This is a genomic window from Bacillus sp. N1(2025), from assembly GCF_053470005.1.
In genome coordinates this window covers 793,810-850,637 of sequence record NZ_JBLTJB010000001.1, presented here as the reverse complement: position 1 = coordinate 850,637, position 56,828 = coordinate 793,810, and the positions used below count along the sequence as shown (strand labels likewise).

The 56,828-nt window shown below is 46.7% G+C and carries 63 protein-coding genes (2 of these 63 only partly in view); 2 read left to right on the top strand and 61 right to left on the bottom strand.

Annotated features, from left to right (window positions below; all coding sequences use genetic code 11):
* The 16 genes from dnaD to ACNFN4_RS04415 all read right to left on the bottom strand — a co-directional run.
* Positions 1–676: the 5' portion of a DNA replication protein DnaD gene (dnaD, locus tag ACNFN4_RS04490; protein ID WP_003153516.1), read on the bottom strand. 23 nt of this gene lie to the left of the window's left edge; 676 of the gene's 699 nt are visible here — the first part of the coding sequence; its start codon is at positions 674–676; the stop codon falls past the left edge of the window.
* 94 nt (positions 677–770) lie between these two features.
* Positions 771–2,063 carry an asparagine--tRNA ligase gene (asnS, locus tag ACNFN4_RS04485; RefSeq protein WP_003153515.1) on the bottom strand — a complete coding sequence of 431 codons (1,293 nt, stop codon included), beginning with the start codon at positions 2,061–2,063 and terminating at the stop codon, positions 771–773.
* Between the two features lie 134 nt (positions 2,064–2,197).
* Positions 2,198–3,379 carry a pyridoxal phosphate-dependent aminotransferase gene (locus ACNFN4_RS04480; RefSeq protein ID WP_448200016.1) on the bottom strand — a complete coding sequence of 394 codons (1,182 nt, stop codon included), beginning with the start codon at positions 3,377–3,379 and terminating at the stop codon, positions 2,198–2,200.
* A 22-nt stretch (positions 3,380–3,401) separates the two neighbouring features.
* On the bottom strand, positions 3,402–3,887 hold the full coding sequence (gene tseB, locus ACNFN4_RS04475; RefSeq protein ID WP_007409483.1) for a cell wall elongation/penicillin-binding protein regulator TseB: 486 nt from the start codon (positions 3,885–3,887) through the stop codon (positions 3,402–3,404).
* Between the two features lie 9 nt (positions 3,888–3,896).
* The gene (locus tag ACNFN4_RS04470; protein WP_003153512.1) at positions 3,897–4,067 is read right to left on the bottom strand and encodes a YpmA family protein; all 171 of its coding nucleotides are present in this window, start codon (positions 4,065–4,067) and stop codon (positions 3,897–3,899) included.
* 147 nt (positions 4,068–4,214) lie between these two features.
* Positions 4,215–7,001 carry an ATP-dependent DNA helicase DinG gene (dinG, locus tag ACNFN4_RS04465; RefSeq protein WP_448200015.1) on the bottom strand — a complete coding sequence of 929 codons (2,787 nt, stop codon included), beginning with the start codon at positions 6,999–7,001 and terminating at the stop codon, positions 4,215–4,217.
* 121 nt (positions 7,002–7,122) lie between these two features.
* Complete coding sequence (gene panD / locus ACNFN4_RS04460; RefSeq protein ID WP_003153510.1) at positions 7,123–7,506, bottom strand: aspartate 1-decarboxylase; 384 nt, start codon at positions 7,504–7,506, stop codon at positions 7,123–7,125.
* A 1-nt stretch (position 7,507) separates the two neighbouring features.
* The gene (gene panC / locus ACNFN4_RS04455) at positions 7,508–8,368 is read right to left on the bottom strand and encodes a pantoate--beta-alanine ligase (RefSeq protein ID WP_029973653.1); all 861 of its coding nucleotides are present in this window, start codon (positions 8,366–8,368) and stop codon (positions 7,508–7,510) included.
* A 3-nt stretch (positions 8,369–8,371) separates the two neighbouring features.
* Positions 8,372–9,205, bottom strand: coding sequence for a 3-methyl-2-oxobutanoate hydroxymethyltransferase (panB, locus tag ACNFN4_RS04450; protein ID WP_007409480.1), 834 nt, complete (start codon positions 9,203–9,205; stop codon positions 8,372–8,374).
* Positions 9,206–9,449: 244 nt separating this feature from the next.
* Positions 9,450–10,427: a bifunctional biotin--[acetyl-CoA-carboxylase] synthetase/biotin operon repressor gene (locus ACNFN4_RS04445; protein ID WP_017418026.1), complete on the bottom strand. Its 978-nt coding sequence runs from the start codon at positions 10,425–10,427 to the stop codon at positions 9,450–9,452.
* Positions 10,412–11,602, bottom strand: coding sequence for a CCA tRNA nucleotidyltransferase (locus ACNFN4_RS04440; protein WP_022553039.1), 1,191 nt, complete (start codon positions 11,600–11,602; stop codon positions 10,412–10,414). The genes ACNFN4_RS04445 and ACNFN4_RS04440 overlap by 16 nt, the downstream gene beginning before the upstream one ends.
* 4 nt (positions 11,603–11,606) lie before the next feature.
* Entirely contained in the window at positions 11,607–12,740 is a 1,134-nt protein-coding gene (gene bshA, locus ACNFN4_RS04435; protein ID WP_020955989.1) for an N-acetyl-alpha-D-glucosaminyl L-malate synthase BshA, read from the bottom strand.
* A complete protein-coding gene (bshB1, locus tag ACNFN4_RS04430) occupies positions 12,737–13,450 on the bottom strand; it encodes a bacillithiol biosynthesis deacetylase BshB1 (protein WP_094295998.1) in 714 nt (237 codons plus the stop codon). The genes bshA and bshB1 overlap by 4 nt, the downstream gene beginning before the upstream one ends.
* Positions 13,443–13,856 (bottom strand): methylglyoxal synthase, encoded by a 414-nt coding sequence (gene mgsA, locus ACNFN4_RS04425; RefSeq protein ID WP_003153499.1) that lies wholly within the window; start codon positions 13,854–13,856, stop codon positions 13,443–13,445. The genes bshB1 and mgsA overlap by 8 nt, the downstream gene beginning before the upstream one ends.
* 23 nt (positions 13,857–13,879) lie before the next feature.
* Positions 13,880–14,683, bottom strand: a complete 804-nt coding sequence (dapB, locus tag ACNFN4_RS04420) for a 4-hydroxy-tetrahydrodipicolinate reductase (protein ID WP_003153497.1) — start codon at positions 14,681–14,683, stop codon at positions 13,880–13,882.
* Between the two features lie 8 nt (positions 14,684–14,691).
* Positions 14,692–15,027, bottom strand: a complete 336-nt coding sequence (locus ACNFN4_RS04415; protein ID WP_003153495.1) for a nucleotide pyrophosphohydrolase — start codon at positions 15,025–15,027, stop codon at positions 14,692–14,694.
* A gap of 142 nt (positions 15,028–15,169) precedes the next feature.
* Between ACNFN4_RS04415 and ACNFN4_RS04410 the strand changes: the two genes are divergently transcribed.
* A complete protein-coding gene (locus ACNFN4_RS04410) occupies positions 15,170–16,042 on the top strand; it encodes a YitT family protein (protein ID WP_003153493.1) in 873 nt (290 codons plus the stop codon).
* Positions 16,043–16,065: 23 nt separating this feature from the next.
* Here ACNFN4_RS04410 and ACNFN4_RS04405 read toward each other — a convergent pair whose 3' ends face one another.
* From ACNFN4_RS04405 to ACNFN4_RS04235, 35 genes are all read right to left on the bottom strand, one after another.
* Entirely contained in the window at positions 16,066–17,241 is a 1,176-nt protein-coding gene (locus ACNFN4_RS04405) for an oxalate decarboxylase family bicupin (protein ID WP_326233309.1), read from the bottom strand.
* Positions 17,242–17,270: 29 nt separating this feature from the next.
* Positions 17,271–18,053: a sporulation protein YpjB gene (gene ypjB / locus ACNFN4_RS04400; protein ID WP_448200014.1), complete on the bottom strand. Its 783-nt coding sequence runs from the start codon at positions 18,051–18,053 to the stop codon at positions 17,271–17,273.
* A 67-nt stretch (positions 18,054–18,120) separates the two neighbouring features.
* Positions 18,121–18,714 (bottom strand): DUF1405 domain-containing protein, encoded by a 594-nt coding sequence (locus ACNFN4_RS04395; protein ID WP_021494235.1) that lies wholly within the window; start codon positions 18,712–18,714, stop codon positions 18,121–18,123.
* Between the two features lie 106 nt (positions 18,715–18,820).
* Entirely contained in the window at positions 18,821–19,588 is a 768-nt protein-coding gene (locus ACNFN4_RS04390) for a menaquinol-cytochrome c reductase cytochrome b/c subunit (RefSeq protein ID WP_007409471.1), read from the bottom strand.
* Positions 19,589–19,619: 31 nt separating this feature from the next.
* On the bottom strand, positions 19,620–20,294 hold the full coding sequence (qcrB, locus tag ACNFN4_RS04385; RefSeq protein ID WP_003153485.1) for a menaquinol-cytochrome c reductase cytochrome b subunit: 675 nt from the start codon (positions 20,292–20,294) through the stop codon (positions 19,620–19,622).
* 1 nt (position 20,295) lies between these two features.
* Entirely contained in the window at positions 20,296–20,799 is a 504-nt protein-coding gene (locus ACNFN4_RS04380) for a ubiquinol-cytochrome c reductase iron-sulfur subunit (protein ID WP_003153484.1), read from the bottom strand.
* Positions 20,800–20,936: 137 nt separating this feature from the next.
* The gene (locus tag ACNFN4_RS04375) at positions 20,937–21,383 is read right to left on the bottom strand and encodes a YpiF family protein (protein ID WP_110124225.1); all 447 of its coding nucleotides are present in this window, start codon (positions 21,381–21,383) and stop codon (positions 20,937–20,939) included.
* Positions 21,384–21,437: 54 nt separating this feature from the next.
* Positions 21,438–21,977: a ReoY family proteolytic degradation factor gene (locus ACNFN4_RS04370; protein WP_003153482.1), complete on the bottom strand. Its 540-nt coding sequence runs from the start codon at positions 21,975–21,977 to the stop codon at positions 21,438–21,440.
* 73 nt (positions 21,978–22,050) lie between these two features.
* On the bottom strand, positions 22,051–23,322 hold the full coding sequence (locus ACNFN4_RS04365; protein ID WP_014418250.1) for a tetratricopeptide repeat protein: 1,272 nt from the start codon (positions 23,320–23,322) through the stop codon (positions 22,051–22,053).
* A 317-nt stretch (positions 23,323–23,639) separates the two neighbouring features.
* Positions 23,640–24,926: a 3-phosphoshikimate 1-carboxyvinyltransferase gene (gene aroA, locus ACNFN4_RS04360; protein ID WP_419691082.1), complete on the bottom strand. Its 1,287-nt coding sequence runs from the start codon at positions 24,924–24,926 to the stop codon at positions 23,640–23,642.
* A gap of 11 nt (positions 24,927–24,937) precedes the next feature.
* Entirely contained in the window at positions 24,938–26,053 is a 1,116-nt protein-coding gene (locus tag ACNFN4_RS04355; protein ID WP_025649795.1) for a prephenate dehydrogenase, read from the bottom strand.
* A gap of 51 nt (positions 26,054–26,104) precedes the next feature.
* Positions 26,105–27,187 (bottom strand): histidinol-phosphate transaminase, encoded by a 1,083-nt coding sequence (gene hisC, locus ACNFN4_RS04350; protein ID WP_014418253.1) that lies wholly within the window; start codon positions 27,185–27,187, stop codon positions 26,105–26,107.
* 11 nt (positions 27,188–27,198) lie between these two features.
* On the bottom strand, positions 27,199–27,996 hold the full coding sequence (gene trpA / locus ACNFN4_RS04345; protein ID WP_017418034.1) for a tryptophan synthase subunit alpha: 798 nt from the start codon (positions 27,994–27,996) through the stop codon (positions 27,199–27,201).
* A complete protein-coding gene (trpB, locus tag ACNFN4_RS04340) occupies positions 27,989–29,191 on the bottom strand; it encodes a tryptophan synthase subunit beta (protein ID WP_101287830.1) in 1,203 nt (400 codons plus the stop codon). The genes trpA and trpB overlap by 8 nt, the downstream gene beginning before the upstream one ends.
* A complete protein-coding gene (locus tag ACNFN4_RS04335) occupies positions 29,172–29,825 on the bottom strand; it encodes a phosphoribosylanthranilate isomerase (protein WP_101287828.1) in 654 nt (217 codons plus the stop codon). Before ACNFN4_RS04335 ends, trpB begins: the two co-directional genes overlap by 20 nt.
* Before the next feature lie 4 nt (positions 29,826–29,829).
* Positions 29,830–30,582, bottom strand: a complete 753-nt coding sequence (trpC, locus tag ACNFN4_RS04330) for an indole-3-glycerol phosphate synthase TrpC (protein WP_448200013.1) — start codon at positions 30,580–30,582, stop codon at positions 29,830–29,832.
* The gene (trpD, locus tag ACNFN4_RS04325; RefSeq protein WP_172870085.1) at positions 30,575–31,591 is read right to left on the bottom strand and encodes an anthranilate phosphoribosyltransferase; all 1,017 of its coding nucleotides are present in this window, start codon (positions 31,589–31,591) and stop codon (positions 30,575–30,577) included. Before trpD ends, trpC begins: the two co-directional genes overlap by 8 nt.
* Complete coding sequence (trpE, locus tag ACNFN4_RS04320; protein WP_095272877.1) at positions 31,563–33,110, bottom strand: anthranilate synthase component I; 1,548 nt, start codon at positions 33,108–33,110, stop codon at positions 31,563–31,565. Before trpE ends, trpD begins: the two co-directional genes overlap by 29 nt.
* A gap of 223 nt (positions 33,111–33,333) precedes the next feature.
* Positions 33,334–33,717, bottom strand: a complete 384-nt coding sequence (aroH, locus tag ACNFN4_RS04315) for a chorismate mutase (RefSeq protein ID WP_061862332.1) — start codon at positions 33,715–33,717, stop codon at positions 33,334–33,336.
* Entirely contained in the window at positions 33,714–34,802 is a 1,089-nt protein-coding gene (gene aroB, locus ACNFN4_RS04310; protein ID WP_448200012.1) for a 3-dehydroquinate synthase, read from the bottom strand. Before aroB ends, aroH begins: the two co-directional genes overlap by 4 nt.
* Complete coding sequence (gene aroC, locus ACNFN4_RS04305) at positions 34,802–35,974, bottom strand: chorismate synthase (protein ID WP_029973644.1); 1,173 nt, start codon at positions 35,972–35,974, stop codon at positions 34,802–34,804. The genes aroB and aroC overlap by 1 nt, the downstream gene beginning before the upstream one ends.
* 71 nt (positions 35,975–36,045) lie before the next feature.
* Positions 36,046–36,816 (bottom strand): protein-glutamate O-methyltransferase, encoded by a 771-nt coding sequence (locus ACNFN4_RS04300; protein ID WP_032866312.1) that lies wholly within the window; start codon positions 36,814–36,816, stop codon positions 36,046–36,048.
* Positions 36,817–37,005: 189 nt separating this feature from the next.
* Positions 37,006–37,452, bottom strand: coding sequence for a nucleoside-diphosphate kinase (ndk, locus tag ACNFN4_RS04295; protein WP_007409456.1), 447 nt, complete (start codon positions 37,450–37,452; stop codon positions 37,006–37,008).
* 120 nt (positions 37,453–37,572) lie between these two features.
* Positions 37,573–38,535 (bottom strand): heptaprenyl diphosphate synthase component II, encoded by a 963-nt coding sequence (gene hepT, locus ACNFN4_RS04290; RefSeq protein ID WP_003153454.1) that lies wholly within the window; start codon positions 38,533–38,535, stop codon positions 37,573–37,575.
* A 28-nt stretch (positions 38,536–38,563) separates the two neighbouring features.
* Positions 38,564–39,265 (bottom strand): demethylmenaquinone methyltransferase, encoded by a 702-nt coding sequence (gene menG, locus ACNFN4_RS04285; protein WP_003153453.1) that lies wholly within the window; start codon positions 39,263–39,265, stop codon positions 38,564–38,566.
* A gap of 5 nt (positions 39,266–39,270) precedes the next feature.
* Positions 39,271–40,026, bottom strand: coding sequence for a heptaprenyl diphosphate synthase component 1 (hepS, locus tag ACNFN4_RS04280; RefSeq protein ID WP_021494244.1), 756 nt, complete (start codon positions 40,024–40,026; stop codon positions 39,271–39,273).
* Between the two features lie 156 nt (positions 40,027–40,182).
* On the bottom strand, positions 40,183–40,410 hold the full coding sequence (gene mtrB, locus ACNFN4_RS04275) for a trp RNA-binding attenuation protein MtrB (RefSeq protein WP_003153449.1): 228 nt from the start codon (positions 40,408–40,410) through the stop codon (positions 40,183–40,185).
* Between the two features lie 20 nt (positions 40,411–40,430).
* Positions 40,431–41,003 carry a GTP cyclohydrolase I FolE gene (gene folE / locus ACNFN4_RS04270; protein ID WP_003153448.1) on the bottom strand — a complete coding sequence of 191 codons (573 nt, stop codon included), beginning with the start codon at positions 41,001–41,003 and terminating at the stop codon, positions 40,431–40,433.
* 186 nt (positions 41,004–41,189) lie between these two features.
* Positions 41,190–41,468, bottom strand: coding sequence for a non-specific DNA-binding protein Hbs (gene hbs / locus ACNFN4_RS04265; protein ID WP_003153447.1), 279 nt, complete (start codon positions 41,466–41,468; stop codon positions 41,190–41,192).
* A 374-nt stretch (positions 41,469–41,842) separates the two neighbouring features.
* Complete coding sequence (spoIVA, locus tag ACNFN4_RS04260; RefSeq protein ID WP_003153438.1) at positions 41,843–43,321, bottom strand: stage IV sporulation protein A; 1,479 nt, start codon at positions 43,319–43,321, stop codon at positions 41,843–41,845.
* Between the two features lie 185 nt (positions 43,322–43,506).
* Entirely contained in the window at positions 43,507–44,241 is a 735-nt protein-coding gene (locus ACNFN4_RS04255; protein WP_014418263.1) for a hypothetical protein, read from the bottom strand.
* Between the two features lie 19 nt (positions 44,242–44,260).
* The gene (locus ACNFN4_RS04250; RefSeq protein WP_003153435.1) at positions 44,261–44,464 is read right to left on the bottom strand and encodes a DUF2768 domain-containing protein; all 204 of its coding nucleotides are present in this window, start codon (positions 44,462–44,464) and stop codon (positions 44,261–44,263) included.
* A gap of 318 nt (positions 44,465–44,782) precedes the next feature.
* Complete coding sequence (locus ACNFN4_RS04245) at positions 44,783–45,820, bottom strand: NAD(P)H-dependent glycerol-3-phosphate dehydrogenase (protein ID WP_103526782.1); 1,038 nt, start codon at positions 45,818–45,820, stop codon at positions 44,783–44,785.
* Between the two features lie 17 nt (positions 45,821–45,837).
* A complete protein-coding gene (der, locus tag ACNFN4_RS04240; protein ID WP_003153433.1) occupies positions 45,838–47,148 on the bottom strand; it encodes a ribosome biogenesis GTPase Der in 1,311 nt (436 codons plus the stop codon).
* 192 nt (positions 47,149–47,340) lie between these two features.
* Complete coding sequence (locus tag ACNFN4_RS04235) at positions 47,341–47,943, bottom strand: YphA family membrane protein (RefSeq protein ID WP_014418265.1); 603 nt, start codon at positions 47,941–47,943, stop codon at positions 47,341–47,343.
* A gap of 76 nt (positions 47,944–48,019) precedes the next feature.
* Between ACNFN4_RS04235 and ACNFN4_RS04230 the strand changes: the two genes are divergently transcribed.
* Positions 48,020–48,151: a YpzI family protein gene (locus tag ACNFN4_RS04230; protein ID WP_003153429.1), complete on the top strand. Its 132-nt coding sequence runs from the start codon at positions 48,020–48,022 to the stop codon at positions 48,149–48,151.
* Positions 48,152–48,185: 34 nt separating this feature from the next.
* Here ACNFN4_RS04230 and fni read toward each other — a convergent pair whose 3' ends face one another.
* The 10 genes from fni to gudB form a co-directional block, all read right to left on the bottom strand.
* Complete coding sequence (gene fni, locus ACNFN4_RS04225) at positions 48,186–49,235, bottom strand: type 2 isopentenyl-diphosphate Delta-isomerase (protein WP_014418266.1); 1,050 nt, start codon at positions 49,233–49,235, stop codon at positions 48,186–48,188.
* A 14-nt stretch (positions 49,236–49,249) separates the two neighbouring features.
* Positions 49,250–50,398: a 30S ribosomal protein S1 gene (rpsA, locus tag ACNFN4_RS04220; RefSeq protein ID WP_003153426.1), complete on the bottom strand. Its 1,149-nt coding sequence runs from the start codon at positions 50,396–50,398 to the stop codon at positions 49,250–49,252.
* 227 nt (positions 50,399–50,625) lie between these two features.
* Positions 50,626–51,300: a (d)CMP kinase gene (gene cmk, locus ACNFN4_RS04215; protein WP_061862337.1), complete on the bottom strand. Its 675-nt coding sequence runs from the start codon at positions 51,298–51,300 to the stop codon at positions 50,626–50,628.
* Between the two features lie 78 nt (positions 51,301–51,378).
* Positions 51,379–51,555 carry a YpfB family protein gene (locus tag ACNFN4_RS04210; protein WP_003153420.1) on the bottom strand — a complete coding sequence of 59 codons (177 nt, stop codon included), beginning with the start codon at positions 51,553–51,555 and terminating at the stop codon, positions 51,379–51,381.
* A 46-nt stretch (positions 51,556–51,601) separates the two neighbouring features.
* The gene (locus ACNFN4_RS04205; RefSeq protein WP_115940607.1) at positions 51,602–52,258 is read right to left on the bottom strand and encodes a flagellar brake protein; all 657 of its coding nucleotides are present in this window, start codon (positions 52,256–52,258) and stop codon (positions 51,602–51,604) included.
* Between the two features lie 87 nt (positions 52,259–52,345).
* A complete protein-coding gene (gene ypeB, locus ACNFN4_RS04200; protein WP_007409448.1) occupies positions 52,346–53,695 on the bottom strand; it encodes a germination protein YpeB in 1,350 nt (449 codons plus the stop codon).
* A 24-nt stretch (positions 53,696–53,719) separates the two neighbouring features.
* Positions 53,720–54,589, bottom strand: a complete 870-nt coding sequence (gene sleB / locus ACNFN4_RS04195) for a spore cortex-lytic enzyme (RefSeq protein WP_007409447.1) — start codon at positions 54,587–54,589, stop codon at positions 53,720–53,722.
* Positions 54,590–54,719: 130 nt separating this feature from the next.
* Positions 54,720–55,376: a glutamic-type intramembrane protease PrsW gene (gene prsW, locus ACNFN4_RS04190; protein WP_003153415.1), complete on the bottom strand. Its 657-nt coding sequence runs from the start codon at positions 55,374–55,376 to the stop codon at positions 54,720–54,722.
* A gap of 96 nt (positions 55,377–55,472) precedes the next feature.
* Positions 55,473–56,456, bottom strand: a complete 984-nt coding sequence (locus ACNFN4_RS04185; protein WP_448200011.1) for a YpdA family putative bacillithiol disulfide reductase — start codon at positions 56,454–56,456, stop codon at positions 55,473–55,475.
* Between the two features lie 105 nt (positions 56,457–56,561).
* On the bottom strand, positions 56,562–56,828 hold the final stretch of the coding sequence (gene gudB / locus ACNFN4_RS04180; RefSeq protein WP_003153413.1) for an NAD-specific glutamate dehydrogenase. Its footprint extends 1,008 nt past the window's final position; only the last 267 of its 1,275 coding nucleotides appear in the window; its start codon lies off the right edge, out of view; the stop codon is at positions 56,562–56,564.

Sequence of the window (56,828 nt, the reverse complement as noted above, 5' to 3'; positions counted from 1 at the left end):
AAGGCACCTGCCTCGTATACTCTTTTTGCGGATCATTTTGTTTCGTTTGAACACGCCGGAATTTTTGGCTGTGCGCCTTCGCCTGCTCAACCGTTTTGAAGCCGTTCTTTTTCCATTCAAATAAAATCCGGTCAATATAGCGAAAACTGAGTTTCCCCGATAAAACGGCTTCTTTTAAGGCGTGTTTAATCAGAATCGCATCATGCTGATCCTGATCCTGCCATATGGCCAGCGTCTCGCATTCAAGCGGCGACAGCGGTCTTCCGAACTCTTCTTCAAAGATGGTATACAGGCTTTTTTGTTCTCTTTCTGACGTTCTTTCCTGCGTTTCGTTTTGTGAATGCTGCATGTAATCATACAGCTTCGCCCATAACGGCTGCAGAGAATATTTTTCAAACTTTATGCCGTTATGGTCTTCACATTCTTCAATAAACAGAAAACCTTTTTGAATAAACATTCTCAGGCAGCTTGTACATTCTTCAGCAGAGATGGACATGCCTGATTGAAGTTCAAACGGCGTCGGAAAATAAGAGCCTTTTTCCAAATGCATTTTAATCTTCAAAAGCAGGATCAATTCGGTTTCATTCAGCCCAAGCTGCCGGTAATGTGTCAGCAGCAGGTTGGGAATGCTTGAAATGCCGAGTTCCTGCATATCTATAAATTGCTGTTTTTTCATCCTTACACCTCTTACTGTAAAAGGTTATCTCCGGGAGCTTTCCCCTTTACTTAGAAAAAGTCTCCCTTGCAGGAGACTTCGTTTTTCATAACTATTACGGATACAGACGGTTCAGAAGTCTCGGGAACGGAATCGTTTCACGCACGTGAGGCGCTCCGCTGATCCAAGCCACTGTCCGCTCAAGTCCAAGGCCGAAGCCGGAGTGCGGAACAGAACCGTATTGTCTGAGTTCAGCATACCATTTGTAAGCATCTGAATCCAGACCGTGTTCTTTTAATCTTTCTTCCAATAAATCCATATCATGAACGCGTTCTGAACCGCCGATGATTTCCCCGTAGCCTTCCGGAGCGATTAAGTCGGCACATAACACGACATCGTCACGATCTTTGGCAGGCTGCATATAAAATGGTTTTAATGACGTCGGGTAATGAGTGATAAACACCGGTTTGTCATAGCTTTCTGCGATCGCTGTTTCATGCGGCGCACCGAAGTCATCTCCCCACTCAATATCGTCAAAGCCTTTTTCTTTCAGGAATTCGATCGCTTTATCGTACGTAATGCGCGGGAATGGCGCTTTGATTTGTTCAAGCTTCGATGTGTCTCTTCCTAATGTGTTCAGCTCGATCTTACAATGTTCCAGCACGCTTTGTACGATGTACGCAACATAATTCTCCTGAACTTCAAGGTTTTCTTCAAATTCAACAAATGCCATTTCAGGCTCAATCATCCAGAATTCGATGAGATGGCGTTTCGTTTTCGATTTTTCCGCTCTGAACGTCGGTCCGAAAGAGAATACTTTTCCGAGCGCCATTGCAGCTGCTTCCATATACAGCTGGCCGCTTTGAGACAAGAAGGCGTCTTCATCAAAATATTTCGTCGCGAACAGCTCAGTCGTGCCTTCCGGAGCGCTTCCCGTCAAAATCGGCGGATCAACTTTCACGAAGCCTTCTTTGTTGAAAAATTCATAAGTCGCACGGATGATTTCGTTGCGGATTTTCATAATTGCGTGCTGGCGTTTCGAACGGAGCCATAAATGTCTGTGATCCATTAAGAATTCCGTACCGTGCTCTTTAGGCGTAATCGGATAATCAGTCGCTTCGTGAATGACTTCAATGGATGTAACAGCAAGCTCATAGCCAAGCGGTGAACGCTCGTCCTCTTTCACAATTCCTTTTACATAAAGTGACGTTTCCTGCGTCACTGATTTCGCGATTTGGAAGATGTCTTCTTCTACTTCAGCTTTGACGACAACTCCCTGAATGAAGCCGGTACCGTCTCTCAGCTGTAAAAATGCGATTTTACCGCTTGAGCGTTTATTAGCGACCCAAGCTCCAATCGTTACTTCCTCGCCTGTGTGTTTATACACTTGGTTGATTGTTGTTTTCAAACTCTTTCCCTCCAGAACAAGAAAGACATTCAGGAATCTGCCTGAATCTCTTTTTTCATCACTTTATTATACCCGTTCTACTCTAACGGGGTCAATGCAAGTGAAAAGCGGCTTTAAAAGCCGCTTTTTCAGAATCAGCTGTGTTTTTCCGTGAAGCGGCGGATTCTTTCGACCGCTTCTTCTAAAAGATCAAGTGACGTTGCGTAAGATAAACGGACGTTGTCCGGTGAGCCGAAGCCCGAGCCCGGCACGATGGCGACTTTTTCTTCTTCCAGAAGCGCCTTGACGTATTCATCGACATCTTTGAATCCGCAGTTTTCTGCGGCCGCTTTGGCGTTAGGGAACAAGTAAAACGCCCCTTCAGGCTTGACACAGGTGAATCCGGGAATTTCACTGAGCTGAGAGTAAATGGTGTTCAGTCTGTGCTCAAATGCCTGTCTCATCTCTTCCAGCGGCTCAGCCGGACCGTTATAGGCCGCAATAGCGCCGTATTGAGCGATGGACGTCGGATTTGATGTGCTGTGGCTCGCAAGGCTCGTCATCGCTTTAATAATCGTCTCCGAACCCGCCGCATAGCCGATCCTCCAGCCCGTCATGCTGTGAGATTTCGAAACGCCGTTAATGATGATCGTCTGCTCTTTCAATACATCTGAAAGCTGTGCGATTGAGACGTGTTTTTTTCCTCCGTATGTAAGCTTCTCATAAATCTCGTCAGAAACGATCAGAATGCCATGCTCCAGACACACTTTTCCGAGTTCCGCAAGCTCTTCTTTCGTATACATAACACCTGTCGGGTTGCTCGGTGAATTGATAATGAGCGCTTTTGTTTTCTCGGTGATAGCCTGCTTCAGCTGCTCCGGTGAAATTTTAAACTGATTGGATTCCAGCCCTTCTGCATAGACGGGACGCCCCCCTGCCAGTTTCACCTGCTCAGGGTAGCTGACCCAGTAAGGAGTCGGTATAATCACTTCGTCCCCTTCATCAAGAATGACCTGAAATAATGTATACAGAGCGTGTTTCGCTCCGGTGCAGACAATGATTTCTGACGGCTTATATTCAATCCCCTGATCGTTTTTGAATTTTTTTGCGATACTGTCTTTCAGCGCCGGCAGACCGCCTGAAGGCGTATATTTTGTGTGGCCTTCATTCATGGAACTCGCCGCGGCATCTATAATGTGCTGAGGCGTATTAAAATCCGGTTCTCCTGCTCCGAGGCCGATGACATCATGGCCTTCTGCTTTCAGCTCTTTCGCTTTTGCAGTAATTGCAAGTGTTGCAGACGGTGTTAATGCGGATACTCTTTTTGCCAATTTCAACTTGAACTCCCCCTAATACGTCTCACGGTGTGATGTTTTTGAGAATCTTGCCGCTTGTAAAGTCCACATAGCTAAAGCTATACTGCCCGCTTTTGTTGATATAGGTCACTTCCCATAACGGAACATTGTTTTCTCTCGCCGGGTGAACGCCATTCAGCTTGGAAACAAGCCCTTCGTCCCGAACGATCTTGGCAGCCTTGCCGCTTGAAATGCCGTCACTGGCTTTTTTTGAGAGAATTTTTGCTTTTTTGTCGGCCGGAACCCATACATACATATCTTTTCCATGTTTATCCGTTCCGGTAACAACATAATATTTCTGTTTGCCGACAAAGGTCTCCACTTTCTCAGCATCTGTCAAATCCGTTTTTTCTTTAGCGGCTGCGGCAGCTGTTTCGTGGCCTTCTTCTTTTTGAGCCATTGCAGATTTAAAAATGCTGGCCGAAAATAAAAGAACTGCTAAAAAAATAATACCAAATACAGCTGTAAATATTAATGCTTTTTTTCTCATCTTTTTCACCTATGTACGATAAATGGTGAAGACCGCTTCATTTTGATTTTCTTCGTCGAGCGCAAGGCCGAACATCAGATTGTCCCGTTTCAAAGTCCGGTTTAATGTATCGACGATTTTATATAAATCATCTGAATGCTCCACATTAATCGTTGACAGAATTTCAATTTTGCTTTCCATTTTTATACCCTCCATCGGTCGAACAAATTTTGTTAGTCATAACGGGATGCGCCCGCGGCATAATAAAATCACAAGGCGGCATGAACCCGCTTTTACTATAAAAACAATTCCTCATCCCACACCACGAAAGCCGCGTTTATGCGGCTTTTATTCCGTTTGGCTGACATAAGCCCCGAGTTCGGCATCCGTCAGCTCCAAAAGAGATGAAGTCGGGAGCGCTTCAAGAAACAGCCGTCCGTATCCCGCCGTCTTTACACGCTGATCTAAAAGAACGATTGTTCCCTTGTCTCCCGCCGTACGGAGCAGGCGCCCGATCCCCTGTCTGAACGTTAACACGGCCTCAGGCAGGGAAATCGTCTGAAACGGATTTTTCCCCTGCTTCTTCGCAAATTCGCATTTTGCGGCGTGAAGCGGATTGTCAGGCGCCCTGAAAGGAAGTCTTGCGATCATGACAGTTGACAATTCATCCCCCGGAAAATCAACGCCTTCCCAGAAATGATTCGTCCCGAGCAAAATCGCCCGGCTTGCCGTTTTAAAGGTTTTCATTAATTTACCGGGACTCCCGCCCGAAATACCTTGGGCGAGAAGCTGAATGCCTGAGATCTCCATACTGAGTTTCAGTTCCTGATACACTTTTTTCAGCATATCATGAGACGTAAACAGGACAAGGATCTTCGGCTGTTTTCCCTTTGACATGATTTCCGCATACTTGGCAATATGCTCAATGACTTCCCGCTCCCCGTCATATTTAACGGATTTCATCTCTTTCGGAATGATGACGTTCATCCGATCATCGTAAGAAAAAGGAGACGGGATGCTTTTGGTGCGCGGATAAAAATCCGCAAGTCCGAGCCTTTCAATCATAAATTGAAAAGACTGCTCCACCATTAAGGTCGCTGATGTGAGCACAACGCTTTTTTTGCGGGCGAAAAACTGGTCTGCAAGCATTTCACCGGGCTCCAAAGGCTGCGCATAGATGCTGACGGCGTTTTTTGCGCCCTTCGCATCAATTTCAACCCAAACGGCTTCTTTCTCATCATTTTCAAACAGCAGCCTACTGAACGTATCGCGATATTCTTTCAGCCCCCTGATACACTTTACATATTCGGCCGCTAAAAAAGCCGCTCCGCTTTTCATCTGATCAAGCTTTTGATGTAACAGTTTCTCCTGTACTGAAAACATGTCAAGCAGCTGATCCAGCATCGCACAAAGCCGCTCCGCTCCGTCCGTTATCATGTGAAACCCTTTATCCTGGCTTTTATGATTGAGACTATAGACGAGACGGTTCAGATCGTCTTTAGGTTTTCTTCGTTTGACAAAAGAATGCACTGAACTGAAAAATGCGTCGCTTTCCGATTGAATATGCTTCATCCACTCATCGGCATCAAAAAAACTTTCCGCCGGCAGTTCATACGTATAAAACAGTTTTCTCATCCGCTTTAACAGTCCGTGTTCCTTTAAGGTTCCGATTCGGCTGAGCTTTGTGTGCAGTCCGATGTATGAAGCTCTCTTCCCGAGGTGCTCGCTGGCGGCGCGTTCGAAATGATGCGCTTCATCAATGATGACCGTTCCGCTTGCAGGCAGTTTTTTCGTTTCACTGCTTTGATCTGAAAACAGCAAAGCATGGTTTGTGATAATCAGATCTGCGGCCTGCGCTTTTTCTTTAGCCCGTTCATAAAACCCGGCAGCCGAGTCCTTCCCTTTTTTCAAAAAAGAATTCTCATCGTAAGCCATGCGCTCCCACAGCAATCTGCCGCCTGATGGAAGATTCAGCTCAGCGGCGTCGCCCGTTTCAGTCTCCGTCAGCCAGACGAGAAGCTGTGCTTTCGTCAAAACCGCATCATAGTTGTCATCTTCCTCATGCAGAATATGTTCAAACTTAGGCAGGCACAGATAATGTGATTTCCCTTTTAAAATAGCGGCTTTGACCGGCCAAGGAAACATACGCTCCAAAAGCGGAAGATCTTTAGACATGATCTGCTGCTGCAAAAGAGTAGAGTACGTGCTGATAATCACGGGAGTTTGTTCCGCTTTGGCAAATAAAACAGCCGGAACGAGATAACCGATCGTTTTTCCGATGCCGGGCGCCGCTTCAATCAGCGCATGCTCCCGATTACGGAAGGCGCCGAGCACTTCATCCATCATCGAAAGCTGCCCATTCCGCTTTTCATAGCGGGGGATGATATCGGATAAGATCTGTTCTTTTTCTTCGTTCCACTTTTCAAGGTCAATGGCCGCATTCACCGGACGGGAAACCGGAATGTGATCGGGCTCTTTAATTGAAAAAGAGGCGTATGGAATGCAGCTCTTTTCTTCCGCCGGCCTGCTTTCATGTATAAAAGAATCCAAAAGCAGCGTCAAATCGCTGATAAAATGCTGTGAAAGCCTTCTAAGCTGCTTTAACGTCGGTAAAGGCAAATGTTTCAGTTTATGTAAAATGTCTAAAAAGACCAGTCCCGTAACCTCCGCATCGCTGTCTGCGCGGTGAGGGCGGTCATGAACAATATTCAGCTCCGCGCACAACTCACCGAGCTTATATCCTTCAAACCCCGGGAAAACAATACGCGAAAGCTCAACCGTATCAAGCACTTCACAATCCGGCAGCTCATAGCCCGCTTCGCTCAGTTCATGCCGGACAAATCCGAGGTCGAAATGAATATTGTGGGCAACAAAATACGCGCCGTCAAGCAGATGAAAAATCTCCTCTGCGACCGCTTCAAACGGCAGTTCATTTTCAACCATTCCGGACGAAATTCCCGTCAGCTGTTCAATAAACGGCGGGATGACCTGATTCGGATTGATATATTTTGAAAACCGCTCAGTTATTTGTCCATTTTCAATGACAACCGCTGCGATTTGAATGATTTTATCGCCCTTTTTCGGCGAATTTCCTGTTGTTTCGACATCTATGACAACGAACCGTTGTTTGTTCATTAAAATGGACACCTCAATTCTTGCATACGAGAAAAGTGTAACACGTTTTGTTGAGAAATGGAGCGGAAAAACAGCTTTTGCCCCTAAATCTTAAAAGAAAACCCCCATGAAGGGGGCTCTTTTACAAAATCGTGTGTGCCGGCTCCTGGCCCAGCATCTGCTCGATTTTATTCTGATCATCCAGTACGGCCACCTTCGGCTGATGGCTTTTTGCTTCCTGATCAGACATCATTTGATAAGAAATAATAATGACTTTATCTCCTTCTTGGACGAGACGGGCGGCAGCTCCGTTTAAACAGATGACGCCGCTCCCCCGCTTACCGGGAATAATATACGTTTCAAGTCTCGCTCCGTTGTTATTATTCACAATCTGAACTTTTTCATTAGCGAGCATTCCGACGGCATCTAAAAGATCTTCATCAATCGTAATACTGCCGACATAGTTTAAATTGGCTTCCGTCACGGTAGCGCGGTGCAGTTTTCCGGCCATCATAGTGCGGTACATATTATGATCTCTCCCATTCATCAATATCAATAATGATATTATCAATCAGTCTGGCTTTAGAAAATTGGACGGCGCAGGCCAGAATGACCTTGCCGTTTAATGTTTTAAGCGGAGTCAGCTCCGGATAAGCGTACAGTTCGGCATAATCAATGACGCCGCTTGTGTTTTCGATGATATCGGTGACGGTTTTTATGACGGTTTCCGGATTTCTTTCACCGTCTTTGATCAGTTCGGCACCTTGCTGCAATGCTTTATAGATCATCGGCGCTTCTTTGCGTTCCTGCTCAGTCAGATAGACGTTGCGAGAGCTTTTGGCAAGTCCGTCTTCTTCTCTGACCGTGTCCACTGCAACCAATTCGATATCCATAAAGAAATCCTCAATCAATCCGTCCACAACCGCTGCCTGCTGGGCATCTTTCAGGCCGAAGTAGGCGCGGGTCGGTTTAACGAGATTGAAAAACTTCGTCAGCACAGTGGCCACTCCGTCAAAATGGCCGACGCGGGAGGCGCCGCACAACACGTCAGTTCTCCTTTTCACTTGCACGGCAACATTTTGCTCGCCTTTATACATGTCACTTGGAGACGGCGTAAACAAAACATCTGCCCCCGCCTGTTCTGCAAGCCGGGCATCGCGCTTTAAATCCCGCGGATATGCTTCGTAATCCTCGCCCGGTCCGAATTGAGTCGGATTGACAAAGATGCTCATCACGACAATATCGTTTTCTTTGCTTGCTTTTTCAACCAGCGTCAGATGTCCTTCATGAAGAAAACCCATTGTCGGGACGAATCCGATCGTCCGGCCTTCTGAGCGGTATTGTGCAATTAATTCTTTCAGCTGTTGAGTTTCTGTCAGTTGTTTCATCGCTTACTTTCCTCCGTACAAGCCTTGCAGCACAGTTTGGTTTATCTGAAAGGAATGCTTTTCTTCCGGGAAAACCCGTTCTTTCACATCACGGACATAATCACTGAGGGCCGACTCAATCGTGCCGTCGATTTTGGCGTATTGCTTCACGAACTTGGGTGTTCTGTCCACGCCGTGGCCGACGACGTCATGATAAACAAGGACTTGGCCGTCCGCTTTTGAACCGGCTCCGATTCCGATGACGGGAATGGATACTTCTTCTTTTATTTTAGCAGTCAGTTCAGCAGGCACGCATTCAAGCACGAGCATCATCGCTCCTGCCTGCTCGCATTTGATGCTGTCTTCAATGAGCTTTTTCGCGCTTTGCTCATCTTTTCCCTGCACTTTATATCCGCCTAATACGCCGACAGACTGCGGTGTGAGGCCTAAATGGCTGACGACGGGAATTCCGCCGAGAGTCAGCGCACGGATGGATTCGAAAACGCCGTCTCCGCCTTCCAGCTTTAACGCGTCCGCGCCGCTTTCCTGAATAATGGCCGCGGCGTTTTTCAATGTATCTTCTTTTGAAAGGTGGTAAGACATAAACGGCATGTCAGTTACGATAAACGTATTTTTCGCACCGCGTTTTACCGCTTTTGTATGGTGAATCATGTCACTGACCGTTACGCCGACTGTTGAATCGAGTCCGAGCACGACCATTCCGAGCGAATCCCCGACTAAAATCATGTCGACTCCCGCCTGTTCCGCAAGCTTTGCCTGCGGATAATCGTAAGCGGTCAGCATCACGATCGGCTCTCCGTTTTCCTTCATTTTCATGAAATCCAGTTTTGTTTTCATTCTGTTTCTCCTCCTCTAAACGGTGAGGAGATGAGCCGCCAATTCTTCGCAAGCAAAAAAGCCTTCTGTAAAATAAGAAGGATTCCCACTTGTTTAACGTTCGGCGAATGTCATCCCTCTGTCCCAGTCCTTTTTTGGATCAAGGCAGACTTTTCGTAATCTCTGTTCTGCTGATCAGGTGCAGTTCATTATGATACTGCCCATAGGAAGTATACCAAATTCACGAGGCTTGTACCAACTAAGATTAATTGAGCTCAATATCGGCAGAATAGATCTTCTTTATACCGTCTCTCGTTTCCAGGAGAAGAACTCCCTCATCATCAATGCCGAGCGATTTCCCGTAAAACGTTCCTTGCAGCGTTCTCGCTCTGAGCTCGTTCCCCAGTCCGACCGCATAGCTTTCCCATAGCAGCTTGATCGGTGTAAAGCCGTGGTTCAAGTAATCCTGATAGCGTTTTTCAAAAGTCAGCAAAATCTCTTGTATCAGACCCGCTCTGTCAATTTTTTCGCCAGCTTCCATGCTCAGGCTCGTCGCAATGTCCTGAAGCTCGCCGGGAAAATCGGCTTCCTGCTGGTTCACGTTGATGCCGATCCCGAGAATAACCGAACGGACATGGTTTTCTTCTGCCTGCAGCTCAGTTAAAATCCCGACGGCTTTTTTGCCGTGAATCATTAAATCATTCGGCCATTTAATGGCGGGCTGTACTCCTGTAAAGGCCTCGATGGCCTGAACGACCGCAACAGCGGATAACAGGGTGAGCTGCGGCGTTTTTTGCAAAGGAACGTCGGGTCTCAGAATGAGGCTCATCCAAATCCCGTTTCCCTCCTGTGAATGCCACACTCTGGCCATTCTTCCTCTGCCTGCCGTTTGTTTATCGGCGACTACGAGCGTCCCTTCCGGCGCACCGTCATTGGCAAGTTCATGAGCGGTTTTTTGGGTGGACGGCAGGACGTCCCGGTAATGAAGCTGTTTGCCCAAAACCTCTGTTTTCAGCCCGAAACGGATTTCGGATTCACTGAGTTTCCCCGGTTTTTTAATGAGCCTGTACCCTTTTCGTCTGACCGCCTCAACCTCATAGCCCTCTTTGCGGAGCTCCTCTATATGTTTCCAAACGGCGGTTCTCGAGCAGCCGAGCGCGTCACTTATTTTCTGCCCGGAGATAAAGCCGTCACCCGCCTCAGAAAATAAATCAATTAATCGGGTTCTTAATGTTGATCCCATGATGCGAGCCACTCCTTTATGTCATGTTTTCGGTTAGGGAGCTTCCCTGCCAATACCGCTTCTTCGATCCGGCGAAGTTCTTCGGCCACCCATTTACCCGCGCGGCGGTTTCTGAGCTCCATCAGATCAGCGCCTGAAATGTCGAGGTCTCGAAGGCTTTTGATCGGCAGCTGATCATACAGGCTCTGAACCTCTTTCAGCTTTTGTTCATCAATCGTCTTATGCTTTTTCAGCATCCCGATTTTAACGGCTGAAAACAGCGCCTCTCCCGCCCGGTACATCGCTTCCGCTTCCAGCTGCGCCGGATAAATGCTTATGATCTGCACCGCTTTTTTTATGACTTTTCCCGGCAGTTTCCATTGTTTTAAAAGCGCCTCGGCGCTTTTCGGACAAAGACCGAGAAACAATAACAGCGCTGCCCAGCGTTCTTCGCGTGCATCTAAAGAAGAAAACGGAAATCCGCTCGCTTCAAGCATTTGCTGCTCATAACCGGAAAGGCCGGGCAGCTCTTGTATCAGACCTGTTTGCACCATCGTTTGGATCGCTTCTTGTGAGGAAGCGCCCTGCAGCAGCTTTTCAAATTCGACGGTCTTTCGTTCTACTGATACATGTGCCAAAAGCTCCCTGTCTTTTATGACGGCCTCTCTTGTTTCTTTTTCTAACAGAAAGCCGAGCTGACTCATAAAGCGGACGGCTCTCATCATCCGCAGAGCGTCTTCCCGAAAACGGTCTTCAGGATTACCCACCGTACGGATCAGCTTTTGACCGATATCATGCGCGCCTCCGAAATAATCAAGCAGCTCTCCCTCGGCAGACATCGCCATCGCATTTATCGTTAAGTCTCTCCGCTTTAAGTCTTCTGATAAAGAAGTAATGAACCGCACAGCTTCAGGGCGCCGGTAGTCCTTATATTCTGATTCGGCGCGAAAAGTGGTGACTTCATAGGTTTCATCTTCCCACAAGACGATTACGGTGCCGTGCTCTTTTCCTACATCGACAGTCCGCTTAAAGAGGCGCTCCACCTCATTCGGCGAAGCGCTGGTTGCGATGTCCACATCACCTATTTTCCGTTTCATATAGCTGTCTCTGACGGCTCCCCCGACAAAGTACGCCTGATGGCCCGCCTTCATCAGATGATGAAGGATGGGGAGGGCTTTGACAAATTCCTGTTCCATAAGATCACTCCGGTCCTGCCAATTCGTCATAAATCCGTTCATACTGACTGACGATTCTTTGCGAAGAAAAGGCGGTCTCCACCATTTTCAGCGCATGATCAGTCAATCGTTTGCTGAGCTGTTTATCTTCTAAAACGGCAAGCGCTTTTTCAGATGCCGCCTGAATATCTCCGACTTCCACCAGAAAACCGCTTACTTGATCTTTAATCACTTCCGGGATTCCGCCGATATTTGTTCCGATGCACGGCACGCCGCAGGCCATCGCTTCAAGGAGGACGAGTCCGAAACTTTCTTTTTCAGACAGAAGAAGCTTAAGATCGCTGATGGAATACAGCTCTTCCACTCTGTCCTGATTTCCGAGGAGCAGCACTTGATCCTGCAGTCCGTATTTTTCGACAAGCTGCCAAGCGACGCACTTTTCCGGCCCGTCGCCGACAAGCAGGAGCTTCGCCTTTGTGTTGGCTGCGATATTACGGAAAACGCGGATGACGTCTTTAACACGTTTTACTTTTCTGAAGTTCGAAACATGGATGACGACCTTTTCATCCGGCAAAATGCCATGCTTCTCTTTTATACTCTCTGTATTTTTCTTAAGATAAACACGTTCATCAATAAAGTTGTAGATGGTCTCAATTTTTTTATCCGGCTTGATTAAGTCATATGTTTCTCCGGCAAGCGCGGTTGATACCGCCGTCACTCTGTCGGACGCTTCGATGGCAAAACGGATTAAATCTTTTAATGACGGATCATATCCTAAAACGGTGATGTCCGTACCGTGAAGCGTCGTCACGATGCCAATGTCGCGCTTGAGCATCTGTTTGGCGAGATAAGCGCATACCGCATGCGGCAGCGCATAATGCGCGTGAATGATATCAAGATTTTCCCTCGCGGCAACCTCGGCGATTTTGCTCGCCAGCGTAAGGTCATAAGGCGGATATTTAAATACCGCGTATTGGTTGACTTCCACCTCATGAAAATGAATATTCGGATGATATGTATTTAATCTGAACGGGATGCTTGATGTGATGAAATGAACCTGGTGCCCTTTTTCCGCAAGCAGCTTGCCGAGTTCCGTCGCAATAATACCCGAGCCTCCGACACTCGGGTAGCATGTAATCCCTATTTTTAATGGTCTCATTGTCCGCCCCCAAAAACATCATCATTCAAAACGGGAAGCTGTTTTGAAAAGAAACCTTCGGCATACCCCGTCCCGGCTTCTTTACCATACAGTCTTTCCCTCGCTTCCACCATTTCGATATAACCGTTGGTCAGCGGTGTGTTCACTGACTGCGCCGTAGGAATAAACTGGCTTTGATAGGCGTGCAGGCTTTCTTTTTTCAGATCGATGGTTTCCGTTATGTCGATTACAAAGTCCGGACGGTGAAACCCGTTGATCATATAATAGTATACGCGCTGAGCCTTATGAGCCGGCAGTTCCTGGTGATCTCTGTATTTATGAATTCCCGCCGAGAACACCGCTTCTTCGACCAAAGCCGCCGCATTGCCGTGGTCAGGATGACGGTCTTTCGGATAAGGCATGAAAACGGTTTTCGGCCGGCAGGCTCTGATGACACTGACAATCCGGCGGATGCCCTCCTCACTTTTCAAAAGCCCGCGGTCGGGAAGCGTAAGCTGGATTCTCTCTTTTACGCCGAGAATTCGGGCCGCCTCTGCCGCTTCTTCTTTTCTTATCCCTACCGTTCCGTTAGATGATAGTTCGGCCTCGGTCAAATCGCATATCACCGCGGTTTTTCCTTGAGCCGTAAATTTTGCGATCGTGCCGCCCATACCGATCTCGACATCATCACTATGGGCGCCGAACGCCAGAATATCAACGTGTTCAGACATTCGGCTCTCCTCCGCGCACAAGATTGCGGAAATCAAATGCCCCGCCATCCAGCGTCCGGACGAGGATTTCCGCTGTTCCCATATTTGTGGCGAGCGGGATCGCGTATACGTCACACAGCCGGATCAGCGCCGAGACATCCGGTTCGTGAGGCTGCGCAGTTAACGGATCGCGCAGAAAAATGACGAGATCCAGGGCATTTGCTGCAATCAATGCGCCGATTTGCTGATCTCCGCCGAGCGGGCCGGATTGAAAACGTTCAACAGACAATCCGGTCGCTTCCTGGATTTTCAGGCCCGTCGTACCTGTCGCGTATAACTCATGATGGCTCAGTATATCTTTATATGCGGTCGTAAACTGAACCATATCCTGCTTTTTTTTATCGTGAGCAATCAAAGCAATTTTCATTTGATGTTCTCCCCCTTGCCGATTCAGTCGATAATATTTTCGAGTCCGTATACAAGCTGGTCGATTTTCATCACTTGCTCCACTGACAGCTTCACTCCTGACATAAAGGAAGCCCGGTTATAGGAGTCATGGCGCAGTTTCAGCGTCTGGCCGTCCATGCCGAACATGACTTCCTGGTGGGCGATAAGGCCCGGCAGACGCACGCTGTGAAGGCGGATGCCGTTTAATTCAGCACCGCGGGCGCCCGGCAGAATTTCTTTTTCATCAGGATGGCCCTGCTGCTTTTCTGTACGGACGCTTGAGATCATTTCCGCTGTTTTCAGCGCCGTTCCGCTCGGGGCATCCAGCTTTTGATCATGATGAAGCTCAATGATTTCTACATCTTCAAAATAGTTGGCGGCCATTTGTGAGAACTTCATCATCAGCACCGCGCCTAATGCAAAGTTCGGAGCGATGATGGCGCCGATTCCTTTTTCTTCAGTCAAGGCTTGAAGCTCCTCTAAATCCGCTTCAGAAAATCCGGTCGTTCCCACAACGGGGCGGACGCCGTGTTCAAGAGCGGCTTTCGTATGTTTTTTGCCGATTTCAGGCGTTGTCAAATCGATCAGCACATCCGGTTTTGTTTCTTGGAAACATGCGCGGATATCCGTATAAATAAGAGCGTCTGAATCAGCTGACATCACTTCCCGCAATGTTTGCTGATCGTATGTATGGTCAATGGCGCCGACAAGCTCAAAATGAGGCGTGCGGACGGCAAGTTTTACGGCCTCCTGGCCCATTCTGCCTCTCGGTCCGGCAATGACGACTTTAATGGTTTCATTTGACATGGTTTCTCCTACTTTCCTTCTTCTTTTCTAGTCCAGCGGTCTTTATCACGTGTATTAAATTTATGCATGACGCGGTTATGAGCTTCCTCCAATGAAATATCAAGGGAGTTGGCGAGGCAGATCAGGACGAACAGCACATCACCCATTTCCTCTTCCATGCTTTTCTCATTTTCCGTCGTTTTCTTCGGCTTTTCACCATAATAATGGTTGACTTCTCTTGCAAGTTCGCCCAGTTCTTCCGTGAGACGGGCCATCATGGCAAGCGGGCTGAAATAGCCTTCTTTGAATTGGCCGATATATTCATCGACCTCAGCTTGTAAGTCTTTCATCGTTTTGTCACTCACTGTGCGAATACCTCCTGTCATCTCTTCCATGTTAGCTAATTCAAGTACATTTGACAAATGTTAAAAACGGCAGTTTGCTGTTTTCTTTTGTATCCACTATAATATTTACGCAATCTTATGGAAGGAAAAGGGGTTTGATGCAATGCTTGGAGAAATCAGAATCAAAAACATTTGCTTTATTTTAATCGGCGCCGCTGTTTTTTCATTCGGACTGGTTCACTTTAATATGCAGAACAATTTGGCGGAAGGCGGATTTACCGGCATTACGCTGCTTTTATATGCGTTATTCCACATCAGCCCTTCTATTTCCAACCTGGTATTGAACATTCCTATCTTTTTCATCGGCTGGCGTATGCTCGGCCGGACGATGTTTGTCTATACCCTGATCGGCACCGTCTCTCTTTCTGTTTTTCTGAGTGTTTTTCAGCGCTACGAAATTCATATGCCGCTGTCCCATGATTTAGCGCTGGCCGCCTTGTTCGCCGGTGTATTTATCGGCGCGGGTCTCGGCATTATTTTTAAATACGGCGGCACGACGGGCGGGGTCGATATCATCGCCAGGCTGATCAACAAATTTTTCGGAATCCCGATGGGCCGGACGATGTTTGCCTTTGACGCCTGTGTCATTCTTCTTTCTTTGTTTACGTATCTTTCTTACAAGGAAGCGATGTACACGCTTGTAGCCGTTTTTGTCGCTGCGAGATTGATTGATTTTATACAGGAAGGCGGCTATGCCGCAAAAGGGGCAACGATTATTTCTTCGAAAAACGATTTGATCCAGCAAAAAATCATTGAAGAGATGGAGCGCGGCGTCACCGTTTTGAAAGGACAGGGATCATATACAAAAGAAGACAGGGACGTTCTTTACTGCGTCGTTCCGAAAAACGAAATTGTGCTTTTGAAAAGCGTCATCACTTCCGTTGACCCGCACGCCTTTGTTGCAGTAAGCGACGTCCATGATGTGCTCGGCGAAGGATTTACGCTTGATGAAAATAAAAATCCGATCAGACGATAATAAAAAGGCGGCTTTTGCCGCCTTTACTGTTCGTGTTTCCATTTGACAACCGGTGATTTTTTCTTTTTCAATCGGCGGGCGAATGCCGGACTGACATTGAGCGTCTGCTCGACGAAGCGCTGCGGCGTCAGTGCCAGCCATTGGTTTAAAGAGACGTCTTCGAAACGGTCGCTTTTGAAGATTTCCAGAAAGCGAAGCACGGTGTCACCGGTATTCTGAACATAATGTCCCATTGCAAAAGGAACATATCCTACGTCACCCGCTTGATAGTTAAATGTCCGCGCTCTTCCTTCCGCCGCAAACACCGTCATTTTTGCTTCTCCTGAAAGATAATACTGCCACTCGTCCGTATTCGGATGCCAATGCAATTCTCTCATGCCCCCGGGTTCGACCTCCACAAGAGCTGCGGCAATCGTTTTTGACACCTTAAACGTTTTTGAATCGACAATCTTTACTCTTCCCCCGCTGGTAACAAGGGGCTCCTGCCGGGAAAGCTTGTAGCTGAACGGCTCCAAAACGGTGCCTTCCGGGGAAGAAACTGCTGCCTGCTCAATAGGGGGAGGCGGTTTCAACTGGAACATGTAACGCTCTTTCTTGTGAATATAAGCCAACTCATAACCCGGAACACCGAAGTTCGCCTCCAGCACGCTGCGCGGGGTGTGGGCAAACCAGTCCGTTACTGAAAAGGTGCTGTTTTCTGAAAAAGAGCCGTCATCAAAGACGAGCAAAAACTCACTTCCCTGCTCTAATCCTTGAATGGAATGAGGAATGCCGGAAGGAAAATACCACAGATCCCCTTCACTGACATTATCAATAAAATTCCGCCCATTTTGATCGACCGCAGTTAAACGGACTCCTCCGTTAATCACATATCCCCATTCGGCTTCTTTATGCCAATGAAGCTCCCGCACAGCTCCCGGCTTCAGTCTCATGTTCACCGCCGCGATGTTTTTGGATACCGGCAGTTCCCTGACCGTCACCTCTCTGGACCATCCTCCGTCTTCAAGCCTCATATGCGTATCAGAAAATGAGAATTTCAAATTTTGAACCGTTCCTGCATCCGTTGAAGGCGGAACGAGCATGTCAGGATTCTGGAAGTCACGCGCGAGGTTTCGCGGTCCTTCGTCAGTCGCCCCTTTTCTGCCTCTGATCGGCTGCGGGAGGTGTTTTGAAGCCAATTGCTGGATGAGTTTTTTCACTGGCTTAGCTCCTTTACAGCAATTTGTGTTTATTTAGACTTAGGATACTCACGCTTTTTCTCTTTCTTTTTTTCCGCTCTGTATTTTCGGTAGCCGACATATGTCAGCGCAGTAATAATGATACCGCCTGTTGTCAGAATGACCCAGAGCAGCGAAGGATCAGCGTCATCCCGCTCCACCTTGTCAAAAACCCGCTTTAAATCCTGCTGCAGGAGCGTCAGACGCTCAAGCTTTGTTCCTTTTGTCATCTGCTGAAACCCTTCCTGCTCAATCACCTCGATATGTTTCGCCACCGTATCAAGCTGGCCGGCCGACACATCCATTGTCAGGCTGGGGTAAATTAAATCATATAATGATATAAATTCATTCCACTTTTCATTGAAATTTTCACTTCCGTTTCCGCTGACATCTTCTTTTAAGGCGCTGAATGTCGCCATAATCGGTCTTTCAAGCGAACCCCACAGCGGATCGGAGTGGTCTTCCATCGCATCCATTACCAACCTGAACTGGGCGGCTGCCCGGATTTTTTCGTTATCTGAGGCGTCTGCCTGTTTCAGAACGCGCACTAAATCATTGAAACCCAGAGTCACCTGCCTGACTTCGGCGCCGTTCAGTGAGTTTACGTGTGTCATTTTTTTCTTAAAGTAGCCAAGCACTTGCAGAGCCTCATCATACTGCGAATGCCGCGTCATTTGGAAAACGGTATCCGAAAGGTCGTTCAGTTCCTTGAGACCGTCCTCATCTTCAGCTTTGGCAGTTGTGATGAAACACATAAGAGCAAGTAAAAGACAGATCGTCAGCTTTCGTTTCATAGAGGTCCCTCCCACTCCTTCTCTTTACAGAATATGAGGAGCGGGACAAGGTTAGACCAAGATTCTATCAGTGTAAGTCAAGCTTTATCCGTCTTTTGGAAATCACCAAATAGTATGCAAGGCCGAGTGAAAATATGCTCAGCCAGAATGTAGCATAGCCGATCTCTTGCATATAGTCATTGAGCATTGAGTAGCGGGGCATCATGCCGAAAAGATAATCAATGACATCATTATGAAGCGTCCAAACAGCGGCAGCGGCAAGATGCCATAACCGGAACCGAAAATACGGGCTGTATAAAACGCCTTGAACGGCCATGGCAAAATGTGAAGCAATCAGCATGTACCCTTCCCAAGGCATCTGCCCCATTTTGGCCAGCACAAAGACATTCATTCCGACCGCCCACAGCCCGTATTTTACAAGGGTTACAAGAGCCAGCGCTTCAAACAGCGGCGCGTTTCTTTTCATGAGAAATGCCAGAAGCACGAACAGGAAGAAAAACGTCGCCGTCGGGCTGTCAGGCACAAATATCAGAAATCGGAACGGCGTGTCCGCAAGCTGAGGCACATACCAATAATAGCCGTACACCGTACCGATAAAATTAACGGCAAGAACAAGCAGAAGCATGCCGCGCAACCCTAAAAGATAAGAAATCCACCTCATACCATCAACTCTCAGTCCGTAAAAGTATGTATCATGCAAAAAAAGCTGACATCCGGTCAGCTCTTTTCATAAAAGTATATCCTGCTATTGTCTGCTTCACAATACGTTATTTCGCTGTCGTTTCAGAAATGAACTTCGCCAGCTGATCAAGCTGTTTGTCATTCCCTTTAAAAATACCGGCTGGCATCTGTCCTTTCCCTTTGACGGCGATTTTTTTAATTTCTTCCGGGCTCAGCCCGTTATCGACCAGGGACGGACCGGCGCTTCCGCCTTGAAGATTATCCCCGTGACAGGAAATACAGCCTTGTTCTTTAAATACCTTATAACCGTCTGATTCAGTATCAATGGCGGCTTCTTTTTTGATTTTCCCTTGCTCCTCCGCCTTCGCCCAGTCATGCGTCGCGACTGACTGCCACGTTAAAAAGACCGTAGCACAAAGCGCCAAAAGCATCATCCCGACCGCAACCGGACGCTTCCACGGCCTTCTTTCAGACCCCCTGTCGAGAAACGGAGCCAAAAGCAGCGACCCGAAGGCAAGACCCGGTATAATCATCGCGCCGATAACGGTGTAGCTCCCTGCGGCATATTCATATTTTAATAGCTGGTATAAAAATAGAAAATACCAATCCGGCAGCGGAATATACCCTGTATCCGTCGGGTCCGCCACCCGTTCTAAAGGCGGCTCGTGCACAATCGTTAAAACGAGAAATCCGACGAGGAAAACGGCCCCGACCATCCATTCTTTCAGCAGGAAGTTCGGCCAAAACGCCTCTGTCTTTCCAGGATACTCTGAATAGTCTTTCGGTATATTCGGTTTTTTTTCAGCCGGTATCCTTGAATCTCCTACAAACTTCATTCCTTTCCCCCGGTGCATGTCATCCCCTCCCTTTTATATCAGATTTGTATTAAAGCGGTCCTGAAATTCCCTGCTTGCGGATCATGACAAAGTGGGCGCCCATGAGCGCAAACAAAGCGGCAGGGAGAAAAAATACGTGAATCGCAAAAAATCTCGTCAGCGTTTGGGCGCCGACAATATCGTGGTGGCCGGCAAGAAGAGTTTTCACCTGCGCTCCGATCAATGGCGTCGCCTCCGCAATCTGAAGACCTACCTTTGTCGCAAACAGCGCCTTCATATCCCACGGAAGCAGATACCCTGTAAAACCGAGACCGAGCATCACAAAAAAGATCAGAACACCGACGATCCAGTTCAATTCCCGAGGCTTTTTATAAGCTCCCTGAAAGAAAACCCGCAGCGTATGTAAAAACATCATCACAATGACTAAACTTGCGCCCCAATGGTGCATACCCCTTACAATCTGCCCGAAAGCGACTTCATTCTGCAAATAATACACGGATTCCCACGCGTTTTTTATATCCGGCACATAATACATCGTTAAAAACATCCCGGACAGCACTTGGATAACGGTTACAAAAAACGTCAAACCGCCGAAACAATAGACAAAAGCCGAGAAATGGTGAGCGGGATTTACATGTTCCGGCACTTCATGGTCGGCGATATCCCGCCACATCGGCGTAATATCGAGACGTTCATCCACCCAGTCATAAATTTTATTCAGCATGTCACCCTTCCCCCCTAGGCTTTGCTTTTCCAAGATACAAAAAGCCGTCCTTTACTTTTTGCTCATAACGGTCAAGAGGCGCGAGCGGCGGCGTGCCCGGAACGTTCGTGCCGTCTTTTTCATACAGCCCGTAATGGCAGGGACAAAAGAATTTGTTCGGATTTTTAGGATCATTGTTCCAGTTTACGGTGCAGCCCAAATGTTTACAGATCGGAGAAAGCGCTATAATTTCATCCCCGTGCTTGTAAACCCAGGCTGACCTGGATTCTTCCGATTCGTACCAGGCGTCGACTTGATGAATTTTAAAGTCAAACCGCTTCGGCTCCTTCGTCAGCTCATCCACACTGACAACCTGCACCATTTTTTGATCTCCCGTCGGTTTTAATACCGGGTCCAGCGCAAAACGGACCATGGGCATAAGCGCACTGGCGGCCATAAATCCCCCCACGCCGGTGAGCGCATAGTTTAAAAATTGTCTTCTTGATATATCTTGTTTTCCGCCCATCTCTTCCCCCCCTAAAGATTGACCAAAAATTAACTAAAATAGAAAATAATTCAGAGATTTGACACCCTCATAATATATGAATCTTTCAGCAAGGTCAACAGAGGCAAAACGGGTGTTTTGCGGGATGCCTGGTGTTTTTAAGAATTGTTCCACTTCTGTAACAAAACGTTCAAAATTTCTCCGCACTTGTCATCCGCTATTTTTCTCTTTAAAGAGTCTTTCATATGTTCAAACGGAACGGCAGGTATGTATATGACATCAGACCCTATTTCAGAATCCTTCCATTTTTCGTCTGCCGTCAGGAACAAGGCGTGCCGGAAGTTGGTCATCACCTCTTCTTTGAGTTTTTGAAGCAGGTCAATTTGTGATTGGTCTATATCAACATATGTATAAGAGGGGAATAAATATACCCGTCCCTTCAATTGGCGCTCAAGCTCTTCAGAAAGCAATTGGGTGCTTTCCCCCTGTTCAACAGCCTCTTTTAAGCCTCCTGAAGATGTTATGGAAATTAACGGAATGACAGCGGTATCAATGTAATCCGCAGATTGTAAATAGGCATCGGCATCAGCGGCCCTCCATCTCATGTCTCGTTCCTCCTCTTTACGCAACAAGCCTTGCATACTCTGCAAGGCTGTCATTTATGTGAGCTGATTCAATTGGCGGGAAAGCTTTTCAAATGTTTCTTTGTCGTGGCGGTCCAGCGCCTCGTCGATATCTTTAAGCAGCTTTTCCCGCTGGAAAGTGGAAATGGCATGTTCTAATATTTTTTCGGCCATTCCCTGATCCTGTTTATTTTCAAACAGGTCTTTCGGCAGATGCGGATTTGATTCAAGAACAGCGGCATATTCCGGTGAGCTGTAGGCCGAACGGAAATTCAGCTGGATAAATAAATCCTGCTGTTTATTTAACCGGATGTCGTGAAAAGATTTTTCCGCGTCCGTAGTCATGACATTTTCTTTGTAAAACCTAAACGGCACCTCATCAACGCAATGAGTAGACATGATAATGCCTCGCGGGCAAAATTCGGCTTGTTCTACAAAATGGACTTTTTCCATTAATGAATCATGACTCATTAAATAATTTAAAATCCAGACGCACTCCCGGCGTTTAAGCTGATAATGATTTAAAAACCAACGGATAAAATCCTTTTTTTCATTGACAGAAACAGGGGTCTGCATGTAATTCCCTCCTCTATCGATCGTATAATCTGACATCACTTATACATTCAGCAAGCATGGTCCAAAATCCTGCTTATCTTAAAAATTCATCCTCTATCCGTAAGATTGTTTCTTCAAGCTCTTCGTTTGTTCCATCCATTGAAAGCACTTGTTTTAAAAGCGGCAGCGCTTCTTTCTGGAGACCCTCTTCCAATAAGAAGTGAGCGTATTCATATAAGAAATCCCGATCATCCTGATAATGGAGATACGCAGCTTCGAAGCTTTTTTTCGCTTCAGCGTATTGCTCAAGGCCTGTATAGGCACCCGCCAAATACCAATTGTATTTCGGATCTTCTTCTCCGTAGCCGCGGACTTCCTGAATCAGATCAATAATCTCTTCAAAGCTTTCTTCTTTATGATAGACGGCTAGAAGCGTATGGAGCGCTTCCACGTAACCCGGATCGAGCGCCAGCGCTTCCTGAAGAAGCTTTTTGCCTTCCTCTTCGTTGCCGAGCTTTAACGCCATTTTCGCCGCATAGAGAAAAAGCTCTTTATTGTATTCATCGTAAGTAATACCTTCTTTAGCGGTTTTTAATGCATCTTCATACATGCCTTCTGCCTCGTAGCTTTTTGCAAGCGGCATATAAAGCGATGAATAGGAAGGATCAAGCCCTTTTAAATCAGACAGCTGCTTGATGGCTGTTTTGACCATTCCCGCCTGATAGGCTGTGAACCCGTACCCGAAAATCGTATTCGGTTCTGTATGTTCTGCCGCCGCTTTTTCATACCATGAAATCGCTTCCTCAAATTCACCCGCCGCGCTCAATGACTCAGCCAGCCTCTGATGAACATTTACGCCGCCGATTTCGTGCCGTTCTTTTGCCGTCTCTTCATAGTACGGAACGGCTTTTGCGTATGACCCCTGAGTGAAGTATAATTCCCCCAGAGCGAAATCAATAACAGGTTCATCTTGTAACATCGCTTTCGCCTGTAACAGCTTTTGCTCACTTACTTCAAATAAGCCCTGCATCTGATACAGATCAGCCATTAAAAGAAGGCTTTCCGCGTAAGACGGGTCTTCCGGAGAAATCGTCTCCAGCACCTCAAGAGCTTTTTCTTCTTCATCAATATCTATTAACAATTCGGCGTAAAAATTCGTCAGCTCAGACTCATCCGGATAAAGGTCATGCAGATCACTGATCAGCGCTAACGCTTTTTCGGCGTTTCCCCATTCATAGTAGAGCTGGGCTGCAATGGCTTTGTCTTCGTCATGAAGCTGCGTTTCAGCTTTTGAAAGCGCTTTGAGTCCCTTTTCGGTTTCACCTGCTTCAACTAATTTTATGGCTTCTTGAATCAATGTATTCAAATCAGACCGGTCCTTTCTTTTCCTATACCTCATCAACCAATGAAAAGGGTTTTTATTCGGGTTATTCTTATCATAATTCAGACAGGGCCTGCCCGCAAATAAGATGCTTCACCCGGCATTATAGTTTATCAGAAAATGGTTAAGAGGAAAACGGCAAAAAAGGGGACGGCATCTTTATACGCAAACAGCGCAATTTGTTCCGGCTGTTTCTGTAACGAAAACGCATTCCCCCTTTCTTTTATTTTTCTGTTTAAGACAAGCTATGTCAAAGCCCAAGATTTTATGACACATGAAGAAAAAAGCCCGAAGAATCGTCTTCAGGCTTTTTTGGCTAATTGATCTAAATGCTCAAAAAATGACGGATATGAGACATGGATCGCCTCAGTATCACGGATGTCAATCGGCTCTTCTGTCAGGCATGAAGCGATACCGAGCATCATGCCGATGCGGTGGTCGCCGTGGCTTGACACATCGGCTCCGCCCGCAAGCGTTTTTTTGCCGTGTATTTTCATGCCGTCTTCAGTCGGTTCAATGTCTGCACCGATTTTCCGGAGCTCTGATACGACGGTGTCGATCCGGTTCGTTTCCTTCACCTTCAGCTCCGCAGCGTCTTTAATGACAGTTGTACCTTCAGCCTGCGTTGCCAAAAGGGCGATAATCGGGATCTCGTCAATTAAACGGGGAATGATTTCTCCGCCGATTTCTGCCGCTTTCAGATCTGAAGACTCAATAACCAGGTCTCCGTAAGGCTCCGCGCTGTCCGCTTCTGAAGAAATCACTTCAAGTGAAGCCCCCATTTGCTTTAAGACATCAATCATTCCCGTGCGTGTCGGATTCAGGCCGACATTTTTCAGCACAATCCGGCTTCCGGGAACGACAGCACCTGCCGCGAGGAAAAAGGCTGCTGAAGAAATATCACCGGGCACGAAAATATCAGCCCCCCGAAGCTTCTGACCGCCCGTTACGGAAGCGCTCGTCTCCGTTTCCGCAAGCTCGGCGCCAAAAGCGTTCAGCATCCGTTCCGTATGGTCTCTTGATTTATGAGGCTCAGTGACGGTCGTCGTCCCTTCAGCCTGCAATCCGGCAAGCAGCACGGCGGATTTGATCTGCGCGCTTGCAACAGGGGAGACGTAATCAATGCCTTTCAATTGTCCGCCTCTTAAGGATAAAGGCGTAAATCCTCCGTCCGCTCTTCCGTCAATCGCGGCTCCCATCTGTTTTAAAGGCTCTGTCACCCTCTTCATCGGGCGCTTTGCAATACTTTCGTCGCCCGCTACCGTACTGTGAAATGGGCGTCCGGCTAAAATGCCGAGCATCAGGCGGATGGTCGTGCCGGAATTTCCGACATCAAGAAGGCTGTCAGGCTCACAAAGTGCGTCAATGCCCTTCCCGTATATCGTTACATCACTTCCGTTTTGTTCAATGGAGACACCCATTTTTCTGAAGCAGGCAATGGTGCTCAGACAATCGGCTCCGGGCAAAAAGTTTTTTACCGTTGTCGTTCCTTCCGCAAGCGCTCCGAACATAACAGAACGGTGGGAGATGGATTTATCCCCCGGAATATGAATTTCACCGTTTAAAGACGTCACTTTTTCTCTTTTCAATGTTTTCCACCTCAGTCAGCGTAAAATGTGTCATATTTAGCGCGGGATTGAATGCAGGTTTCCGCCCGCTTCCTGTCATCATCAGTCTGGAAACTGATTCTGAGAATTCCGTTAATATCTTCTCTTGTTTCGATAATGCGGATGTTGGTGATACTGATTTTTTCTTCTGCCAATATCGCCGTAATTTCCGAAATGACCCCCGGATGATCGGGAACATCGACATAAAGGTCATAAAAGGACGGGATCGCTCCTTTTTGACGGAGCGGCAGACCGTCGCGATAATCTTTCGCTTTTTTAAAATATCCGAACAGGCTGTCCGCATCTTCATTTTCTACATAAGATTCGATCGTGTCAATCTCCCGTTTCCATTCTTTGAAGCGGTCAAGCAGTTTATCTTTGTTATGAAGAAGTATGTCCCTCCACATCGCCGGACTGCTTGAGGCGATCCTGGTGATGTCCCGAAAACCGCCGGCTGCGAAACGTTTCAAAAACGGATAATCTTCTTCAGCATGATGAGCCTGATGTACGAGGCTTGCAGCAACGATATGAGGGAAATGGCTGATGACGCTCGTTACGCCGTCATGCTCCTCGGGAGTCATCTCCACAAAGTGGGCGTTTGCCGCTTTCAAAAGTTCCTTCAGATGCGTTACTGACTCTTTAGAAGTTGATTTTCCGGGTGTTAAAATGTAAAACGCATTTTCGAATAAAAATTCTTTCGCGGCAGCGGCCCCGGATTTATGAGATCCCGCCATCGGATGGCCGCCGACAAATTGATAGTGAGCCGGAAGCACTTTGTCGGCGTAGCTGACGACTTTCTGTTTCGTGCTGCCCACATCCGTAATCAGGAGTTCATGGGTGATGTCTGATTCGGCCAGCACATCGAGCATTTTCAGCGTTTGGGCGACAGGCGTGGCGATAATGACAACAGACGCTTGCTGCGCCCCTTCCGTAAATGAGCCGGCCCGCTCGTCAATAATTCCGAGCTTCAGCGCGGCAGTGAGCTGTTCTTCCGAAATATCCACACCGATAATCCGTTTATGCGGATGCTCCTTTTTGATGGCCAATGCGATCGATCCGCCGATCAGCCCGATCCCCGCAAGCAATATAGTATCCTTCATTTCACTCATTTCCTTTTTCAACTATTTTAATAGAGCAAAGAGGTGATGCCTGATCACCTCTTATAATATTGCAGCTAAAATTGTGAGAATTTCCTCATTCTGCTCTTTCGTACCGACCGTAATCCTTAACGCTGTCGGAAATCCGAGCGCCTGTCCTGAGCGGACGATATATCCTTTTTCCAACAGGGCTTGGAACAGTTCATCCGCCGGGCGGTTAAAATCAATGAGCACAAAGTTGGTTTGTGAAGGATAACAAGTTAATCCGTGAGTTTCTGCAAAATCATAATACTGCTTAAGGCCTGCTTTATTTTTCTCGACGCATTCCTGAATAAATGTCTGGTCATCAAGCGCTGCCAGTGCCGAAGCCTGACCGATTCTGCTCGTATTGAACGGCTCTCTCGCCGGTTCAATCTGGCGGATCAGCGCTTCGTCCGCAATGCCGTATCCGACACGCAGCGCGGCAAGTCCGTACGCTTTAGAGAAGGTGCGGAGGATCATGACATTCGCATATTGCTTTAAAAGCGGAATGCTTTCTGGGTAATCTTCCGCCGTAACATACTCGTAGTACGCTTCATCAAGTACAACGAGTATATGCTCGGGAACTCTGTTTAAAAAGGCAATTAGCTCTTGCTCAGAAGTATATGTCCCCGTCGGATTATTGGGGTTGCATACCCATATGACTTTCGTCTTGCCGTCAATTGCTTCCAGCATCCGGTCCAAATCATGAGCGCCGTCACTGCGGAGCGGCACCTCGCGCACCTCAGCGCCTTCAATCACCGCATTATGTCTGTATTGCGGGAAAGTCGGGGCAGCGGTAATCGTGTTTGCCTGATCATTTAATAAAGAACGGCAGATAATCTGCACAAGCTCATCAGAGCCGTTGCCGAAAATGATCGAAGATTCACTGACCTGCAGATGCTCACTGAGCCGTGTTCTCAAAGCGGCACTGTAACCGTCGGGATACAGCGCAAGCTGCTCAATCTCCTGATGCAGCGCATCTTTAGCGGCCTGTGAACAGCCGAACGGATTTTCGTTAGAAGCGAGTTTTACTACTTTCTCAAGCCCGTATTCCATTTTCACTTCTTCTATTGGTTTGCCCGGCTGATACGGTTTCAGCTGCCGCAGCTGTTCTTTAATCTGCAAATCCAGTCACCTCATTTTACACTGTACAGTCGTCCGAACGTCTTTGCGTATTCTTCAAATTCAAGAAGCGCATCAGCTCTTGTTCCGGGATTCACAAGCTTTGTTTTAAGCTCTTCAACTTTTTTGACAAGCGCGCTGCCGACAACGACACCGTCAGATATTTCATTCATCCTGTCAACCTGTTTGCGGTTTGAAATGCCAAAACCGACCGCCACCGGAACAGAGCTGAATTCTTTCACCTTACGAATGAAAGAGTATACAGACGGATCGAATTCGCTGCGTACGCCCGTCACTCCTAAAGAGGATACACAATACACAAAGCCGCAGGCCTGTTCAGTAATTATTTTCAAACGGTCTTCACTTGTCGGCGCAACCAATGAGATATAAGCGATGTTCTCCTTTTTGCATGTCATTTGCAAAAGGGCGCTTTCCTCTAATGGAAGGTCGGGTACAAGCAGACCGTCTATGTCGTTTTCCCGCAGTAAAGCGAAAAAGTATTCTTTTTCTAATTGTAACACAGGATTATAATACGTAAAGAGGATAATTGGAATATGAACGCCGTTTTTTTTCATTTTGCCGCCAAGTTCAATTGCTTTTACGATATTCATTCCGTTTTCCAGAGCCCGTTTTGAAGCCCGTTGTATGACGGGTCCGTCCGCGAGCGGATCTGTGTAAGGAACGCCGATTTCAAGGGCAGAAGCGCCTGCATTCTGCAATGATATTGCCAGCTCAACAGAAATGTCAGGAAGCGGATCGCCAGCTGTAATAAAAGGGATAAATAATTTTTCAGAATCTCGCAGATTAAACATGTGTCTCCACCCCGTTTTCCAAAACATTCATCAGCGTATGAACGTCTTTATCTCCTCTTCCCGATAAACTGACGAGAATGATTTTGTCTTTATCCATGTCTTTTGCCATTTCAAACGCTTTTGCCAGGGCGTGGGCAGATTCAATAGCCGGAAGAATACCCTCTGTTTCAGAAAGCAGACGTAACGCGGCAATCGCTTCATCGTCTGTCACGCTTTCGTACGTTACACGGCCGCTTTTATGCAGATAGGCGTGCTCAGGGCCGATCCCCGGGTAATCAAGGCCTGCTGAAATGGAATACGGTTCGATAATCTGCCCGTATTCATCTTGTATTAAATAGGTCATTGAACCGTGAATCACCCCGAGCGTCCCTTTTGCGATCGTTGCCGCATGCAGCGGCGTATCAATTCCTTTTCCGGCCGCCTCGGCGCCGATCAGCTCAGTATCTTCGTCTAAAAAGGCCTGAAAAATGCCCATCGCATTGCTTCCGCCGCCGACACATGCAACAACCTTATCCGGGAGCGTTCCTTCAACCCGGCGGAGCTGTTCTTTCGCTTCCTCGCCGATGATTTTCTGGAATTCGCGAACGATATACGGATACGGGTGCGGCCCCACTACAGAACCGATAAGGTAGAAATGATCTTCACAATGCTGGACCCAATACCTGATTGCCTCATTCGTCGCATCTTTCAGCGTGCCGTTGCCGCTTGTGACCGGCACCACTTCCGCGCCGAGCAGTTTCATCCGGAATACGTTCAGCGACTGGCGCGCAACGTCTTCTTCACCCATAAAAACCGTACACTTAAAACCGAATTTTGCGGCGGCTGTCGCGGCAGCCACACCGTGCTGTCCCGCACCGGTTTCGGCGATGATTTTCGTTTTGCCCATCTTTTTGGCAAGCAGAATCTGGCCTAGCGCGTTGTTAATTTTATGAGAGCCGGTATGGTTTAAATCTTCTCTTTTCAGATAGATTTTCGCCCCTCCCAAATACTCCGACACCCTGTCTGCGAACGTTAATGCGGTCGGTCTTCCGGAGTAATCAAACAATAGTTTTTTATATTCGGCATGAAAAACGGGATCATTCCTTAATTCTGTGAAAGCCGTTTCGATTTCCTCAAGGGGCCGCATCAATGTTTCAGGGACAAATTTGCCGCCGAATTCGCCGTATCTTCCGATTTCATTTGGATATGGATACATAGTGGTTCATCCTTTCTTCTAAAATCCGGATCAGTGTTTGATCCTTTTGTCCGTTTTTTTCAATTCCGCTGGCAAGATCTATACCGCACGGACGCGATCTCAGTAAGCCGGTAATCGTTTCAGGATTAACGCCGCCCGCGATAAAACAGCGCTTGTTTGCATTTTGAGCCTGCTTTCGGTACAAGGGGACACGGGCCCATGAAAACGCGATTCCCGTGCCGCCTCTCATTCCTTTTACTGAAGAATCAATGACATAGCCGTCGACAGCAGGTGCAAATTGAGCCATCTGGCGGAGCGTCCCTTCCCCGTGATGGAGCGCTTTCCATATCTCCGAGCGCACAAGCGGGCGGAGGCGGAGGGCATCCTCAGGCGATTCATCACCGTGAAGCTGGATGACGTCAAGTGCCAGATCAGAGGCGATTTGCGCGATGTTTTCTATCGTTTCATTTACAAATACTCCGACATGTTTCTTGTCTGTCCGGACCTGCTCTTTCCATTTCCGGACCTCATCCGGCGTTACTCTCCGTTTGCTTGCGGCAAAAATAAATCCCAGATAATCCGCTTCTGAAGCTGCCGCAAGTTCATAATCACGCTTCGATCGTATTCCGCAGTACTTTAACTCAGGCTTTTTCATATCGTCACTCCCCGAACAGTCCGCGGATCGCCTTTTGCTGCGAATCCTCTCTCATTAAGGATTCTCCGACCAATACAGCCTGCGCCCCGTGCTTGTTGACAAATTGCAGGTCAGCCAAAGAACCGATGCCGCTTTCGCTGACCAGCAGGCAGCCGTCCGGTACAAGCTGCGCTATTTTTTCCGTTTGCGAAACAGAAGTACGGAACGTTTTTAAGTCCCGGTTGTTTATGCCGAGAATGTCCGGCTGAAACACTTGTAAAATCCGTTCAAGCACAGTTTCATCATGGATTTCAACGAGAACGTCCATGCCCTTCTCGCGGGCCTCTAGATAAAGCTCATGAAGCTCTGAAGGTTCCAGCGCTTCCCCGATCAGCAAAATGGCATCGGCGCCGATCCTGAACGATTCCTCCACCTGAAGGGAATCAATAATAAAATCTTTTCTCAGCACGGGAAGAGACACGGTTTGTTTAACATCTGTCAGAAATTGATTTCTCCCCTGAAAAAAACGGGTATCCGTGAGAACTGAAAGGGCGTCGGCTTTAGCCGCTTCATAATCCGCCGCAATCGTTTCCGGAACAAAATGCTCTTTAATCAATCCTTTAGACGGCGAAGCTTTTTTCACTTCGGCAATCAGCCCGATAAAACGGTTCGGGTTCAGGAGCGCTTTTTTAAAGGATCTCCGTTCAATTTGATAGGTTTCCGGCAGCACGATGGATTTAATTTCTTCTTTTTTCTGCTCAATGATTTGATCAAGCATACATTTCTTCCTCTTTCTGTTTCAGACGTTCGAGCTGCCTTTTGGCATCTCCGTTTTGAATCGCTTCTAAGGCGGTTTTCATTCCTTCTTTCAGATCGTTTGCAAGACCTGCCGTATAAATGGCCGCGCCCGCATTTAAGGCGGTAATATGCAGAGCGGATGACGGAGCTTTATTTGCAAAAATATTCTGAATGAGGAGCGCGCTTTCTTCCGATGAACTCACTTGAATATCCTTCAATGAACCTTCTGCAAAACCGAATTGTTCAGGTGAAACGGAATATTCCAGACGTTCACCGTTTTTCAGTTCAATGATATCGGTCGGTGCTGAGATGGACAATTCATCTAATCCGTCACGGGCAGAGACAAGCATGACGTGTCTGACATCAAATTGTTCCAAAGCGCTTGCCATCAGGCGCGCTTTATCAAATGAATAGACGCCGATCACCTGCCGCTTCACCTGCAGCGGGTTGCTGAGCGGGCCCAGCAGATTAAATACGGTTCGGAAGCCAAGCTCTTTTCTTGCGGCGGCGACGTGCTTCATTGACGAATGAAACAGCGGCGCAAACAAAAACCCCATTTGTTTCATTTCAATGCTGCGTTTAACGCTTTCTGGAGTGGCTTGAATGGAAACCCCCAGCTTTTCCAGCACATCCGCGCTGCCGCTTTTAGACGAAACGGAGCGATTTCCGTGCTTGGCAACTTTAGCTCCGGCGGCAGAAGCTGTAATCGCCGCTGCCGTGGATATGTTAAACGTAGAAATCCCGTCTCCGCCTGTTCCGCACGTATCAACGACATCCGCCAAGCCACCTGATGTCTGTGCCCGCGCCCGCATCACTTTTACAAATCCGGCAAGCTCCTCCGCCGTTTCACCCCGGTGGGCTAATACCGATAAAATCCCGCCTATCTCAGACTGCGACATGTCCCCGTTCATCATCATCTCCATCAGCTTTTCGGCTTCTCCAATTTTCAGCGTACGGCCATTAACGCACGATTGCAGAAATTTGTTCATCCGTCTTCTCCTCCCCGCCAGAAAAGATGTCTTCTGCGATTTGAATCGTTTTTAAAAGCGCCCCCGCTTTGTTACAGCTTTCTTCATATTCGGCTTCCGGGACGGAATCGGCGACTATTCCCGCGCCCGCCTGCACCGACGCCGTACCGTTTTTGACACTCATGGTGCGGATGGTAATACACGAATCAATTGACCCGTCAAATCCGATATAAGCGATACATCCGCCGTAGGTTTCTCTGGAAGTCGGTTCTAATTCATTTAAAAGCTGCATCGCGCGGATTTTCGGAGCGCCCGTGAGTGTTCCTGCCGGGAATGCTGACATCAGCGCGTCAACGGGATGGACGCCCTGTTTTAAACGGCCGGTTACAACAGAGATGATGTGCATCACATGTGAAAAAGAAACGACCTTTGTGAATTCCGGAACGGCTACGGAACCGTACTCCGCAACTCTGCCGATGTCATTGCGCGCAAGATCGACGAGCATGTAATGTTCAGCTTTTTCTTTTTCGTCATTCATCAGCTCTTTTTTCAGGCGTTCATCTTCTTTTTTTCCGGCGCCCCTTCTTCTCGTTCCGGCAATCGGATGAATTTCCAGGTGCCTGTCATGCACGCGGATCAGACGTTCAGGCGAACTCCCGACAATGTCTCTGTCAGGCAGTTTGATATAGTACATATAGGGTGAAGGATTGATGATGCGGAGCACCCTGTACAGCTCAAATGAATGTCTGGATACCGGAATGTCAAACTTTTGCGAAAGCACCCCTTGAAAAATGTCTCCCGCTTTTATATATTCTTTCAGTTTATTAACGCCGGCCATAAACTCTTCTTTCGTATAATTGGATGTCACATCGGCAAAACTTGGCGTGTCAAACGTTTCTTTAGAAAAAAACGGCTCTTTCATATCTTTCGATTCTGTCAAAATACCGATAAGCTTACGAAGCTCCGCGCAATTTTCTTTAAAAACGGCCCGCTTTTCTTCCTCCGTCTCCCGGCCGTTAAGCTCCGCATATTGAATGAAATGCACTTGTTTCGTTTCGTGGTCGTACGCGATGATTTTCCGGCAGACAAACAGCATGCATTTTTCGAAATCTGTTTCTTTCGCGTGGCTTGGCACGGAAGGCTCAATCAAAGGAATCATGTCATAGCTCAGATAACCGACCGCCCCTCCCGAAAATGGGATATCAAGCTCGGGTGTTTTAATGCGGAAGCTCTCATTCATCCAGTCAAGCACGGCTTTTAATTCTCCGCCTTCAAACAGCGTATGCCCGTTTGGATCAGCGGCAGTGAATGTGTTATGACTTTCTTTAATGGTGATAAAAGGATCGAGGCCGATAAAAGAGTATCTCGACCAGCTTGACGACTCATCCTTGCTTTCTAAAAGATACGTAATGTTTCTGTCCAGTTTTTCAACCATCTGAATGGGTGTGATCGTGTCGACCGTAAAAGTCTCTGCGATTGGAATGGTGCGGTGTGTCAGACTGTCCTTTAAAAATAAAGAAACATCCGATTGTAAATTCATGATTCTCCTCCTTACGGTAAGGAGAATGAGATGAAGAGTGAGAGGAGTCTTGCGTATAAGAAATAAACCCAAAAGAAAGGATTCTTTTGGGCAGAATAAAAACGTGTTTATCTCAGCTCAGCTAAACTCATTCTCTGCTACCCTATTCTAAACTCAACTGTTCAATATCTTACTTACCAGCTCTATACACACTCTTGTGTATTTCTAAGCTTTGTTTATCGTATTACATGTCAGTATTTTTTGTCAATGATAAATCCGGCCTTAACACAACGGCTTTTTCTAAATAGACATGCTTGATTTCATCCTGAGGCGCATCCGTCTGAACCGTCATCAGGACACGGATACACTTTTGCAGAGCGCCGGTGACATCCATTTCCTGCATGCACGTCACCGGGACGTACTGCCACCCGGAAAGGCGGCGGACCGCTTTTGCCGGAAATACGGAATGGATATCAGGCGTGGCGGATAACAGGATCTGTACAACGTCTTCCGGCTTGCATCCATTTTGTTCAATGATTTTTTCAAGCAGCTGCTGTGTTTTTTCTAAAATTTCTTGTTCGGTGTCTTGTTCCACCGTTGTTGCTCCGCGAATGCCGCGTATCATCATGCTGTTTCCTCCATTCGCCATTTGTTCAGCAAATTTTCGAGCTCATCTTTTGAAAGCATGCAGTCCCGCGCTTCGCCTAATTCCTTTAACACGATGAACTGTGTCATGCCTCCGCGCGTTTTTTTATCATTCATCATCCGGGCGGAGAGAACCGGCGTTTCAATATCTTGTCTGATGCTTCCCGGGTAGCCGAGCCCAATCAGCCATTGCGTGAGTTCTTTTCTGTTCATCTTGCATCCAGCAACCTGTTCACTCACGTAAAGGGCAAACTGCATGCCGAGGGCGACCGCATCTCCATGTGTAATCCGGCCGTAGCCGTATTCCGCCTCAACGGCATGGCCGAGCGTATGGCCGAAATTCAGAAAAGCTCTTATCCCCTCTTCCTTTTCGTCCTCACGCACGACGGCCGATTTGATTGAAATTCCTTTATAAATCATTTCATTCAACTCAGCGCTTGTCAGTCCTTGCAACGTGTCAAACGTGAGAAGTTTTTCTAAAAAAGCATGATCGGCGATAAACGCATGTTTAATCACTTCAGCCATACCCGATCTCAGCTCTTGTTCCGGCAGGGTTTTCAGTAGCTCCGTATCGTAAATCACCGCTTTCGGCTGATAAAACGCGCCGATTAAGTTCTTTCCGAGTTTATGGTTGACGGCCACCTTGCCGCCGACCGCGCTGTCATGGGCAAGCAGTGTCGTCGGCATTTGAATGAAATCAATTCCGCGCATAAAAGTTGCTGCGCAAAAGCCGGCCAAATCACCCGTCACGCCGCCTCCGAAGGCGATCATACATGAGGAGCGGTCCATATTGAAAGCGATCGCTTCCGTTTGAATCCGTTCATACTCTTTCAGAGACTTCGCTTCTTCTCCGCTTGGAACGATCACTTTTTTCACGGGCCATGTTTCGTTTAAAAGCCGGAACATCTCATCACCGTATAGCCGGTCAACTTCAGCATCGATGACGAGAAGGATCTTTGTCAGCGGCCTGTTCAGTGAAGACAAAAGGGCAGCGGCCTGTTTCCTTATGCCTTCACCGATATACACGGGATATGCGGAGGAAGCTGTCCGAACCTCAAGCTCTTTCATCAGAATTCCCTCGATAGTTTTTTCATGTTTTCAACATTTTCTTTAATGCGGTCGATCTGGTCAAGCCCGAATTGTTCGACGACGGCATTTGCGATTTCCCAGGCCACTGCTGCTTCAGCCACTACACTTGCTGCCGGAACCGCGCAGCTGTCTGAACGTTCAATGCTCGCTGTAAACGGTTCTTTCGTTTCAATGTCGACGCTTTTCAGCGGCTTGTACAAAGTAGGGATCGGTTTCATAACGCCGCGGACGACAATCGGCATTCCCGTCGTCATACCGCCTTCTAATCCTCCGAGCCTGTTTGTGGCGCGTGTATAGCCTTTCTCTTCATCCCATACGATTTCATCATGAACTTCACTGCCGTTTTTACCGGCCGCTTCAAAACCGATGCCGAACTCTACGCCTTTAAACGCGTTAATCGACAGAACGGCAGCAGCAAGCTTGCTGTCCAGCTTACGGTCATAGTGGACATAGCTTCCGACACCGACCGGCATACCTTCGACGATCACTTCAACGATTCCGCCGATCGAGTCGCCGTTTGCCTTCGCTTCATCAATGGCTGCCATCATTTGACGGCCTGCTTCTTCATCGTAGCATCTGACCGGTGATTCTTCCGTTACCCGTTTGAGATCCTCAATGGATGTGTAATCGGTTTTCTCTGCTTTTACGCTGCCAATTTGCAGGACATGCCCGGCGACTTTAATGCCAAGCTCCGCTAAAATCTTTTTAGCGACGGCTCCGGCAGCCACGCGAACCGTTGTCTCACGCGCGGAAGATCGTTCTAACACATTTCTCATATCACGGTGATTATACTTAATAGCACCGTTCAAATCTGCGTGTCCCGGTCTCGGTCTTGAAATCTGGCGTTTCATTTCACTTTCTTCTTCTTCTGTAATCGGTGCGGCGCCCATAATTTTTGTCCAGTGGGTCCAATCTTTATTCTCTACAACGAGCGCGATGGGTGAACCGAGTGTCCGGCCATGCCGCACGCCGCTCGTGATCTTCGCTCTGTCCGTTTCAATCTGCATGCGGCGTCCGCGGCCGTGCCCTTTTTGACGTCTGGCAAGCTCAAAATTAATGTCTTCTTCAGTTATATAAAGCCCCGCAGGCACACCTTCTATAATTGTCGTCAGCTGCGGACCGTGTGATTCTCCGGCTGTTAAGTATCTCATTTCTTTTTTCTCCCTTCATCGCATTAACGCTTTTAAGTAAAACTATAACACAAGTTTTCATTAAATGTCTTCTATCTTTTTTGATAAAAAAATGTATCAGTGCTCTCAAGGCCGAATTTTTCCGGGCTGAAAATTTGTTCTGTACTGCCGACAAACAGAATTCCGTTCTTTTTCAGACTGCCCGCCATTTTCACATACAGCTCTTCTTTTGCTTTTTCAGTAAAATAAATAAAGACGTTGCGGCAGACGATCAGGTCAAAATCCTGTTCATAGCTGTCGGCAAGCAGGTTGTGCCGCTTAAACCGGATGTTTTTCTGAATCTCTTGTTTTACTTGATAGCTGTTGTCAGCCTGCTTGGTGAAATAACGGCTTTTCACGGAAGCCGGCACCTCTTGCAGCGAGCGTTCCTGATAGATGCCCCGCTTGGCTTTGCTTAGCGCCTTTTCATCAATATCTGTCGCCAATATATCAAATCCGGCCAGTCCCGTCTGCTGATTGAGAATCATAGCCAAAGTATAGGGTTCCTCTCCCGTTGAACAGGCCGCACTCCATATTTTTAACGGTTTGTTATGCTTTATTAACGGAAGAATTGAGGTTTCAAGAACTTCCCACCGTTTATAATTTCGGTAAAATTCAGAAACATTGATCGTCATTCTGTCCAATGTTTCGTTTAATAAAAGCTTGTCCTTTTCCAAAGCGGCGGCAAATTCCTGAAAATCTCTGAACCCCTTCTTTTCATAAAGGGACGTAAGCCGCCTTTTCATCTGTGCTTCTTTGTATAAAGATAAATCAACACCGGTTATTTGTTTCCACTTGGTGATAAAAATGTCGTAAGGCTCCATTGCTTCTCTCCCAATCTCGCTGTCTTTTGTCCTAGTATAGCCTGTTTTCTGTCGAAATTGTACGATTTCAATAAAAAAATCAGCCCGCGGGCTGATTTGTGAGAAACGAAAAGACAGGGCGGCGCAGCCTCTGTCTTTCATAAATGATGTAAACCTTTTCATAATACGAGAAAAAGAAAGGCTGACGGCTTAGTACACCCAGTCGGCCATTAATTTTTGATACGGTACAAGCTCTTCCTGTTTAAAGAAAATGTGAATTTCCCGCTCAGCGCTTTCTAAGGAGTCTGAACCGTGAATGATATTTTTGCCGACAAACATGCCGTAGTCACCGCGGATCGTGCCCGGCAGTGCATCTTTCGGGTTCGTTTTTCCGATCAGCTGTCTTGTGATCTCTACTACATTTTCCCCTTCCCATACCATTGCAAATACGGGTCCTGATGTAATGAATTCCACAAGCTCGCCGAAAAACGGCTTCCCTTTATGTTCAGCATAATGGTTTTCAGCCATCTGTTCTGAAACTTGCATTAGCTTGGCTCCTGCCAATTGTAAGCCCTTACGCTCAAATCTGGATAAAATCTCTCCGATCAGCTGGCGCTGTACGCCGTCCGGTTTTACCATGATAAAAGTTTTTTCCATAAGATTCTCCACCCCATCATTATGTATAGGCTTTCAAGTTGCACACCGAAATCGTAACATCTTTCTGACAATTAATCAATCCAGGGCGGAGAATGTTCACATCTTGTTCGTAAAAGGAATTTAAAATTTCCGTTTGCCGATATATTTGGCGATGGCGGCCAATGATGAGCGCGCACGTCCTCTCGGCAGTGTATTCAGTTTTTCAAACGCTTTTTTTAAGTACCTGTCACTGACGGCCATTGATTTTTCAATCGCGTCTGTGCGTTTAATATTTTCAATAATGGGGGCGAGCTGCTCCTGTGTTGTTTCACTGTTAATTAATTTCAGCTGATTTTTCAATTCAGGCTGACGGAGCGCGTACAAAACGGGCAGAGTGACATTTCCTTGCAGCAGATCCCCTCCGACCGGTTTTCCCAGTTCCTCTTCCGTTGAAGTGAAATCAAGAATGTCGTCAATAATCTGATAGGACATGCCCACGTAATAACCGAACCAATATAATGCTTTGTGAATCTTCTCATCAGCTCCCGAAGCGATGGCGCCGAGCTGGCAGCTGACGGCAATGAGAAGAGCCGTTTTCCGTTTGATGCGGCGCAAATAGGTTCTGAGGTTTTGCTCCATATTGTATTTATCTCTGATCTGTTCAATTTCTCCGAGGCATACTTCTACGATGGTTTTGGACAGGATCCGGTGGGCTTTCGGCTCATCCAATCTCGTCATCATCTCAAGTGAGCCCGCTAGCATATAATCACCGGTATACATGGCGATGCGGTTGTCCCACTTGGCTTTGATGGTCGGTTTTCCCCTCCGCAGCTCGGCGTCATCAATGACGTCGTCATGCACGAGGGACGCCATATGAATCATTTCCAGCGTCACCGCAACATATTTTATTTTATTAATGTCATAGTCGCCGAACATGCCGGAAAGCAATACGAAAACGGGGCGGATCCTCTTGCCTCCCGCCTGGAGCAGATGGAGCCCGGCTTCACTCAGCAAGGGATAGTCTGACCGCACCGTTTGCTCAAGCTCCCTTTCGATCACATCAATATCGTCATTTAAAAAAGAATAGGCCATTTTAAATTTCATATCATTCACCCAAACATCTGTATATTCATCATTTCCAACCGATATGCGTAGCGGCCACTCCGCCGGTAAACGAATGGTATTTGACATTCGTCAGGCCCGCTTCTTCAAACAGACGCGCAAGTTCTTTCATACCGGGAAATTCTCTTGCCGATTCTTGAAGCCAAGAATATTCTTTATAGCTCTTCGCAAACATTTTTCCGAAGAAAGGCATGATGTATTTAAAATAAAGAAAATATGCCTGTCTGAATCCGAACATTTCCGGCTGGGATGTTTCCAGACATACGACCTGCCCGCCCGGTTTGACGACCCGCCGCATTTCTTTCAGCACGGTCAGATAGTCGGGAACGTTTCGCAGCCCGAAGCCGATGGTGACAAAATCAAAAGAATCATCAGCGAAAGGAAGCTCCATCGCATTTCCGTGCAAAAGCTCAATTTGGCTGTAACCGCCCTCTTTCACTTTTTTCTCACCGATGCTCAGCATATTTTTGCTGAAATCCAGTCCTTTGATTTCGCCGCTTTTTCCGGCCGCTTCTGCGAGGGCAATCGTCCAGTCAGCCGTTCCGCAGCAGACATCAAGCGCTTTTGCGCCTTCTTTTACATTCATGATCTGCATCGTTTTATCGCGCCATTTTTTATGCTGCTGAAAACTGATAACAGAGTTCATTTGGTCATAATTTTTATAGATTTTTTCAAACACGCCGTGTACGCGCTGTTCTTTTGACTCCTGCATGTTGATTACCCTTCTTCCACTTTCTGATGATATGTTTTGTCCCGGCTGATCGCCGTAAGCCGGTTCAGCATTAGGTTTTGGATTGGTGAATTGAGCGGCAGCAGCGTTTCAATGCTTTGCTTTGCCTTTCGGAAGCTATCTTCCATTATGTCAGCCTTTGATTTCCCTGACTTTACAATATTGCCGATGACATCGAGAAATATAGCATTGCCGTTCATCAGCCGCTTATATACAAAAAAATCACTCGCCAGCTCTTTCCAGCGCGGAAGATTAAAGTGGTCTGACACTCTGTGAAACAGGGCCGCTTCCACAATCGCCATGCTTTCGATCAATTGATTCAAGTCATTGACAGACCGATCGTACAGACGGATTTTATGCTCATTGATTTCTTTAATTGCCGTAGCGAGCGTCCGTATCATATAAATATCCTTCATTTCAGATAAAAGCGAATAATACAGTCCGCTGAAATAGTCGCCGGCAAGCACGGTGAGCTGCCGGTTTTTATTTTCGTCTCGCTTTAACGCTCTGGCTGTTGTCACTTCATCGTGGGTATCAAGGGCGCTTTGGACAAGCATCGCAGTTACTATGTAATTTTCTCTGTCATTGTTCTTAATGTCCGCCTCTTCAAACAAAGCGTGAAAAAGAAGAAGCTTATCCTCATCGATTTTAGGCGCAGAAATATGTTTCGCTAAATAAGGATGAGACAGCTTTTGTTTTAATTTCGTATTTAGATTCGCTAAAGTTCCGTAGATGTCTTGCAAAAATATCACCCTTGTCCCCAAATTCACATTTATTCTAATATGTATGAGATTTACTCGTCATTATTATACGCAGGTATCATTATAGCATAAAAAAAAGAAATTGGCTGTATTCTCCCGCCGTTTGCGGGCATTTGGCAAAAGCGGGAAACAGCCGGCTTATTTTTTTTCGCTGTTCATTTCTCCGTAAGCGGTCTGGATGAGGGCGTTGCCTCTCACTTTGATGGCAGAGGTATGCTCAGTAAACTGAGCGATAATTACTTCGCCTTTGTCCAGTTTTTCGGAATGGTGAAATTTCGTATCCGTTCCTCTCGTTAAACCGATGACGTTCACGCCGTCCTCGACCGCTTTAATGACGACAAAATCACTTGAATGCTTTGAATTCATATCTGCACCCTCTATCATTATTAATCCGCACGTTTAATATGTTCTAACACTTCGGAACGCGCCGCTGCGTCATCTTTAAAAATACCTCTTACAGCGGAAGTCACTGTTTTTGCACCCGGCTTTCTTACGCCCCTCATCGTCATGCACATATGCTCAGCTTCGACGACAACCATGACGCCGTGGGGATCTAAGGTCTCTACGATGCTTTCTGCAATCGTTGAAGTGATGCGCTCCTGCAGCTGCGGGCGTTTTGAGACGGCTTCCACCGCCCGCGCCAATTTACTCAGGCCCGTCACTTTGCCGCCGCGCGGAATGTAGGCAATATGCGCTTTTCCGTAAAAAGGAACAAGGTGATGTTCACACATGGAATGAAACGCGATATCTTTTACAAGAACAAGCTCCTCATGGTCTTCTCCGAAAACGGTTTTAAAGTGTTCTTTCGGGTCTTCATTTAATCCCGAGAATACTTCCGCGTACATTTTTGCCACGCGTTTCGGCGTATCTAAAAGCCCTTCCCGGTCCGGGTCTTCTCCAATCGCCTCTAAAATCTGGCGAACCGCCTGTTCAATCTGTTCTTTATTAACTTCTTTCATTGTCTGTGTCCTCCACCATTGAATACATTTAATTTCGATTCTAGCACATTTGCCGCGCCAAAAGCAAAACGAAAGTCCTGCCCGGTGACCGAGGCTGCTTAAATATGAAAAGCCCCTTTATCAAGGGGCTTTTCTGTGAAGAAACAAAGTGTATGTATCAGATGCATACACGATCTATATTCACAATTATTTTCCTGCAACAGCGTCTTTAAGAGCTTTACCTGGTTTGAAAGCAGGTACCTTGCTTGCAGGGATTTCGATTTCTTCACCTGTTTGCGGGTTACGTCCTTTACGTGCAGAGCGCTCGCGCACCTCAAAGTTACCGAAACCGATCAGTTGGATTTTATCACCGTTTTTAAGTGCATCTAAAATCGTATCAAAAACAGAATCAACTGCTTTTGTAGCGTCTTTTTTAGACAATTCGCTTGCTTCAGCAACCGCATTGATTAGTTCTGTCTTGTTCATGCCTTTCACCTCCTCCCAAAAGGGTATCAAATCAGCAGTTTATTATCATTTCTTCACAGTTCAGCCTGATTCTAAACCTGTCTGATAAAAAATCAAAGCAGGGAAGAACAGACAAGTAAACGGCTTTTCATAAGAAAACAGACACTTTGAGGAATGTTTGTCCAACAAAGTGAAGATTTTCTGTATGTAGAGTAACACATATAAAAAGCCATATCAAGCATTTTAAAGCCTCAATCCCTTGCTCGTCAAGGTTTTCACGTGTTTTACCGAACAAATATTCCTTTTTTTGCTTTTTTCCTCCTAATCCTTGATTGATTTCCAGTATCTAAAAAGAATAAAAAAAGACCCCCCGTTTCAGGAAGAGGTCCTTCAGCTTACAAAATAATGGCGATCAGGCCGCCTGAGCCTTCGTTAATAATTCTCTCCAGCGTTTCTTTCAGTTTATATCTCGCATTTTCCGGCATGAGTGACAGTTTTGCGGAGATTCCTTCTCTTACGATAGAGCTCAATGATCTGCCGAAAATATCGGAGTTCCAGATAGAAAGCGGATCATCTTCAAAGTCCTGCATTAAGTAGCGGACAAGTTCTTCACTTTGTTTTTCCGTCCCGATGATCGGCGCGAATTCACTTTCCACATCCACTTTGATCATATGAATGGACGGAGCGACCGCTTTGAGCCTTACTCCGAACCTTGATCCCTGTCTGATGATTTCCGGTTCATCAAGGCTCATATCGGTTAAGGCCGGGGCGGCAATGCCGTAGCCGGTCTGTTTCACCATTTTCAGCGCATCTGATACCTGATCATATTCTTTTTTCGCGTGGGCGAAGTCCTGCATTAATTCAAGCAGGTGGTCTTTCCCGCGGATTTCAACGCCGACCACTTCTTTTAAAATCTGGTCATATAAATGATCCGGCGCATACAAATCAATTTCTGCGACACCCTGGCCAAGTTCGATTCCGGCCAGACCGGCGCTTTCAATAAACTCAAATTCACTGAAGTGGCCGACAACCCGGTCGACATCGCGCAGGCGTTTAATATCTTTTACGGTTTCTTTCACTGATTCCTGGTAGCTCTCTCTGAGCCAGTGATTTTCCTTCAGCACCATGACCCAGCTCGGAAGGTTGACATTGACTTCCAGCACAGGGAACTCGTAAAGCGCTTCTCTGAGGACGCTTAACACATCTGTTTCCCGCATGCTTTCAACACTCATGGCGAGGACGGGAATATCATATTTCGCGCTTAATTCAGCTCTGAGCGCTTCTGTTTCCGGGTGGTACGGTTTTACCGAGTTGATGACCATAATAAACGGTTTGCCGACTTCCTTCAGCTCGTCGATGACTCTTTCTTCCGCTTCCACGTAATCGCCCCGCGCAATATCGCCGATTGAGCCGTCTGTCGTAATGACGACCCCGATTGTGGAGTGTTCCTGGATGACTTTTCTCGTACCGATTTCCGCTGCCTCATGAAAGGGAATCGGTTCTTCGTACCAAGGTGTATTGATCATTCTCGGGCCGTTTTCATCCTCATATCCCTTCGCCCCGGGAACCGTATATCCCACACAATCCACAAGCCGGATGTTGACATCAAGTCCTTCCGCGACATGAACGGACATGGCTTGATTCGGGACAAATTTTGGTTCTGTGGTCATTATCGTTTTTCCTGCTGCGCTTTGCGGAAGCTCATCCTGCGCCCGCGCTCGATCGGCCTCATTGCTGATATTCGGGAGCACCACGAGCTCCATAAATTTTTTAATGAATGTAGATTTCCCTGTACGGACAGCGCCAACGACTCCTAAGTATATATCGCCCCCTGTTCGTTCAGCGATATCCTTGAAAATATCGACCTTTTCCAAGTGATCCCCTCCCGGACTTCCTATCCTTATCATTTTTCATTCACCATTCTCCAATCAAATACAGGACACTATATGTGTATGACGTTGTCCTATTTCAATATGACATCTTTAGAAAATTTTCAGGCAGTCTTTTCTATCAAAATCAAAAAAACCTTTCTCCCTATTTGTATGCGCGGGAAAAAGGTTCATTCCTGTTTCGTTTGACTTTCTAAAAAAACGGGTTCCTGTTTTTCATTTACGGTGTATGTGACTGAAAAGGCCGGGACGAAAGGAGTCTCTTTCCATAAAATATCCTGAATTTCCGCGCCCGGTTTGATTTTCTTTTTGTTTTCCTTCAGGCAGCGGGCTAGATCGACGCGATAGTCGGCATAGATTTCTCCGTCAGCGCCGATTAAAAGCGGCAGAGACGTGCCTGAAACCGGACTTTTGACTGAAGGAGAGTCTTTCATGCCGAGCTTTTTTTTATTTAAAGTGAACAGCCCTTTTGAAACGGCGTCCTCATAGGGAGGATATGTATGCTTTTCCTGATACATTTTGACACGCAGCTTCATGTCGCGGATTGCTTCCGCCATTTGGAGATCGACCAGCTTGACGGTCGGCTTATTTTCCACGTCGACAAGCACGTATTGGTACATTCCTCCGCTTTCATAAGCTGAGGCCGGCGGCTCCTCTATGTATCTGGGCGCGAGCCGCTTAAAATCTATCGGATATTTTTGATAGAGCGGTGTTTTCATATCTTTTGTCTGAATCGGCAGAAGTCCGCCGTTCGCCTTTTTAAATTCATCCACTGCCGCTTGCACCTGCTGAAGCTGATGTTTGTAAGATACTTTATTTTCAGTTTTTTCCGCTTCAGGGTACAGACAGCCGGACAGCAGAAGCACCGCCATTGCCGTTATGACGGCCATTTTAAACTTATGCATTCCGCGCCCCCTTTTTGCTTTATTCATTGACAGGCCCGCTGAAAACGACCATTAACACGATCAATCCCGAGATGACCATGCAGGCATAAGCGAGTGAAGAAACCGCTGCTTTTATCAGTTTGTTTTTCACTTTGTACCTGCTGACATAAATAGAGGCCACCGCAACAAACATTAATCCCATAGCACCAAGCGCAAACCACATTTTCATCAATGCCACACTCACGTTCGTGCCCCCCGTCCCATCATTGTAAGCGTTATATTTCATTTTAATATACAAATGTTGAAAAGATCAACAGGTTTTCCATCTATTGAAAAAACAAAAAAACTGAAGCAAAGAGGGGGACTTTGCTTCAGTCAAGTTGACTATATTCACCTGTACGTCTGAGATACACTCTCTTGGACTTCGATGCTATAGTATGCGTAGATGCGTACGTCTGCATCCTCTTCTGCCTAAATCAGCAAATGTTTTAAGCGATTTCAGCCGGAGAGTTCTGCGTTTTGGACTTTCGTCACTTCAGAATATGCTGACGGCATGTTATTGTCACTTCACCCGGTTTTCGAATGTGTTGACCAAGTCTTCCATCTCATGGGTTTTCACTCTGGCCATTAAGGATTCTACGGCCGTTTCTACCTTCTGCCCGTTAAATAATACTTGGTGAAGCGCCTCTGTGATCGGCATTTTCACTTGGTATTTTTGAGACAGCTGATACGCAGCTTTCGTCGTCCGCACGCCTTCAACAACCATCCCCATCTTATCCAGGACAGCTTCCAGCTTATATCCTTTGCCGAGCAGGTTGCCGGCGCGCCAGTTTCGGGAATGAACGCTTGTACACGTCACGATCAAATCGCCTACGCCGGTCAGGCCGGAAAAGGTGAGCGGATTTCCGCCCATCTTTGTGCCGAGTCTGGCGATTTCAGCAAGACCTCGGGTGATTAAGGCCGCTTTTGCATTATCTCCGTATCCCAATCCGTCTGTAATCCCCGCTGCAAGAGCGATGATATTCTTTAACGCTCCCCCTATTTCAACACCGATCATATCCGGATTGGTATAGACGCGGAAATGCTGGTTCATGAATAAATCCTGAACCGCTTCTGCAGCCTTGATATTTTTTGAAGATGATGTAACAGTCGTCGGGTGTCTTAATCCGACTTCCTCAGCGTGGCTCGGCCCTGAAAGCACGACGATGTCTTTTCTGTACTCCTCAGGCAGCTCCTCTTCCATTAATTCTGAAATACGGAGAAGCGAATCCGGCTCAATTCCCTTGCTGACATGAACAAAAATCGATTGTTTCGGGATGTACGGCAGAGCCTTTTTCAACACTTCCCGAATGGCTTTTGTCGGAACTGCCACAATGATGAAGTCCGCTCCTTTTAAAGCCTCGCTTAAATCAGCTGTACCGATGATAGAACTTGATAGCTCCACCCCCGGCAGGTAATCTTTGTTTTCATGCAGTTCGTTGATTTGATCGATCAATTCGGCACGGTGTGCCCACATCATAACTTGATGTCCGTTATCAGCCAGCACTAAAGAAAGTGCAGTGCCCCAGCTTCCCGCTCCAAGCATTGCCACTTTTTTCATCTCTGTATCACACCTTTTTATTTTCTTGCTCTTGCAAATATTTTAATTGGCGTACCTTCAAATCCGAAAGCGTCCCGGATTCGGTTTTCTAAAAAGCGTTCATAAGAAAAATGCATCAGTTCCGGATCGTTGACAAAAACAACGAAGCTCGGCGGCTTAACAGCGACTTGAGTCGCATAATAAATTTTCAGACGGGAGCCGTTGTGCGTCGGAGTCGGATTCATGGCGACCGCATCCATGATGACATCATTTAAGACATTTGTCTGCACGCGGAGAGAGTGGTTTTCACTCGCTTTAATAATCGCAGGCATGAGTGTATGAATCCGCTTTGTCGTCAGTGCCGACATAAACAGCACCGGCGCATAATCAAGAAATTGGAAATGTTCCCGAATATTTTGTTCAAATTCTTTCATCGTGCGCTCGTCTTTATCAACGGCATCCCATTTGTTTACGATAATGACGACGGCTTTCCCGGCTTCATGGGCGTATCCGGCGATCCGCTTGTCCTGCTCAAGGATGCCTTCTTCTGCATTCAGCACAACGCCGACGACGTCTGAGCGGTCAATGGCTTTTAACGCCCGAAGCACACTGTATTTTTCTGTTGTTTCATATACTTTACCCTTTTTTCTCATTCCCGCCGTGTCAACGATTACAAATTCCTGCTGATTGTAGGTGAACGCCGTATCCACAGCGTCTCTAGTCGTTCCGGCTACGTTGCTCACGATAACCCGCTCTTCGCCGAGCATCGCATTGACAAGGGATGATTTTCCGACATTCGGGCGGCCGATCAGGCAGAATTGAACGACATCATCACTGTACTTCGTCTCCGGAATGTTTTTAAAATGCTCGGCACAAGCATCGAGCAAATCTCCCAATCCTAAACCGTGTGTGCCCGAAATCGGATACGGTTCTCCAAAGCCGAGCGCATAAAAGTCATAGATGTTCGCTCTCATTTCGGTATTATCTAATTTATTAACGGCTAATACGACCGGTTTTTTTGTCCGGTACAGTATTTTTGCCACTTCTTCATCCGCAGACGTCACACCTTCGCGGCCGTTCACCATAAAGATGATCACATCAGCCTCGTCCATGGCGATTTCAGCCTGCTGGCGGATCTGTGTCAGAAACGGTTCGTCTCCGATATCAATTCCGCCCGTATCAATCAGGTTAAAATCATAATTCAGCCATTCCGCCGAACTGTATATCCGGTCCCGCGTCACTCCGGGGGTATCTTCTACTATTGAAATTCTTTCACCCGCAATCCGGTTAAAGATTGTGGATTTTCCCACATTCGGTCTTCCGACAATGGCTACGACAGGTTTACCCATAGTACCCTTCCTTTCAATCCAGCCGCTTACATTTTCACAAAAAATTGTTCAACCGGTTATTAAAAATCATCTTCGCTATGAAAAGAACCCTTCAAACAGAAGGGCTTAACTCATTTATTATATCAGTTTTCACTGAGATCACAATGTATTCTTCAAAATGTTTCGCATTCATGTAACAGTCTTCGTCTGTTTTCAAGACATTTTTGTCGCTCCTTTGCCCTGCTTTTTGCTTTTTTGGCTGATGCGCGCCGCAAGCTGTTCATATGTAGTCAGCCCGACGAGCAGAATCACTCCCGCCGAACAGCCTGAAAGCCATTGATAATCACCGACGGCTGCCGCACCCGCAATGTTGCGGATGACCGCAGCATACAATAGTTCCCCCTGGCACATGCCGAGAACAAAAAGACAAAGCCTCTCAGGGAACCGCCCCTCAACGGAAAGCGTAATAACGGTAAGCAGTATAACCGCCGCCCATTCAGGTTTTATGATAAACCAAACAGGGTCATATAATGCAAAAAGAAAAATAAAGCCGTACGCCGCAGACGCCGTCAGATGAATCACAATATTACGGAGCCGTTTATGCATGCCGAGGCTTCCCGCATAAACAAATGCCGCAGTAAAAAACATGACATATGCCGCATTCAGCGTAAAATAAGCCGTAATCTGATGTATGCTTGCCATCATATTAGTCAAAATAAAGACTGATACGTAAAAACGGCTTTTCGTCTTGGCAAAAATAAAAGTCGCAAGTATCCATAAAAACCACATTGACCAGTAATAATAAAACGGTTCCATAATCGCTCCTCCTCTGATCAGTATGGAGCGGGAGCGCATTTTTTAAACCAATTATGCCTGAAAGGAGCGGATAAGGATGGGAAAAGACAGACAGGAGAAAAAACTGAAAGCCTCCCGACGAGTGGAATCTGATCGCGATGATTCGATTCACCATAAAGGAGCGACAAGCCTTGAGCAAAACGGGGAATTCCGAAAAAGAAAATCGTAAAAAACAGAAAAAGGCATGCGGGTCCGCATGCCTTTTAACGTCTGCTGAAACGTGATGTGTCAATTCCCCGTTCAGAAAGCCAGTGATGTGTGTCACCTTTTATGACCAAAGGCGCCTTTTGCAATTGGGCAACCGATTGGCATCCGAGGGCGGTCATAATCATTTTCAGCTCTTGTAAAAGCGCCGTCATCTCGTCAAACAGACCCTCTTCTCCTTTAGAAGTGAGAGCTTTCAGGAAAGTGCCCGCCATTCCCGCGCTGGAAGCGCCGAGGGCAATCGATTTGGCGACATCCAGGGCACTTTGCAGCCCGCCGGATGCGATAATTGATTGATCAGCGGAGAGCGAGTGGATTTCCGCTAAGCTTGCGGCAGTGGAAATTCCCCACGTATTAAAAAATTGAAGCGCCTTCTCTCTGCGCATATTTTCGATCTTAGAGAAATTTGTACCGCCGTATCCGCCGGCATCAACTGCTGCTGCGCCGGCATCAAATAACTGCCGTGCCGATTCCTTGCTCATTCCGAAGCCGACTTCTTTGACAAAAACGGGCACTCCCGTTTCCGCCGCAATCCGCTCAATACGGCCGAGAGCACCAGTAAAGCTTCTGTCACCCTCTGGCATGACGATCTCCTGAATCACATTTAAATGTATCTGGAGGGCATCTGCTTGAATCATATCAACTGCCCTTTTCGCCTGCTCGGCATCCGCCTCGCTGCCTAAATTGGCAAATATCAGCCCGTCCGGATTCTCTTTTCTGACGATCTCGTAAGAATACCGTTCGGAGGGATCTTTTAAAGCTGACATTTGCGAACCGACAGCCAGCGGCATGCCGGCTTTGCGCGCAGCTCTTGCCAGCGATCTGTTAATTTCGTATGTAAGCTGTCCGCCGCCGCCTGTCATCGCATTGATAAAAATCGGCGAACTGCTTGTGAGTCCGCCGATTTTCGTTGATATATCCACTTTTTCCAATGCTAGGTTCGGTAGGCTGACATGAACAAACGTAATATCATCAAGCCCCGTTTCCCGGTTTTGGCCGGTAGACAGCGCATGATTTATATGTTCTCTTTTTCGTTCTGCTCGTGTCACGTTTTATCACCAATTTATTTTAATTTATTAAGCTTGTCTCCGATTAAATCGCCAAGCTGGAAGCCGGTGCTCGGCTCTTCTTTCGCCTGGTATTGGCGGAAGTCCTCCTGATCGGCTTTCGGCGCTTCTTCAAGCTCACGCATGCTTAAGGAAATGCGCTCTTCGCTTTCGTTCACGTCAAGCACTTTCACTTTAACAGTCTGTCCTTCTTCAAGCACTTCATGCGGCGTTCCGATATGTTTATTGGAAATTTGCGAAATGTGCACAAGTCCTTCCACGCCCGGAAGAATTTCAACGAAGGCGCCGAAGCTTACAAGGCGCTGCACTTTTCCTTCAAGCACATCTCCCTGTTTTACCTTTTCGCCGATCTGGCTCCAAGGTCCCGGCAGCGTTTCTTTAATAGATAAAGAAATACGCTCGTTATCGCGGTCTACGGACAGTACTTTCACTTTTACGTCCTGACCTTCTTCCACCACGTCAGACGGTTTTTCGACGTGTGAATGAGACAGCTGCGAAATATGAACAAGCCCGTCAATTCCGCCGATGTCGACAAATGCGCCGAAATCAGTCAGACGCTGCACTTTTCCTTCAAGCACGCTTCCAACCTCAAGCGTTTGGAGAAAATCATGCTTTTTGGCTGTCTGTTCTTTTTCAACTACAGCCCGGTGTGACAGAATCACCCGGTTTTTATCACGGTCGAGTTCAACGACGATAAGAGAGAGGGTTTTCCCTTTATAGTCAGTGAAATCCTCGACGAAATGAGCTTCGACAAGTGATGCGGGAATGAAGCCGCGAACGCCGATATCAACGACGAGACCGCCTTTCACCACATCTTTCACTTCAGCTTCAAACACTTCTTTTGTGTCGAATTTTTTTTCAAGGTCTTCCCAAGCGCGGTCAGCATCAACGGCACGTTTAGATAAAATCAAAGCATCGTCTTCCACTTTTGTTACTTTCAGGTCAAGCTCATCGTCAACTTTTACGACATCCGATGCTTTCTCTACATGAAGACTTGATAATTCACTGATTGGAATGATTCCGGACTGTTTGACATTGACAATTTCGACATCTACATGCTTGTCCTCTACCTTTGTCACAATCCCTTTTACTACATCTCCAACCTCTGGCACTTGAACATCAATTTGATTCATTTCCTCTGTCATTTGAATAACCTCCTTGGTCCAAACCTACACAGCTTAATTAATACGGTTTGAAAGCTGAACATGTGAATGTCCGCTTTTCAGCCGAATATGTATTAAAGAATCATCCAAAAAAGATTTTGAATGATCAATAAAAAGTTTTATTAGTATTAACTTCTAATAAATGGACTGGTTTGTCAAGCAATAACATCTTGTCTTTCGAAAAAAATTATAAAGCGCTCCGCCCGGGCTTAACGTGATTTCTGTTCAACGATCTCCAGAATTTTTCCTGCGACTTCGGCAATGCTTAGTGACGTGGTATCGATTTCAATCGCGTCTTCCGCTTTGCGCAGCGGGGAAACTTCCCTCTCTGAATCGAGTTTGTCGCGTCTGGCAATTTCTTCAATGAGCGTCTCGTAATTCACGTCATAGCCTTTTTTCTTATTCTCTTCATATCGGCGCTTCGCTCTTTCCTCTACGGACGCGAGCAGAAAAATTTTCACTTCGGCATCAGGCAGCACGTGAGTACCGATATCACGGCCGTCCATGACGACACCGCCTTTTTCTCCGAGCTGCTGCTGTCTTTTGACCATTTCTTCTCTGACGCCTTTATGCTTGGCGGCGATTGATACTTGGTTGCTGACTTCGTCTTTTCGGATTTCTTCTGTCACATCTTCTCCGTTTACCAGAACGATTTGTCCTTCCGGAGCGGATACAAGCTCAATTTCCGTACGCTTCAGCAGCTCTGTAAGCGCGGCTTCATCAGTTAAATCGGCATTCTGCTTGAGCGCCGTATATGTAATGGCACGATACATCGCTCCTGTATCAATGTATACATATGATTTTTTCTCAGCCACTATTTTAGCAACGGTGCTTTTTCCGGCAGCGGCCGGCCCGTCGATCGCAATTGATAATTTCTTGTCCATAATCTCTCTCCTTGCTCTTTACTCCTCTATGGATTGTATCATGAACTGCCGGAAAAGGGGCGAAAAAATTGAGCTGATTTACCGCTTTACCGTTTCAATCCATTCTTTTTTCTCCATTTTATCAACTCCCTCATATTTCACAGCTTTCGAAATATAAGGTTCAATAGGCTGATAATGAAGCAAAAACTGCACCGCGCCCAAAATGATAAGCTGAATGCAGACCAATTTGACCAGCAGACGTTCAAACGTTTTCATACACGCGCACCTCCATTAGGATTAGTATGGAAAAGTGCGCTGCTGTTTATTCCGACAGACTGTTTCTTCTCTGCTGCAGCTGCGCGCGCATACAATATTGGAGTAAAAGCTGCTGCGAAGCGGGAGCGATTTCTGCAAATTCAAGCGTCATTTTTTGTTTATCCGCCTTTTCATCATAAAAAATCCGCTGGATAACAGCCTCGGCAATAATATCCGCCGTATTTTCCTTGCCGGGAAGAGAAAATGCGACATACAGCTTTTCACCTGGTTCCGCGGAAATATGCTCAGGCATCACAACAGCGATTCCGCCGGCGCTGATATTAGAGGAAACCGTTTGGAAAGCGGTTTTTTTCGCTTCCATTTTGACGGATACATCCAATACTGCGTCTGCACGGACGTATCGGCGTCTTTGAATCCGCTTCATTTCCTCCTGAGGGGGGATGTCCAATCCGATCATCGGGATGGGGTCTTTTTTCTTTCCTTTGATTATGCTTTTAAATTGATACGGCACTTGGCCATTCCCCATAAATTCCGCTGTTATTTCCAATCCTTTATGCAAAAAGACCGTCCGTCCCGAATCCAGATCGACGGGATATGAGATGTGCAGTTCGCCGTTTTCAACGCTTACTGCTTTGCTCCTCGCTTTTTTGGGCTCATTGTTCTCTATGTATTCAATCCAAATATAATCTCCGACAGCTATCATGGGCCTTCACTCTTTCATTATTTATGCTTTTATTAAAGCATGTAACGAAAAAAAGGAAAAGACTTTTAGTCCTTTCCTCCTTTATTTTTATAGGTCTTTATATATAGGTTCTGCACTTTTTAACTTTTCTATTTTTTCCTCTTTTCCGTCGTCCGCATTAATGAACATTTGATACGTGTCTTTTCCGATCGTCCCGAGCATTTCGTAGCAAAGCACTTCCTGACCGAGTTCATTCGTGATCAGCGCCTGCCGGGTCTCCCGCACTTCAACATTTTTATTCAGCTTCGCTTTCGCTTCATCAGCTGACAAAGCGGGAGCCGGAATCGTTCTCGTGCGGTGCGCCGCCAGGTAATCACGCGCGGAAAAACCGACGACTTCACCATCATCCAGCGCCACTTTCATTCGGATGGCTTCCGGATAAATGCGGACATTTTTCTCCACGGGGATAAAAGAAAAGACGCCGATGTTATTATATTGCGCGCTTTCATCAATTTCGAGGCCTTTTGTTTCATATCCATTTTTCTTTAAAAATGCGACGGCCCGGTTAGATGCTTCATTGAGGCTGATCTTTTGTTTCTTCACGGCCCGTTTTTGAATCAAATAGACCGGATGTCCGCCTTTTTGGGTAATATCCATATAGATAAAAGACTTGTTGTCGGCGTCTTTCATGCGGATGCTGTATACGTCCCGATTCGTCTTCCTGCCGCTTTTGACCACTTTAATTGAATAATTATGATCAGGCGCAAACCGTTGTGCGATTTTGACCGCTTCTTTTTCCGTAATTTGTTTTCCTTTCAGATGCGTAAAACCTTTTCGTTCTGTATTTGCTCCCGTAAATGTGGGGCTGATGCTGTCTTCAGAAAAAGCGCCTACATTTTTTTCGACTGTTTTAAAGCTGTCGACGATCGTATTATCGCTTTGTTTTTTGTCAGAGGCGAGTGCCATCTCAACATCCATCCACCGTAAATTTTTGCTCATGACGAGATGCTGAACGCTACGGAGCTGGTTTTGAATGTTCTCCGCCTGTTTGTACAGGCTGTTCAGTGTTGTATATTCTTTCTTATCAAGCGGTTTTTGATCTAAATCCCGGACGGATGTTTTATAGCTGAAATCTCCTATGTTGGATAAAAACTCCTCCGTTTTATTAAAAGGCATGAGAGTCAGCGGCAGCTGGCTCACATTGTTATGAGCTTCAGATGTAATTCTCCATACATCAATGAGCGCCGGAGACAGAGATTTTTTACTGTTCATCGCAAGCGTCGTCCCGATTTTGTCGTGAAGCTGATCTACATGGTACGTCAATTCATGAAAAGCCCTCTGATAATTATTTTCCGCATGCAGAAGGACCGCATCTTTTTCCTGATGCTCTTTATATCCCCAATATCCGGTTGCGGCGATCGCGACACCGAGAACAGCGATAATGATTCCTCTAATCATGTTAACACCTCATTTTTCGTACTTTTACTCACAGAAAATGTGTTTTCCGATTCTTTTTATCTGCGGACGTCCCCAAATCCATTTGCTTGTCGCCGTATCAGGATTGAAATAATAAATCGCGTTTTCAGAAGGGTCCCAGCCGTTGATTGCATCAAGAACCGCTTCTTTTGCTCTTTCATTCGGCTGCATATATATTTGGCCGTCGGCAACAGCGGTAAACGCGAGCGGTTCGAAAATGACGCCGGCCACCGTATTCGGAAATAACGGGCTTTTAATACGGTTTAAAATAACCGCGGCGATGGCAACCTGCCCTTCAAACGGCTCACCGCGCGCTTCCCCGTACACAGCCTGTGCCAAAAGATTGATGTCGTTGTTTGAGAAACCGCCAGGCATATTGGCCGCTGTCGTATTTTGCTTTTGATTTGACTGACCGCCTGTATTGTTTTGCGGCTTTTGAGCAGGCTTATTCGTTCCCGCCGGCTTCTGCGTTCCGGCTCTCGGTTTTGTTTGGTTTTCCAATGGGACGTTGCCATAATGAGTGAACGTATTCCCTTTTTGGATCTGCTCCATTACATATTCACGGTAATATTTTGATTTTGAAATCAGCACCTGTTTGGTTTTCGCGCCGACGAGGCCGTCAACCGGCTTCATGCCGAATTTCTCCTGAAAATTTCTCACGGCCCAGTATGTGGTCCAGCCGTAAACACCATCGATTTTCCCGTTATAAAATCCGTTATATTGAAGACGGGCCTGCAATTCTATAACATCATCACCCGTCGCGCCTCTTTGAATCACTTGATTTGAAAACGCATGAACCGTTTCATGATGATCGAAGAAAGCGGCGGCGAAAGAAAATAGAATGAGACATGCCATAAAGGCTCCTTTGCACTTCATCTCTTCAAGCCTCCTACTGCAAAATTTAAAGTGTACCCGTATTGTCTGTCACGAGGTTATTTTTATGCACGTTTCCTTCTTATCCCCTGTCAAGGCATAAAAAAGAAACCGCACGCGACGCGCGGTTTCTTCACACTTGGATCATATTGACGGAGCGTGCTTTTTTTGCCTTTCGCAGCCCGAACCACCATAAAAACAGCATAAACGGCAGCATATAATATACCCAATGATTGAGGGCGGTAAGAATAAAATCGTAAGAACCGTGCAGACATGAAGGCACGGCCAGCGAAATCACAAGCCATTTGACACGGGCTTTTTTCTGCGAAAAGCGGGCTTTTCCGAGATAAAATCCCATAATCACTCCGATCAGCGCATGGCAGGAGACCGGCAGAAGCGCCCTGATGAAAGCATGCTCAACGCCGTGGCCGAATAGATACAGAATATTTTCAAGCGTGGCAAATCCTAAAGACACACTGGCCCCGTAAACGATTCCGTCATAATGCTCATCAAAATGAGCATGCGGATACACACTGATCATCAGAACGAACCATTTCACCGATTCTTCCAGAAATCCCGAAGACAAAAACGAAACGAAAAAGCTTCCTCCCCCCACATGCTCTTTTTCAAGAACATATTGGATAAACATGGTCGGAAACACAAGGACAACCCCGAGAAAAAAAGACCTCAGCACCATATGTACGGGTTCATTGTCATACTGATCTTTTAAATAAAAATAGCTTAACAGCGCAATGCCGGGAGCAATTCCTGCAGAGATGATTGCAAACATCAGGCAACCTCTTTCCTTTATATTCCTATATCTATGGTACCATGTTGTTCATATTTTTACATCTTTCAATTTTTTAAAAAAAGAGCATATGAATGATCATATGCTCTCTCTACCCAGCCGTTTTGATATTTCGTTTGCGATCAAGCCTCCGTGAAAACGGCCGTTTTCGATAAAAATTTCATTGGCGTTATTTCCAGCCGCAATGACTCCGGCGATAAAAACACCGTCAACATTTGTTTCCATCGTTTCTTCCCGGAAAAACGGCCGGCCTGATTCAGCATCAATCCGCACACCGATTTTTTCGAGGAAACCGTGATCGGGATGGTATCCCGTCATGGCAAATACGAAATCGTTTTTCAGCCGGACCGTCTCATTTCGGCCGGAGCGGAAAATGATTTCATCTTCCGTCACTTCTTCAAGACAAGCGCCGAATTCCATCCGGATTGTGCCGTTTCTGACAAGGGCCTCAAACTCAGGCAGAATCCACGGCTTGATGCTCGGGGAGTACTCATGTCCTCTGTAGAGCACCGTGACGCGCGCACCGGACTTCACCAGTTCCAAAGCCGCGTCCACACTTGAGTTTTTCCCGCCGATCACAGCAACATCTTTATCAAAATAAGGATGGCCTTCTTTAAAGTAATGAAATACCTTAGGAAGCACTTCACCCGGGATGTTCATATAATTCGGATGATCATAATATCCTGTCGCAATGATACAAAACGGAGTGAGGTAGCGGTCTTTTGATGTTTCTACAAGAAAACGGCCGTCTTCCTGTTTCGTTACGCGCTCCACTGTTTCAAAGGCGTTTACGCGCAGCTCTTTTCTTCTGACGACCTCTCTGTAGTAAGAGAGAGCCTGTATTCGGACCGGTTTTCTGTTTTCCGTAATAAAGGCAACATCGCCGATCTCCAATTTTTCACTTGAACTGAAAAAAGTTTGGTGGGTCGGATAGTTATAAATGCTGTTTACGACATTCCCTTTTTCGATCACAAGCGCGTTCACGCCAATTTGCTTCAGATGTATAGCCGCCGATAATCCGCAAGGACCTCCGCCTATTATAATTGCTTTTTCTTCTGTCATGTCCTTCAACTCCTGCGATTGGCATTTCCATCATAAGTTTCCACTCATATAAAAAATCTCCTATATTATCATAGGAGATTTTTTTTGTTTATGCAAACGATTGGTTTATATCCAGCCTCTGAAACGCGAAGCCTCAGCCATTTTCCGCACGCCGACCATGTAAGCCGCAAGCCTCATGTCAATCCGGCGGTTTTGGGACATTTCATAAATATTATTAAACGATTTTATCATCATATTTTCCAGTTTTTCCTCGACTTCTTCTTCACTCCAGTAGAAGCCTTGGTTGTTTTGAACCCATTCGAAATAAGAAACCGTTACACCGCCGGCGCTCGCTAGGACATCGGGAACCAGCAGCGTTCCTTTGTCTGTCAG

Excerpts from the sequence above, each read along its gene's own strand:
- rpsA (WP_003153426.1), bottom strand. The coding sequence starts at position 50,398 with ATGACAGAGGAAATGAATCAAATTGATGTTCAAGTGCCAGAGGTTGGA.
- folE (WP_003153448.1), bottom strand. The coding sequence starts at position 41,003 with ATGAAAGAAGTTAATAAAGAACAGATTGAACAGGCGGTTCGCCAGATT.
- menG (WP_003153453.1), bottom strand. The coding sequence starts at position 39,265 with ATGCAGGAGTCAAAAGAACAGCGCGTACACGGCGTGTTTGAAAAAATC.
- ndk (WP_007409456.1), bottom strand. The coding sequence starts at position 37,452 with ATGGAAAAAACTTTTATCATGGTAAAACCGGACGGCGTACAGCGCCAG.
- der (WP_003153433.1), bottom strand. The coding sequence starts at position 47,148 with ATGGGTAAACCTGTCGTAGCCATTGTCGGAAGACCGAATGTGGGAAAA.
- ACNFN4_RS04245 (WP_103526782.1), bottom strand. The coding sequence starts at position 45,820 with ATGAAAAAAGTGGCAATGCTTGGAGCGGGAAGCTGGGGCACTGCACTT.
- ACNFN4_RS04230 (WP_003153429.1), top strand. The coding sequence starts at position 48,020 with ATGGGAAAAGACAGACAGGAGAAAAAACTGAAAGCCTCCCGACGAGTG.
- ACNFN4_RS04370 (WP_003153482.1), bottom strand. The coding sequence starts at position 21,977 with ATGCAGACCCCTGTTTCTGTCAATGAAAAAAAGGATTTTATCCGTTGG.
- sleB (WP_007409447.1), bottom strand. The coding sequence starts at position 54,589 with ATGAAGTGCAAAGGAGCCTTTATGGCATGTCTCATTCTATTTTCTTTC.
- hbs (WP_003153447.1), bottom strand. The coding sequence starts at position 41,468 with ATGAACAAGACAGAACTAATCAATGCGGTTGCTGAAGCAAGCGAATTG.
- bshB1 (WP_094295998.1), bottom strand. The coding sequence starts at position 13,450 with ATGTCTGAACACGTTGATATTCTGGCGTTCGGCGCCCATAGTGATGAT.
- ACNFN4_RS04440 (WP_022553039.1), bottom strand. The coding sequence starts at position 11,602 with ATGGAACAGGAATTTGTCAAAGCCCTCCCCATCCTTCATCATCTGATG.
- tseB (WP_007409483.1), bottom strand. The coding sequence starts at position 3,887 with ATGAGAAAAAAAGCATTAATATTTACAGCTGTATTTGGTATTATTTTT.
- prsW (WP_003153415.1), bottom strand. The coding sequence starts at position 55,376 with ATGTTTGCAATCATCTCTGCAGGAATTGCTCCCGGCATTGCGCTGTTA.
- cmk (WP_061862337.1), bottom strand. The coding sequence starts at position 51,300 with ATGGACAAGAAATTATCAATTGCGATCGACGGGCCGGCCGCTGCCGGA.
- ACNFN4_RS04255 (WP_014418263.1), bottom strand. The coding sequence starts at position 44,241 with ATGCATAAGTTTAAAATGGCCGTCATAACGGCAATGGCGGTGCTTCTG.
- aroB (WP_448200012.1), bottom strand. The coding sequence starts at position 34,802 with ATGAAAGAGCTTGAGGTTCGGACAGCTTCCTCCGCATATCCCGTGTAT.
- panD (WP_003153510.1), bottom strand. The coding sequence starts at position 7,506 with ATGTACCGCACTATGATGGCCGGAAAACTGCACCGCGCTACCGTGACG.
- ACNFN4_RS04390 (WP_007409471.1), bottom strand. The coding sequence starts at position 19,588 with ATGCACCGGGGGAAAGGAATGAAGTTTGTAGGAGATTCAAGGATACCG.
- aroH (WP_061862332.1), bottom strand. The coding sequence starts at position 33,717 with ATGATGATACGCGGCATTCGCGGAGCAACAACGGTGGAACAAGACACC.
- ACNFN4_RS04355 (WP_025649795.1), bottom strand. The coding sequence starts at position 26,053 with ATGAGTGAAATGAAGGATACTATATTGCTTGCGGGGATCGGGCTGATC.
- aroC (WP_029973644.1), bottom strand. The coding sequence starts at position 35,974 with ATGAGATACTTAACAGCCGGAGAATCACACGGTCCGCAGCTGACGACA.
- panC (WP_029973653.1), bottom strand. The coding sequence starts at position 8,368 with ATGAAACAACTGACAGAAACTCAACAGCTGAAAGAATTAATTGCACAA.
- panB (WP_007409480.1), bottom strand. The coding sequence starts at position 9,205 with ATGAAAACAAAACTGGATTTCATGAAAATGAAGGAAAACGGAGAGCCG.
- trpD (WP_172870085.1), bottom strand. The coding sequence starts at position 31,591 with ATGAACAAATTTCTGCAATCGTGCGTTAATGGCCGTACGCTGAAAATT.
- ACNFN4_RS04335 (WP_101287828.1), bottom strand. The coding sequence starts at position 29,825 with ATGAAAAAGCCTGAGTTAAAGTACTGCGGAATACGATCGAAGCGTGAT.
- dinG (WP_448200015.1), bottom strand. The coding sequence starts at position 7,001 with ATGAACAAACAACGGTTCGTTGTCATAGATGTCGAAACAACAGGAAAT.
- ACNFN4_RS04300 (WP_032866312.1), bottom strand. The coding sequence starts at position 36,816 with ATGGAGCCTTACGACATTTTTATCACCAAGTGGAAACAAATAACCGGT.
- trpE (WP_095272877.1), bottom strand. The coding sequence starts at position 33,110 with ATGAATTTACAATCGGATGTTTCTTTATTTTTAAAGGACAGTCTGACA.
- ACNFN4_RS04470 (WP_003153512.1), bottom strand. The coding sequence starts at position 4,067 with ATGGAAAGCAAAATTGAAATTCTGTCAACGATTAATGTGGAGCATTCA.
- trpA (WP_017418034.1), bottom strand. The coding sequence starts at position 27,996 with ATGTTTAATCTGCGAGATTCTGAAAAATTATTTATCCCTTTTATTACA.
- ACNFN4_RS04445 (WP_017418026.1), bottom strand. The coding sequence starts at position 10,427 with ATGGGATCAACATTAAGAACCCGATTAATTGATTTATTTTCTGAGGCG.
- trpB (WP_101287830.1), bottom strand. The coding sequence starts at position 29,191 with ATGTATCCATATCCAAATGAAATCGGAAGATACGGCGAATTCGGCGGC.
- ACNFN4_RS04185 (WP_448200011.1), bottom strand. The coding sequence starts at position 56,456 with ATGACAGAAGAAAAAGCAATTATAATAGGCGGAGGTCCTTGCGGATTA.
- ypjB (WP_448200014.1), bottom strand. The coding sequence starts at position 18,053 with ATGAAACGAAAGCTGACGATCTGTCTTTTACTTGCTCTTATGTGTTTC.
- ACNFN4_RS04410 (WP_003153493.1), top strand. The coding sequence starts at position 15,170 with ATGCTTGGAGAAATCAGAATCAAAAACATTTGCTTTATTTTAATCGGC.
- mgsA (WP_003153499.1), bottom strand. The coding sequence starts at position 13,856 with ATGAAAATTGCTTTGATTGCTCACGATAAAAAAAAGCAGGATATGGTT.
- mtrB (WP_003153449.1), bottom strand. The coding sequence starts at position 40,410 with ATGAATTCAAAGCATTCAAGTGATTTTGTCGTCATTAAAGCGGTCGAG.
- ACNFN4_RS04395 (WP_021494235.1), bottom strand. The coding sequence starts at position 18,714 with ATGAGGTGGATTTCTTATCTTTTAGGGTTGCGCGGCATGCTTCTGCTT.
- dapB (WP_003153497.1), bottom strand. The coding sequence starts at position 14,683 with ATGTCAAATGAAACCATTAAAGTCGTCATTGCCGGACCGAGAGGCAGA.
- qcrB (WP_003153485.1), bottom strand. The coding sequence starts at position 20,294 with ATGCTGAATAAAATTTATGACTGGGTGGATGAACGTCTCGATATTACG.
- ypeB (WP_007409448.1), bottom strand. The coding sequence starts at position 53,695 with ATGATTAGAGGAATCATTATCGCTGTTCTCGGTGTCGCGATCGCCGCA.
- hepT (WP_003153454.1), bottom strand. The coding sequence starts at position 38,535 with ATGAAATTTAAAATGGCCTATTCTTTTTTAAATGACGATATTGATGTG.
- ACNFN4_RS04235 (WP_014418265.1), bottom strand. The coding sequence starts at position 47,943 with ATGGAACCGTTTTATTATTACTGGTCAATGTGGTTTTTATGGATACTT.
- ACNFN4_RS04380 (WP_003153484.1), bottom strand. The coding sequence starts at position 20,799 with ATGGGCGGAAAACAAGATATATCAAGAAGACAATTTTTAAACTATGCG.
- ACNFN4_RS04205 (WP_115940607.1), bottom strand. The coding sequence starts at position 52,258 with ATGATAGCTGTCGGAGATTATATTTGGATTGAATACATAGAGAACAAT.
- ACNFN4_RS04210 (WP_003153420.1), bottom strand. The coding sequence starts at position 51,555 with ATGAAAACGTTTGAACGTCTGCTGGTCAAATTGGTCTGCATTCAGCTT.
- ACNFN4_RS04375 (WP_110124225.1), bottom strand. The coding sequence starts at position 21,383 with ATGAGATGGAGGGCCGCTGATGCCGATGCCTATTTACAATCTGCGGAT.
- bshA (WP_020955989.1), bottom strand. The coding sequence starts at position 12,740 with ATGAGACCATTAAAAATAGGGATTACATGCTACCCGAGTGTCGGAGGC.
- trpC (WP_448200013.1), bottom strand. The coding sequence starts at position 30,582 with ATGCTTGATCAAATCATTGAGCAGAAAAAAGAAGAAATTAAATCCATC.